Here is a 54,585-nt window from a genome sequence, read left to right on the forward strand (position 1 = left end):
ACCGACCAGGCGCGCGCGCGCGCGCAGGCCGCCGCATCCGCGGTGCGCCCGGTCAAGGGTAACTAAGAGATGGCCGACATGACCCCGTACGAGCTCCTGGGCGGCGCCAGCGTGGTGCGCCACCTGACCGACCGCTTCTACGACATCATGGATAGCGACCCGGCGGTGGTGAAACTGAGGAAAATCCACCCGGACGACCTCGCAGGCTCGCGCGAGAAGCTCTACATGTTCCTGTCCGGCTGGCTGGGCGGCCCCGCGCTCTTTGTCGAGGCGTTCGGCCACCCGCGCCTGCGGATGCGCCACCTGCCGTTCGCGGTCGACAGCCAGATGCGCGACGAATGGATGTACTGCATGCGGCTCGCCGTGAACGAGCTGATCGTCGAGGACGAACTGAAGGCCAAGCTGATCGACGCCTTCCACAACACCGCCGACTTCATGCGCAACCAGCCCGAATAAGCGGGTGCCACGCGTGCAAAGGCCCGGTCCGCCAGTACGGCGCCCGGGCCTTGTGTCTGTTCCGCCGTTTAGCGGCTGCGCTGCCCGCGTTCGATGGTCACGCCCACCTTGGCCACGTCGGGGAGGATGCCCGGCTTGGTCACCGACACCCGCACCCATGCCGCGCCGAACTCGTCGCGGATCAGGTGCGCGATATGCTCGGCCAGCGCCTCGATCAGCAGGAAGTGCTGCTCGGCCAGCGACGCGCGTACCCGCTCGACGACTTCCCCGTAGTGGATGGTGTCGCCGATGTTGTCGCTGTGGCACGGCGTCTCGCTCGGGATGCCGATATCGAGGTCGATCTCCAGGGTCTGGGGCGCGTGGCGCTCCCAGTCGTAAACGCCGATCAGCGTGGCGGCACGCACTTCTCGCAGGAAAATGATGTCCATCTTGGGTGGCGGCGTTGGGAAATGCCGCCCGATACCGTAGAATCCAAACCCCGCATTCTAGTGTATTCACCATGACCACGACAGCCTTTGCCTTTATCGCCGCGGCCTACCTGATCGGCTCGCTCTCGTTCGCCGTCATCGTCTCCAAGGCAATGGGCATGGCCGACCCGCGCAGCTACGGCTCGGGCAACCCCGGCGCGACCAACGTGCTGCGCTCGGGCAAGAAGATCGCCGCCGCGCTGACGCTGCTGGGCGACGGCGCCAAGGGCTGGGTCGCCGTCGCGCTCGCCGCATGGCTCGCCCCGCGTTACGGCCTCGGCACGCGCGAGGTGGCGATGGTCGCCATCGCCGTGCTCGCCGGCCACATGTGGCCGGTATTCTTCGGCTTCAAGGGCGGCAAGGGCGTCGCCACCGCCGTCGGCGTGCTGTTCGGCTTCAGCCTGTGGCTCGCGCTCGCCGCGGTCGCCACCTGGCTATTCATGGCCTTCGTGGTGCGTATCTCCTCGCTGTCCGCGCTGACCGCCTGCGTGCTCGCGCCGGTGTACGCCTACTTCATCCTCGGCCCGCAAAGCCCCTACTTCGGCACCTGCATCATCATCGCGATCCTGGTGATCCACCGCCACAAGTCCAACCTGGTCAACCTGCTGACCGGGCAGGAAGGCAGGATAGGCGAGAAGGCTGCGTCCAAGGACGAGCAGCAGCCGTAACAGGCCTTACAGCCGCCACCAGCGCGCCGGCAGCAAGGCCGGCGCCGCCGGGTCGGCCAGAAAGTCGGCAAGCCGCGCAGCGAGCCACGCCTCCTCAGCCACACAATCGGCCAGGCCGAGCCTCGCGCCCCAGTAGCGGGCAACCAGCTCGGCCTGCTGCTCCAGGTTATACGCGTGAAACGGCCGCGCCTCGCCCACCGCATAGCGGTACGCGTCGCGCAGCCAGTAGGCGCCCTGCAGCCACAGGCAGACGCCGGCGAGCCTCACCGGCACCCCGCGCTGGTACTGCCAGACATGGGTGATTTCGTGCACGAACAGGCACTGCGAGCGCGGGCCGGCGAGCGAAAAGTCGGCGCGGTAGAGCGCAGGCGGAAAGTAGAGTTCGCCCGCCGGCGCCATCGCGACGCGGCGCAGCCACGGCAGGTAGCCGCGCGCGTGCACGCGCACCCGTGCCGCGTCGACAGCCGCGCCAAACAGCCGCGCCACCATCGCCCGCTCACCCGCCGTCAGCGCCCGCACCAAGCCTCCCGTCCATGAAAAAAGGGGGCGAAAGCCCCCTTGCAGTATGCGCACGCGGTGCGCTCAGTGCTTGAGCGTCGAGTTGAGCAGCTTGTCGGTGTACGCGATGGCCGCCGCCGACAACAGGAAGGCCAGGTGCAGCAACAGCTGCCACTTGATGGTGTGATCCGACAGCTTGCTGGCGTTGATGAAGGTCTGCAGCAGGTGGATCGACGAGATGCTGATGATCGCCATCGACAGCTTGACCTTGAGCACCGACGCATTCACATGGTCGAGCCACTCGGGCTGGTCCGGGTGGTTATCGATGCGCAGCCGCGACACGAAGGTCTCGTAGCCGCCGACCGTCACCATCAGGAGCAAGTTGGCAATCATCACCACGTCGATCAGCGCGAGCACCGACAGCATGATCTCGGTCTCGGTCAGCACCGTCAGGTCCGACAGCAGCGTCCACAGCGAGGACAGGAACTTCCACGCGTAGACGCCCTGCACCACGATCAGCCCCAGATAGATCGGCAGCTGCAGCCAGCGGCTCCAAAAAATCAGCTGGCCCAGCCGCGACTTCACCACCGGCCGCTCCTCGTGTCGCAGTACCGCTTCACCTGCTTGCATCACTCTTCCCCCTTAAACCCGCTTTGGTTCACAAACCCAGGCGCTGACAGATCGTCGACACCAGCCCGGCCTGGTTCAGCGTGTAAAAATGCAGGCCGGGTGCGCCGTTCGACATCAGCCGGTCGCAAAGTTCGGTCACCACGTCAAGGCCCAGCGCGCGGATCGACGCGGTGTCGTCGAGGTAGGACTGCATGCGCAGGCGCAGCCAGCGCGGTACTTCGGCGCCGCACATGTCGGAGAAGCGCACCAGCTGGCCGAAGTTGTTGATCGGCATGATGCCCGGCACCACCGGCACGTCGACGCCGCGCGCCTGCGCCTCGTCGACGAAGCGGAAGTAGGCGTCGGCGTTGAAGAAGTACTGGGTGATCGCCGAGTTGGCGCCGGCGCGCACCTTGCGCACGAAGTTGTCGATGTCCTCGTCGGCCGAGCGCGCCTGCGGGTGGAACTCCGGGTAGGCGGCGACCTCGATGTGGAAATGGTCGCCGTGCGCCTCGCGGATGAAGGCGACCAGTTCGTTGGCGTAGCGGAACTCGCCGGCCTCGACCATGCCCGAGGGCATGTCGCCGCGCAGCGCGACGATATGGCGAATGCCGTGCTCGCGGTACTCGTCGAGGATCGCGCGGATGCTCTCGCGGGTCGAGCCGATGCACGACAGGTGCGGCGCGGCGGCCAGGCCGTCGGCGCGGATATCGAGCACTGCCGCGATCGTGCCCTCGCGGGTGGTGCCGCCGGCGCCGAAGGTCACCGAGAAGAACTCGGGCTTGAACTGCGCGAGCTGCGCGCGCGTGGTACGCAGCTTGGCCATCCCCTCTTCCGACTTGGGCGGGAAGAATTCGAAACTGTAGGTATGCTTCATGGTTTCCCCTTGGTCACGGACAGGCCGGCCCCGTCTTACGCGGGTAGCGCCGGCCTTGCCGCGGTGGATCAGTAGCGGTAGTGCGCCGGCTTGTACGGGCCTTCCTTGGGCACGCTGATGTAGGCGGACTGCTCGTCGGACAGCTCGGTCAGGCGCGCGCCGATGCGCTTGAGGTGCAGGCGGGCGACCTTCTCGTCCAGGTGCTTGGGCAGCACGTAGACTTCACGGCCGTACTTCGCGCCGTTGCAGAAGATCTCGATCTGCGCGAGCACCTGGTTGGTGAAGCTGTTCGACATCACGAACGACGGGTGGCCGGTCGCGCAGCCGAGGTTCACCAAGCGGCCCTCGGCCAGCAGGATGATGCGCTTGCCGTCCGGGAAGATGATGTGGTCGACCTGCGGCTTGATGTTCTCCCACTGGTACTGGCGCAGGCTGGCGACCTCGATTTCGGAGTCGAAGTGGCCGATGTTGCAGACGATCGCGTTGTTGCGCATCGCCTTCATATGCTCATGCGTGATCACGCCGACGTTGCCGGTGGTGGTGACGAAGATGTCGGCTTCACCCGCCACCTCGTCCATGCGCACCACGCGGTAGCCTTCCATCGCCGCCTGCAGTGCGCAGATCGGGTCGATCTCGGTCACCCATACCGTCGCGCCCAGCCCGCGCAGGGACTGCGCGCAACCCTTGCCCACGTCGCCGTAACCCAGCACCACCGCCACCTTGCCGGCGATCATCACGTCGGTCGCGCGCTTGATGCCGTCGACCAGCGATTCGCGGCAGCCGTACAGGTTGTCGAACTTGGACTTGGTCACCGAGTCGTTGACGTTGAACGCCGGGAACGGCAGCTGGCCGTCCTTCTGCAGCTGATACAAGCGGTGCACGCCAGTGGTGGTCTCTTCGGTCACGCCCTTGATATGCGCGAGGCGCTTCGAGTACCAGTGCGGGTCGAGTGCCAGGTGGCGGCGGATCGCGGCGAACAGCGCCACTTCCTCGTCGTTGCCCGGGTGGCCGATCACGCCGATGTCCTGCTCGGCCTTGCTGCCCAGCATCAGGAGCAGCGTCGCGTCGCCGCCGTCGTCCAGGATCATGTTGGCCGGCTGTCCTTCCGGCCATTCGAAGATGCGGTGGGTGTAGTCCCAGTACTCGTCGAGGCTCTCACCCTTGAACGCGAACACCGGGATGCCGGCGGCGGCAATCGCCGCTGCGGCGTGGTCCTGCGTCGAGAAGATGTTGCACGAAGCCCAGCGCACGTCGGCGCCCAGCGCGACCAAGGTCTCGATCAGCACGCCGGTCTGGATGGTCATGTGCAGGCTGCCCGCGATGCGCGCGCCCCTGAGCGGCTGGCTGTGCTTGTACTCCTCGCGCAGCGCCATCAGGCCGGGCATCTCGGTCTCGGCGATCGCCAGTTCCTTGCGGCCCCACTGGGCGAGGTTGATGTCGGCGACCAGGAAATCGTTGAATTCAGCCATCGTGTCGTTCCTTCACGAAGGCCGGGCGGGATGCGGCTCACCCGTCATCCCGTGTCCGGCACGGGTTGCATGGGCGAGTGCGGTTGAAGCGGTCCGGGCCTGGGGCGCAAGCCTCGCAGCACTCCCCGGAATGCGCCGGATTATAACCCATGGATACCTTTTTGGCATTGAGGCGGGGCGACGGACATGAAAAACGGGCCGCACAAGGCGGCCCGTTGGCAGGTGTTGCAACCCTGCGCCCTCATCCGGCGGACCCTCATCCGGCGCTGCGCGCCACCTTCCCCCGCCAGCGGGGGAAGGGATAAGGCCGGAGCCGGTCGAGCGCACACCTTCTCCCGCAAGCGGGAGAAGGAATCAGGCTGGGGCAGGGAGAAGACTCCCCTCTCCCGCTGGCGGGAGAGGGGCCGGGGGGTGAGGGTTACAGCCCGGCGTCGGCGCGCAGCGCCTCGACCTTGTCGGTGCGCTCCCAGCTGAACTCGGGCTCTTCGCGGCCGAAGTGGCCGTAGGCGGCGGTCTTGGTGTAGATCGGGCGCAGCAGGTCGAGCATCTGCACGATGCCCTTCGGGCGCAGGTCGAAGTGGCGCTTCACCAGTTCGACGATCCGCTCGTTCGGGATCGCGTTGGTGCCGAAGGTGTCGACCGAGATCGAGGTCGGCTGGGCGACGCCGATCGCGTACGAAACCTGGATCTGGCACTGGCGCGCGAGGCCAGCGGCGACGATGTTCTTCGCCACGTAACGGCCGGCGTAGGCGGCCGAGCGGTCGACCTTGGACGGGTCCTTGCCGGAGAACGCGCCGCCGCCGTGCGGCGCCGCGCCACCGTAGGTGTCGACGATGATCTTGCGGCCGGTCAGGCCGCAGTCGCCGTGCGGGCCGCCGATGACGAAACGGCCGGTCGGGTTGACCAGGTACTTGGTGGTGGCGGTGATCATCTCCGGCGGCAGCACCGGCTTGATCACGTCTTCGATGATCGCCTCGGTCAGCGCCTTGTGGTCGATGTCCGGGCTGTGCTGGGTGGACAGCACCACGGTGTCGATCGACTTGGGCAGACCGGTGGCAGCGTCGTAGACGCAGGTGAGCTGGCTCTTGGCGTCCGGACGCAGCCACGGCAGGCGGCCGTCCTTGCGCAGCTCGGCCTGGCGCTGCACCAGGCGGTGCGCGTAGTAGATCGGGAATGGCATCAGCGTCGGCGTCTCGTCGCACGCGTAGCCGAACATCAGGCCCTGGTCGCCGGCACCCTGGTCAAGGTCGAGGCCCTCGCCTTCGTTGACGCCCTGCGCGATGTCCGGGCTCTGGCGGTCGTAGCACATCATCACCGCGCAGCCGCGGTAGTCGAAGCCCAGTTCGGAGTCGTCGTAGCCGATGCGCTTGATGGTCTCGCGCGCGACCTTGATGTAGTCGACGTTGGCGTGGGTGGTGATCTCGCCGGCCAGCACGACGAGGCCGGTGTTGACCAGCGTCTCGGCGGCGACGCGCGCCCGCGGGTCTTCGCGCAGGATGGCGTCGAGGATGGCGTCGGAGACCTGGTCCGCGACCTTGTCCGGATGGCCTTCGGAGACCGACTCCGAAGTGAAGAGGTATTCGCTCATGTAGGGATCCCTGGAGTGATGGCTGTCTGTTTGGTGTTAAAATCCGGCGCTTTACCCGGACACAAGGACGCGACATGGCACGCCTTGTACAAATCCTGCTGGCGGCGCTCTCCCGCCTGCCGCTGGCCGCGCTGCAGGCGCTCGGAGGCGCGCTGGGGTCATTGACCCGGCTGGCCTCGCCCGCTTTTGCAGACCGCATAAAAAGCAATCTGAATAATAGCGGGCTCGCCGAAAACAACAATGTGTTGGAAGAATACGTCAAACGTACCGCGCGGGAAACCGGCATGGGTACGCTCGAGCTGGCGATCGCCTGGACGCGAGATTCTAAAGACATCGCGGCGCTGGTCAAGTCCTGCGACGGCTGGCAGCACGTCGAGGCGGCGCTCGCGCGCGGCGACGGGCTGGTGTTCGTCACCCCGCACCTGGGCGCTTACGACATCGCCGGCCGCTACCTGGCGACCCGCCTGCCCTTCCCGATGACCGCGATGTTCCGCCCGCCCAAGTACGCCTTCCTCGAGCCGGTGATGCAGGGCGGCCGCGCGCGCGACGGCGCCGCCACCGCCCCGGCGACGCCAGCCGGCGTGCGCATCGTGATGAAGGCGCTGAGAAACGGCGAGGCGACCATCATCCTGCCCGACCAGGCGCCGGGCAGCGGCGAGGGCGTATGGGCGCCGTTCTTCGGTCAGCCCGCGTACACGATGACGCTGGTGCCGCGCCTCGCGCAGATGAAGAACGTGACCACGCTGATGTTCTGGGGCGAGCGCCTGCCAAACGGCCAGGGCTTCGCCGTGCATATCTCGCCGCTCATGGAGCCCTTCGACGGCGACCGCGATGCCGACGCCGCCCGCCTCAACCGCGAAGTGGAAAGGCTGGTTGGCCAGGCACCGACCCAGTACCTGTGGAGCTACAACCGCTATAAACACCCGGCCGGTGCGCCGCCCAGGCCCGGCACGGAGGACGCCGCATGAAACTCTTTTTTGCCCTGCTCTGGTTACTGCACTGGCTGCCCTTGTCGGTGATCGGCGCGATCAGCCGTGCGCTTGGCCACCTGCTCTACTACGCGGCCATCAGCCGGCGCCGCGTCGGCCTGAACAACCTTGCGCGCTGCTTCCCCGCCATGAAGGAGGCCGAACGCAAGCGCCTGCTCAAACGCCACTTCGGGCATATGGCGCAGCTGTTGCTCGAATACGGCGTGTGCTGGTGGGCCAGCCCGGAGCGCATCAAGCGCCTGGTACGCATCCATCACCTGGAGCGGCTGACCGAGTTGCGCGCGGCGGGCGAGGACGTCATCATCTTCTATCCGCACTTCGTCGGCTTCGAGCTCGCCGCGCTCAGACTCAACCTGGAGATGCCGCTGGTCAGCGTGTACTCGCACCAGAAGAACCAGGCGATGGACAAGATGATCTACGCCGGGCGCAACCGCTTCGACAACGCCTTCATCGTGTCGCGCCAGGAGAGCCTGCGCGCGATCATCAAGGCGATGCGCGCCGACCACGCGCCCTTCCTCTACCTGCCCGACCAGGACTTCGGCCGCCGCGACTCGATCTTCGTGCCCTTCTTCGGCGTACAGGCGGCGACCGTGCCCGGCCTCTCCCGCATCGCAGGGCTCGCCCGCGCGCGCGTAGTGCCGGTGATCCCGCGACGCGTCGCGGGCGGGCTGGAGGTCGACGTCTACCCGGCATGGGACAACTTCCCCAGCGGCGATATCGAGGCGGACACCCGCCGCATGAACGAGTTTCTCGAGCAGCGGGTGCTGGAGATGCCCGAGCAGTACTTCTGGCTGCACAAGCGCTTCAAGACGCGGCCGGAAGGCGAGCCACCGTTCTACCATAAATGAATAAGGCGCCCACGGGCGCCTTGTTCATTGACTGCCATCGCCCTCATCCGGCCGCCCTCATCCGGCGCTGCGCGCCACCTTCTCCCGCAAGCGGGAGAAGGGACTCCGGCCGGTGGGTTACGCCGCCCATTGCCCGCATCGCTGGTCGTACCCGACCTGGGTGGCTAACCCACGTGCTTGCTGCGCACCACCTTCTCACGCTGGCGGGAGAAGGGACGCCGGCCCACATGCAGACCGCAGCCACGCCCTCCCTCTCCCGCGGCCGGGAGAGGGTCGGGGTGAGGGTGAAGGGTGAGGGTCAGGCGGCCTTGCGCACCGGGCGCGCGCGCCAGAAGTGGCGGGCGACGAAGCCGGGGAAGGCGAACACGGTAAACAGCGCGAAGGTGGTCACGTAGAACTGCCAGTTCTGCGCGTGCACCGGCATGTGCTGCGCCTCGAGCACGCGGGCAAGACCGCCCACCGCGAGGTAGAGCACCACCAGCTCCAGCGCCTCCCAGCCGAAATGCTTGTCCTTCACGCGCAGCACGCCGAACAGGCGGCGGCTGACAAAGGGCAGGTTCGCCGCGATACAGGCGACGACGGTCAACAGGATCACACTTTCTTGCACGGTCAGGCTCCATCAATGAAAAAAGGCGTGTCGCGGTCGTCCGCGACACGCCCGGCCGGGGCTTGCTGGTCTCAGAAGCTGGCCAGCGATTGACGCATCGCGTCAATGCAAAGTTCCACCAGACGCTCCGGCAGCAGGCCGATCACCAGCAGCGCCAGCGCGTTGACCGACAGCAAGAGCTTCATGTCGCCGCGCACGACGATGGGCGCGTCGGTCTGGCTGCCGTCAAAGTACATCACCTTGACCACGCGCAGATAGTAGAACGCGCCGACCAGCGACATCAGCACCGCGAACACCGCCAGGTACACCGGCGAGCCCGCGAAGAAGCCGAAGTCGAGCACCGGCAGGTCGACCACCGCGCGCAGCACCGCGAACTTGGCGTAGAAGCCGGCCAGGGGCGGGATGCCGGCCATCGAGAACATCACCAGCAGCATCAGGAAGGCGTACCAGCTATTTCGCGCGTTCAGGCCCTTGAGGTCGTCGACCTTGTCGCATTCGAAGCCTGCGCGCGACAGCGCGAGCAGCACGCCGAAGGCGGCCAGCGACATCAGCACGTAGGTGATCGCGTAGAACATCGCCGAGGCGTAGCCCTGCTCGTTGCCGGCCAACACGCCCAGCAGCAGGAAGCCCATGTGCGAGATGGTCGAGTAGGCGAGCATGCGGCGGATATTGGTCTGCGCGACCGCGGCCAGGTTGCCGATCAGCATCGACAGCGCGGCGATCAGCACCAGCATGCCCTGCCACTGTGCGGCCAGCTCACCCAGGCCCTGCGCCAGGATGCGGATGACGAACACGAAGGCGGCCAGCTTGGGCGCGGCGCCCAGCATCAGCGTCACCGCCAGCGGCGCGCCCTGGTAGACGTCGGGCACCCACATATGGAAGGGCACGGCGCCAAGCTTGAACGCGAGGCCGGCGACCAGGAACACCAGGCCGAACACCAGCAGCACGATATTGGTTTCCGGACGGCCAACGGCACCGGCGATCACGTGGATGTCGAGCGAGCCGGTCGCGCCGTACACCATCGACATGCCGTAGAGCAGCATGCCCGAGGCGAGTGCGCCCAGCACGAAGTACTTCATCGCCGCTTCGGTGCCGGCCGCCGAGTCGCGCTTGAGCGCGATCAGCGCGTACAGCGCCAGCGACAGCAGTTCGAGGCCGATATACAGCGTGACGAAGTTGGCGGAGGACACCATCACGTTCATGCCCAACAGCGCGAACAGGCTGAGCGTGAAGTACTCGCCGCGGAACATGCCGTTGTCGGCGACGTACTGGCGGGTGTACACCAGCGTCGCGGCGGTCGCGCCGTACATGGCGACCTTGATGATGTCGGCGACCGGGTCGTCGACAAACATGCCGGAGAAGGTGGTCACCGCGTACGGCTCGAAGGTCGCGACCTGCAGCACCGCGCACAGCGCCACCGTCAGCAGCGACAGCACATAGGTGACGCCGCGCTTCTCGTCGGGGACGAACAGGTCGAACACCAGGATGAACGACAGCGCACCGAGCAGGAACAGCTCGGGCAGCGCCGGCATCAGATTCAGATCAGCCCAATTCATTGCTTTGTCCTTGTGGCCTTACAGCTTGCTTTGCGCGACATGCGCGATCAGGTCGTTCACCGCGAGGTGCATCTTGTCGACGAACATCTGCGGATACAGGCCCATGCCGAGCACGGCGATGGCCAGCACGACCAGCACCAGGAACTCGCGCTTGTTCACGTCGGTCAGCTCGTCGACGTGGTGGTTGGCCACCTCGCCGAAGATGGTGCGCTTGACCATCCACAGCGTGTACGCGGCGCCGAAGATCAGCGTCAGCGACGCCAGCGCGGCCACCCAGAAGTTCACCTGCAGCGCGCCCATGATCACCATGAACTCGCCGACGAAGCCGGAGGTCGCCGGCAGGCCGGCGTTGGCCATCGCGAACAGCACCATGAAGGCGGCGAAGATCGGCATGCGGTTGGCGACGCCGCCGTAGTCGGCGATGTTGCGGCTGTGCACGCGGTCGTACATCACGCCGATGCAGAAGAACATCGCGGCGGACACGAAGCCGTGGCTGACCATCTGCACGATCGCGCCTTCCACCGCCCACACGTTCAGCTCGGAGCCGGTGAACAGGAACAGGCCGAGGGTGACGAAGCCCATATGCGAGATCGACGAGTACGCGACCAGTTTCTTCATGTCGGTCTGCACCAGCGCGACCAGGCCGATGTAGACGACGGCGACCAGCGACAGCGCAACCACGATGGGCGCGAGCTCACGCGCGGCGTCCGGCACGATGGGCAGCACGAACCGCAGGAAGCCGTAGGCGCCGATCTTCAGGGTGATCGCGGCCAGCACCATCGAGCCGCCGGTCGGCGCCTCGACGTGCGCGTCCGGCAGCCAGGTGTGCACCGGCCACATCGGCACCTTCACCGCGAAGGACATGAAGAAGGCGATGAACAGCAGGATCTGCACGGTCAGCGGGATCTGCGCGATGTCCTGGAACGCCTCGATCGAGAAGCTCTTGCCGGCGGCAAAATAGAGCCAGATCAGCGCGACCAGCATCAGGAGCGAACCCAGCAGCGTGTACAGGAAGAACTTGATCGACGCGTACACGCGGCGCGGGCCGCCCCACACCCCGATGATCAGGTACATCGGGATCAGCATCGCCTCGAAGAACACGTAGAACAGGATCGCGTCCAGCGCGGCGAACGCGCCGTTGATCAGGCCGGACATCACCAGGAAGGCGGCCATGTACTGCGCGACGCGCTGCTCGATCACCTGCCAGCCGGCGATCACCACCATCATGGTGATGAAGCTGTTGAGCACGACGAACAGCATGGACAGGCCGTCGACGCCCAGGTGGTAGTTGATGTTGAGCGCCGAGATCCACGGGGCGAACTCGACGAACTGCATGCCGCCGTTCAGGGTATCGAACGCGGTGAACAGCGGCAGCGACGCGGCGAAACCGAGCGCGGAGCCGGCCAGCGCGATCCAGCGCGCGAGCGGTGCGCGCCTGTCGTCGCCGGTGGCCAGGACCAGGACGCCGGCGATGATCGGCACCCAGATCACCAGACTTAACAGATTGGAAAACATAGTTCGAACCTATTGTTGTTTGCTATTTCCGGCACGCGGCTTATCTGAAGATCAGCTGCGAGAACCACAGGGTAACCAGCACCAGGATGCCGATGATCATGGTCGTGGCGTAGCTGTAGATGAAACCGGTCTGCAGGCGGCGCGCCTTCTGGGCGAGCTTGCCGACCAGCGCGGCCGAGCCGTTCACGATCAGGCCGTCGATCAGCAGCATGTCGCAGATCTTCCAGAAGAAGGTCCCCAGTGCACGGCTGCCCTTGGCGAACACCGCAAAGTACAGCTCGTCGAGGTAGTACTTGTTCTCGAGCAGGCGGTGTACCGGCGCGAAGGTTTCCTTGATCTTCGCCGGAATCTGCGGTGCCTTCATGTAGAAGAACCACGACAGCGCGACACCCGCGAACGCCAGCCAGAACGGCAGCGTCGAGAAGGCGTGCAGGCCCATCGCCATCGCGTGTTCGGCGTGCGGGATCACCGCGGCGAGGCCCGGGTGCGCTTCAAGGTTGGTGAACAGCACGCCCTTGAAGAAGTCGCCGCCGACCATCGGGCCGATCGCGAAGTAGCCGATCACCACCGACGGGATCGCCAGCAGCACCAAGGGCAGCGTCACCACCCCCGGGCTCTCGTGCGGCTTGTCGTTCGGGCCCAGGCCATGGTGGTGGTCGTGGTCCGGCTCTTCGTCCGCGTGGTCGCCGTGGTGGTCGTGCGCGTGCTTGGCGTCCATCCAGCGTTCCTTGCCGTGGAAGACCAGGAAGTACATGCGGAAGGAGTAGAACGCGGTGACGAACACGCCGGCCAGCACGGCGAAGGTCGCGAAACCGGACGCCGGCAGGTTGCTGTGCTCGACGGCCAGGATGATCGAATCCTTCGAGTAGAAGCCCGAGAAGAACGGCGTGCCGATCAGCGCGAGGCTACCCAGCAGGCTGGTGATCCAGGTGATGGGCATGTACTTGCGCAGGCCGCCCATATTGCGCATGTCCTGATCGTGGTGCATGCCGATGATGACCGAACCGGCGGCAAGGAACAGCAGCGCCTTGAAGAAGGCGTGCGTCATCACGTGGAACATCGCCACCGAGTAGGCGGACGCGCCCAGCGCGACGGTCATGTAGCCCAGCTGCGACAGCGTCGAGTAAGCCACCACGCGCTTGATGTCGTTCTGCACGATGCCCAAAAAGCCCATGAACAGCGCGGTGATCGAACCTGCGACCATCACCACGTTCAGCGCGGTGTCAGACAGCTCGAACAGCGGGCTCATGCGCGACACCATGAAGATGCCGGCGGTCACCATGGTCGCCGCGTGGATCAGCGCCGAGATCGGGGTCGGGCCTTCCATCGAGTCCGGCAGCCACACGTGCAGCGGGAACTGCGCGGACTTACCCATCGCGCCGACGAACAGCAGGATGCAGGTCACCGACAGCAAGGACCACTCGACGCCCGGGATGATCTGGATCGTCTTGTCGGCCACTTGCGGCAGCGCGGCGAACACGTCGCTGTAATTGAGCGAGCCGCCGAAGTGCGCGAGCACGAGGCCGATGCCCAGCAGGAAGCCGAAGTCACCGACGCGGTTGACCAGGAAGGCCTTCAGGTTCGCGAAGATCGCCGTCGGGCGCTTGAACCAGAAACCGATCAGCAGGTAGGAGACGAGGCCGACCGCTTCCCAGCCGAAGAACAGCTGGACGAAGTTATTGCTCATCACCAGCATCAGCATGCTGAAGGTAAACAGCGAGATGTAGCTGAAGAAGCGCTGGTAGCCCGGGTCTTCGGCCATGTAGCCGATGGTGTAGATGTGCACCATCAGCGAGACCGAGGTCACCACCACCAGCATGGTCGCCGTCAGCGTGTCGACCAGGAAGCCGACCGAGAACTCCATGCCGCCGACGGTCAGCCAGGTGTAGACCGCCTCGTTGAAAACCGCTCCACCGTTGAGGAAGTAGTGGAGCACCTTGAGCGACAGCGCGGCCGAAACCGCCACACCCGCGATGGTCACGATGTGTGCGGCACGCCGGCCGATCGCCCAGCCAAACAAGCCTGCAATGATGGCCCCCGCCAGCGGCGAGAGGGCGATCAGCAGGTACAAGCTCTTCATATCCATTTTCTGGCTTCTCGTTTGTTGGTATCCGTCAGCCCTTCAGGCTGCCCAGGTCTTCAACGTTGATGGAGCGCTGGTTGCGGAACAGCACGACCAGGATCGCAAGGCCGATCGCGGATTCCGCGGCGGCCACCGTCAGGATGAAGAACACGAAGATCTGGCCGGCGGTGTCGGACAGATAGTGCGAGAAGGCGATGAAGTTGAAGTTCACGGCCAACAGCATCAGCTCGATCGCCATCAGGAGCACGATCACGTTCTTGCGGTTGAGGAAGATCCCCAGCACGCTGATCGAGAACAGCGCCGCGGCCAGCACCAGATAGTGGGTCAGGGTCAGCATCGTGCGCTCCTTACTGCGACTGGGCGGCGTCTGCCGCCTCGGTTTGCGGCGCTTCTTCGCGCACCGCGTCCATCTTCACCACGCGTACGCGGTCGGCCGCCTTCACCTCGACCTGGCGCGCCGGGTCGATGTACTTGCCGTCCTTGCGCTCGCGCTGGGTCAGCGCGATCGCCGCGACGATGGCAAGCAGCAGCAGCACCGCCGCCAGCTCGAATGGCATCAGGTAGGTGGTGTAGATCTCGAGGCCCAGCTGCTTGACGTTACTCGCGTCGGCCGCCAGCGGCGCCGCCGCGGCGTAGTCGGCCAGGCGGGTTTCCGGCGCGGCGAGGATCAGCGCCATCTCGGCGGCCATGATCAGGCCGACGGTGGCCGCCAGCGGGAAGTGCCGCCAGAAACCCTCGCGCAGCTGCTCGACGTTGATGTCGAGCATCATCACCACGAACAGGAACAGCACCATCACGGCGCCGACGTAGACCAGCACCAGCGAGATGGCCAGGAACTCAGCCTCCAGCAGCAACCAGTGCCCGGCGCTGGTGAAGAACGCCAGCACCAGCCACAGGGCGGCGTGCACCGGGTTCTTCGCCGTGATCACGCGAAACGCCGAGAACAGCAGGATCGCGGAGAGCACGTAAAAGACGATCATCGTAAAGCTCATGTTTCCCCCTTAGCGGTACTTGGCGTCGGCCGCTTTGTTCTTGGCGATTTCGGCTTCGTACTTGTCGCCGATCGCCAGCAGCATGGGCTTGGTGTAATAAAGGTCGCCGCGCTTCTCTCCGTGGTACTCGAAGATATGCGTCTCGACGATCGCGTCGACCGGGCACGCCTCCTCGCAGAAGCCGCAGAAGATGCACTTGGTCAGGTCGATGTCGTAGCGGCTGGTGCGGCGGGTGCCGTCGTCACGCTGTTCGGACTCGATGGTGATCGCCAGTGCCGGGCACACCGCCTCGCACAGCTTGCACGCGATGCAGCGCTCTTCGCCATTGGCGTAGCGGCGCTGCGCGTGCAGGCCGCGGAAACGCGGCGACAGCGGCGTCTTCTCTTCCGGGAACTGCACGGTGATCTTCGGCGCGAAGAAGTAGCGCAGCGTCACCGACAGGCCCTTGAGGAGCTCGACCAGGAAGAAGGTCTTGATAAATTTGTTCATCTTGTTTCTCCGGTCCCCGTCTTAAGGCCACAAGGACAGCGGGCTCATCATCCACGCGCCGACTACCACCACCCACACCAGCGTCACCGGGATGAACACCTTCCAGCCCAGGCGCATGATCTGGTCGTAGCGGTAGCGCGGGAACGTCGCGCGGAACCACAGGAAGCAGAACAGCACCAGCGCCATCTTGACGGCGAGCCAGAAGAAACCGGCCGCGCCGAGCAGGCCCCACGACGCAGGGAACGGCGACAGCCAGCCGCCGAGGAACATGATCGAGGTCAGTGCCGCGATCAGGATCATGTTCGCGTACTCGGCAAGGAAGAACACCGCGAAGGCCATGCCCGAGTACTCGACGTGGAAGCCGGCGACGATCTCCGATTCCCCCTCGGCGACGTCGAACGGCGCGCGGTTGGTTTCGGCGACGCCCGAGATCAGGTACACCAGGAACATCGGGAACAGCGGGATCCAGTTCCACGACAGGATCGAACCGCCGGCCATGCCTGCGCCCTGCCGGTTGACGATCTCGACCAGGTTCAGGCTGCCCGACACCATCAGCACGCCGACCAGCGCGAAGCCCATCGCGATCTCGTACGAGACGATCTGCGCGGCCGAGCGCATCGCGCCCAGGAAGGAGTACTTCGAGTTGGCCGCCCAGCCGGCGACGATCACGCCGTACACGCCCATCGAGGTGATCGCCATGATGTAGAGCAGCGACGCGTCGATGTTGGCGAGCACCAGCCCGTCGCCGAACGGCACCACCGCCCACGCGGCGAGCGCCGGCGCGATCGACAGGATGGGACCGACCAGGAACAGGGTCTTGTTCGACTTGGTCGGCAGGATGATCTCCTTCATCAGGAGCTTCACGCCGTCGGCGATCGGCTGCAGCAGGCCCTTGGGGCCGACCCGGTTCGGGCCGATCCGCAATTGCATGTAACCGATCACCTTGCGCTCGGCGAGCGTCAGGTACGCCACCGCACCCATCAGCGGGGCGACGATGGCGACGATCTTCAGCAGGGTCCACACGGCGAGCCCCGCCTCGTTGCCCAGAAGGCTTTGGAAAAACTCCATGGCTTACCCCCGTTTGATCTCGATGGCGTCAAAACGACCGCCCAGCGCCAGCGTATCCTGGCTTGCCGCCGCGACACGCACGCACCCTGCCGCCAGGCCCGCGTCGACGCGGGCACCCATGCGCACCTCTGCCCCGCCCTGCGCCACCAGCACGTCGGCAGGCTCGCCCAGCGACGCGTAGAGGTCGGCCGACATGAGCGCGACCGGTGCGGCCGCGTGTTCGGTCGCCTGCAGCGACGGCGCGTTGCGGCAGATCGCGTCGACCGCGAACATCGGCACCTCGCCCACGCGCACGGTGGCCGCCTTGGTGGACACGTCCGCACGCGCTTCAGAGAGCGCATTGTTCAGGCGGGACTCGATGCTGCCCGCAGCGAGCAGTTCGGCACGCACGTCTTCGGCGCTGTTGAAGCCGAAACCGTCCAGTTGCAGCAGGTTGCCCAGCACGCGCAGTACCTTCCACGCCGGACGGGTCTCGCCCAAGGGCTTGACCACGCCGTTGAACGACTGCAGGCGGCCTTCCATGTTGACGAAGGAGCCGGCGGTCTCGCTGAACGGCGCGATCGGCAGCAGCACGTCGGCGTAGTCGGCGAGGCCTTCGCTGTCGAACATGGTCAGCGCGATCACCGTCTGCGCCTGCTTCAGCGCGGCAACGGCGCCGGCGGCGTCGTAGGCGTCGAACTCGGGCTCGGTGTTCATCAGGAAGTAGGCCTTGCGCGGCGTCGCGAACATTTCGGCCGCGTTGGCGCCGCCGTCCTTCGGCAGCGCGCCGACCGCTTCCGCGCCGGCGCTGTTGGCGGCGTCGGACAGCACGCCGAAACGGCCGCCGCTGACGCGGGCGATTTCCTGCGCGACCGCGTAGACGCTGGCGTAGTTCGGCAGTTGCTGTGCGAGCGCGCCCAGCACCACCGCGCCCTTTTCACCGTCGGCGAGGCTTTGCGCGATCTGGCCGGCTTCGGCCGACACCTCGACGGAAGCAAGGTCGATCGCGGTGTCGCCACCCTTGATCTCGACCAGTGCCTTGAGCACCTGGGCGAGCGCAGCCGCGAGGTTCTGCGGCGCGGCGACCAGCTTGCCGTACACGTTCATCAACAGTTCGTCGTCAGCCACATGCACGACGCTCAGCTTCAGGCGCTTGCGGGCGGCCTGGCGCAGGCGCGCGGCGATCAGCGGCTGTTCGCTGCGCAGGGTGCTGCCGACGACCAGCAGCGCGTCAAGCGCCGACAGCTCGGCCACCGGCAGGCCCAGCCATTCGCCGCCCTGGCGCAAGGCGTCGGCGGAGAAGTCGCTGCGGCCCAGACGGTAGTCGATGTTGGCGACACCGAAGGCGCGCGCGAGCTTCTGCGCGAGGTAGAGCTCTTCGGTGGTCGAGCGCGCGCCCACCAGGAAGCCGACGGCGTCCTTGCCGTGGTCGGCCGACACGCCGTTCAGGCCCTTCACCACGTAGTTCAGCGCGGTTTCCCAGTCGGTGTCGTGCCACTTGCCGTCGAACTTGATCTTCGGGTTCTTCAGGCGGCGCTCGCTATTCAGGCCTTCGTACGAGAAGCGGTCACGGTCCGACAGCCAGCACTCGTTGATCGCCTCGTTCTCCAGCGGCAGCACGCGCATCACGGTGTTCTGCTTGACCTGGACGATCAGGTTGGCGCCGAGGCCGTCGTGCGGGGCGACCGACTTGCGGCGCGACAGCTCCCACGAGCGGGTGCTGTAGCGGAACGGCTTGGAGGTCAGCGCGCCGACCGGGCACAGGTCGATCACGTTGCCCGAGATTTCGGAAGTCACGGTCTTGCCCAGGAAAGGCAGGATTTCCGAGAACTCGCCGCGGTTGGCCATGCCGATTTCCTGGAAGCCGCCGATTTCCTCGGTGAAGCGTACGCAACGCGTGCAGTGGATGCAGCGGCTCATTTCCTCGGCGGAAACCAGCGGGCCCATGTCCTTGCCCGGCACCGAACGCTTTTCTTCCTGGTAGCGGGACTCGCCCTTGCCGTAGCCGACCGCGATATCCTGCAGCTGGCACTCGCCGCCCTGGTCGCAGATCGGGCAATCCAGCGGGTGGTTGATCAGCAGGAATTCCATCACCCCCGCCTGGGCGGTCTTCGCCATGCTGGAGTGGGTATGCACCTTCATGCCGTCGGTGACCGGGGTCGCGCAAGCCGGCAAGGGCTTGGGCGCCTTCTCCACCTCGACCAGGCACATGCGGCAGTTCGCCGCGATCGAGAGCTTCTTGTGGTAGCAGAAATGCGGGATGTAGGTGCCGATCGAATGGGCTGCCTCCATCACCGTGCTGCCCTGCGGGGCGGTCAGTTTCTTGCCGTCGATTTCGATTTCAAGCATCGCTCAACACCATTTGTGGTTCACCAAGGGCTTCCCGTGTTCGATCAGGTACTCGAACTCGTTGCGGAAGTGCTTGGTAAAGCTGCGGACCGGGAAAACGGCGGCATCGGCCAGCGCGCAGATGGTGCGCCCGGCCATGTTGTTGCCGACGGAGTCCAGCAATTCGAGGTCACCCGGACGGCCCTGGCCGTTCGCGATCCGGTGGATCACCTTGTACAGCCAGCCCGTGCCTTCGCGGCACGGCGTGCACTGGCCGCAGGACTCTTCGTGGTAGAAATACGCGAGGCGTTCGAGCGCGCGCACCATGCACACGTCTTCGTTCATCACGATGACCGCGCCCGAGCCCAGCATGGAGCCGGCCTTCGAGATGCTGTCGTAGTCCATGGTCAGGCCCATCATCACGTCGCCCGGCAGCACCGGCGCGGACGAGCCGCCCGGGATCACCGCCTTGAGCTTCTTGCCGTCGCGCATGCCGCCGGCCATCTCCAGGAGTTCGGAGAACGGGGTGCCCAGCGGGATCTCGTAGTTGCCCGGACGGTTCACGTGGCCGGACACCGAGAACAGCTTGGTGCCGCCGTTGTTCGGCTTGCCCGCTTCCAGGAACTTCTGCGCGCCGTCACGGATGATGAACGGCACGGAGGCGAACGACTCGGTGTTGTTGATGGTGGTCGGCTTGCCGTACAGGCCGAACGACGCCGGGAACGGCGGCTTGAAGCGCGGCTGGCCCTTCTTGCCTTCCAGCGATTCCAAGAGCGCGGTTTCCTCGCCGCAGATGTACGCGCCATAGCCGTGCGCGGCGTACAGCTCGAAATTGAAGCCCGAGCCCAGGATGTTGCTGCCGAGGTAACCGGCGGCACGCGCTTCGTCCAGCGCCTCCTCGAACTGCTCGTACGCCTCGAAGATCTCGCCGTGGATGTAGTTGTAACCGGCGCGGCAGCCCATCGCGTAACCGCCGATGATCATGCCCTCGATCAGCGCGTGCGGGTTGAAGCGCAGGATGTCGCGGTCCTTGAAAGTACCCGGCTCGCCCTCGTCGGTGTTGCACACCACGTACTTGTCGCCCTGGAAGGCGCGCGGCATGAAGCTCCACTTGAGGCCGGTCGGGAAGCCTGCGCCGCCACGGCCGCGCAGGCCGGAGTTCTTGACCTCGGCGATCACCTCATCCTGCGGCATCGCGCCTTGCAGGATCTTTTTCAGCGCGGCGTAGCCGCCGCGTGCCTCGTAGGCGGCCAGACGCCAAGCGTTCGCGGCCTGGGTGTCGACGCCTTCGAAAATCACGCCACTTTTGAAGATCGCCATTACTTGAGCTCCGCCAGTTTCTTGTCGATGGCTTCCGGCGACATGTGGCTGCACATATGGTGGTTGTTCACCAGCAGCACCGGCGCGTCGCCGCAGGCGCCCATGCACTCGCCCTCGAGCAGGGTGTACTTGCCGTCGGCCGAGGTCTCGCCGATGGCGATCCCCAGCTTCTCGGACAGGTACTTGGCGGCGGAGACGCCGCCGGAGAGCGCGCACGGCAGGTTGGTGCAGACGGTGATCTTGTACTGCCCCACCGGCTTCATGTCGTACATGTTGTAGAAAGTGGCGACCTCGTACGCGGCTACCGGGGCGATGCCCAGGTAGTTGGCGACGAACTCGATCACGTCAGCGTTCAGGCAGCGCGCGTCAGGCGTCTGGCCCTGTTCCCGCCGTTCAGTCAGCGCGATCCTCAGCGCGGCCATCACCGCCGAACGCTTCTGGTCGGCGGGGTACTTGGCGACTTCGCGGTCGATCTTTGCAAGCGATTGTGCGGACAGCATCAGCGGTCAATCTCCCCAAACACGATATCCTGCGTGCCGATGATCGCGACGACGTCGGCGATCATGTGGCCGCGCGACATTTCGTCCAGACCCGCCAGGTGGGCGTAGCCGGGCGCACGGATCTTCAGGCGGTAAGGCTTGTTCGCGCCGTCGGAGACGAGGTAGATGCCGAACTCGCCCTTCGGGTGTTCGGTACCCACGTAGACCTCGCCCTCCGGCACATGCATGCCCTCGGAGAAGAGCTTGAAGTGGTGGATCAGCTCTTCCATGTTCGACTTCATCGACTCGCGCGACGGCGGCGCGACCTTGTGGTTGTCGCTGATCACCGGGCCCGGGTTGCCACGCAGCCACTTCACGCACTGGGCGATGATGCGGTTGGACTGGCGCATCTCCTCGACGCGCACCAGGTAGCGGTCGTAGCAGTCGCCGGTGACGCCGACCGGCACGTCGAAGTCCATCTCGGCGTACACGTCGTAAGGCTGGGTCTTGCGAAGGTCCCACGCGATGCCGGAGCCGCGCAGCATCGGGCCGGTGAAGCCCAGCTGCAGCGCGCGCTCGGGGCTGACCACGCCGATGCCGACCGTACGCTGCTTCCAGATGCGGTTGTCGGTGAGCAGCGTCTCGTACTCGTCGACGCAGGCCGGGAAGCGGCGGGTGAAGTCTTCGATGAAGTCGAGCAGCGAACCCTGGCGGTTCTCGTTCAGGCGCGCGATTTCCTTCGCGTTGCGGATCTTGGACGCGGTGTACTGCGGCATGGTGTCCGGCAGGTCGCGGTATACGCCGCCCGGGCGGAAGTACGCCGCGTGCAGACGCGCGCCGGAGACCGCCTCGTAGCAGTCCATCAGGTCTTCACGCTCGCGGAACGCGTACAGGAACATCGTCATCGCGCCGATGTCGATCGAGTGCGCGCCGATCCACAGCAGGTGGTTCAGGATGCGGGTGATCTCGGCGAACATCACGCGGATGTACTGTGCGCGGATGGGTACGTCGACGCCGGTCAGCTTCTCGATCGCCAGGCAGTACGCGTGCTCGTTGCACATCATCGACACGTAGTCGAGACGGTCCATGTACGGCAGCGACTGGATGAAGGTCTTCTGCTCGGCAAGCTTCTCGGTGCCGCGGTGCAACAGGCCGATATGCGGGTCGGCGCGCTGCACCACCTCGCCGTCCAGTTCCAGCACCAGGCGCAGCACGCCGTGCGCGGCCGGGTGCTGCGGGCCGAAGTTCAGCGTGTAATTGCGGATATCAGCCACCGTAGTTCTCCTCGCGGACGATGCGCGGCGTGATCTCGCGCGGCTCGATGGTGACCGGCTGGTAGATCACGCGTTGCTGCGTCGCGTCGTAGCGCATTTCGACAAAGCCCGACACCGGGAAGTCCTTGCGGAACGGGTGGCCGACGAAACCGTAGTCGGTCAGCAGGCGGCGCAGGTCGGGGTGGCCTTCGAACATCAGGCCGTACAGGTCGAACGCCTCGCGTTCGTACCAGTTCAGGCAGTTCCAGACGCCGGTCAGCGTCGGCAGGACGGGGAAATCGTCGTCTTCGGCGAAACAGCGCAGGCGCAGGCGGACATTGTGCTGGACCGACAACAGCTGGTAGACGGCCGCGAAGCGCGGGCCGTCCCAGGGTTGGTCCTTGTAGGCGCTGTAGTCCATGCCGCACATATCGATGCACTGCTCGAAGCCGGCCTGATCGCGCAGGATGGTGGCGACTTCGAGCAAGTCTTGTGCCTTGCATACGACAGTCAGCTCATTAAACGCCATTGTGCTATGCACAACACGCGACGCGAGCAGACCCTCGACGCTCGACTTGAGCGCTTCCAGTTTGGAGGCCATGGTTACTCCCTCAGCGGGCGATGGTGTTGGTGCGTTTGATCTTGTTCTGCAGCTGGATGATGCCGTACAGCAGGGCTTCCGCGGTCGGCGGGCAGCCCGGCACGTAGACGTCGACCGGCACGATGCGGTCACAGCCACGGACGACCGAGTACGAATAGTGGTAGTAACCACCACCGTTGGCGCACGACCCCATCGACAGCACCCAGCGGGGCTCGGCCATCTGGTCGTACACCTTGCGCAACGCCGGCGCCATCTTGTTGCACAGCGTGCCGGCGACGATCATCAGGTCGGATTGGCGGGGACTCGGACGGAACACGATGCCGAAACGGTCGAGGTCGTAACGCGCGGCCCCGGCGTGCATCATTTCCACCGCACAGCAGGCAAGGCCGAAGGTCATCGGCCACATCGAACCCGTGCGGGTCCAGTTGATCAGGGTATCAGCCGTGGTGGTGATGAAGCCCTTCTCGAGGATACCTTCTACTCCCATTCCAGCGCCCCCTTCTTCCATTCATAGATAAAGCCGATCGTCAGGATGGCCAGGAAGACCAGCATGGCGCCGAAGCCGAACATGCCGATATCCCGCAGCACGACGGCCCACGGGAACAGGAAGGCGATTTCGAGATCGAACAGAATGAACAGAATCGCGACGAGGTAGTAACGCACATCAAAACGCATGCGCGTGTCTTCGAAGGCTTCGAAGCCACACTCGTACGGAGACAGTTTCTCGGCGTCGGGTCTATTGGGTGCGACGAGCTTACCGAGAACGATAGGCCCGACACCGACCAGCAGGCCGATGACGACAAACATCAAGATGGGAAAATAATTTTGCAGCATTTCCCGATTACCCCTAAAAAAAGGAGGTTTCCCTCCTGCGCTCCAAAAAAAAACAGGTCAACGGTTTCCCGATGACCTGTTTTTTAGATTTTGTGGTGCCGACAGTGAGACTCGAACTCACACAGCCTATGGCCACTACCCCCTCAAGATAGCGTGTCTACCAATTTCACCATGTCGGCACTGAACAAACCTTGGTTTACTCCGGTATTGCGGGACCGGGTTTATTATTATCAGCCGCACCGCCCGGGACTTGCGGCGCGGACTGCTGTACACCACCCATCACACCCAGATCGTTCTGTCTCTCGATGGACAGATAGGACAAGGCAAGACAGGTCGAGAAGAAGACAACCGCGAGTACCGCAGTGCTCCGACTCATAAAATTCGAGGAACCAGAGGCTCCGAACAAGCTACCGGACGAACCGCCACCACCACCGAAAGCCGCACCCATATCAGCACCCTTGCCGTGCTGCAACAGAACAAGGACGATCACGGCGACTGCGGAGAGCAGATTTACGATCCAGAGCAGTGTTTTCAGGAGTTCCATGTTACCTACTTTTATGCGGCATTGCAAATCGATTTAAACGTTTCGGCATCCAGCGAAGCTCCACCTACCAGCGCCCCATCTACCCCGGGTACTGAAAAGATCGCTTCAGCGTTGTCTGCCTTGACGCTGCCGCCGTAGAGGACGCGAATATTATCAGCGCCCCTACCGCATTGCAATAGCCATTTTTTGATTTCCTGGTGGATTTCTTCAATTTGGCCGGTTTCTGCCACTTTTCCGGTACCAATCGCCCAAACCGGTTCGTAGGCAACCACCAAGGCCCGCCCCGCGTAAGCCTCAAGTACGGACAGCTGCGAACGGATCACCGTCAGCGCCGCTCCCGCCTCGCGCTCGGCGAGCGTCTCGCCGACGCACAACACCGGGGTGAGCCCGGACTGACGGCAGGCTTCGAGCTTGTCGGCGAGCACCGTATTGTCCTCGCCGAAATACTGGCGGCGCTCGGAGTGGCCGACCAGCACGTAGCGCACACCCAGGTCCGCGAGCATCGCGGCGGAAACTTCGCCGGTGTACGCGCCGTCGCCGGCAAAGCGGCTGACGTCCTGCGCGCACAACGCAAGCGGCGTGCCCGCAAGCGCGGCCCCCAGCTGGCCAAGATAGGCGGCAGGCGGCGCGACGCCAACGCCGTCGCGGCACACCGCAGGCAGCGCCTTGAGCGCGGCGATCAAGTCCGCGTTGCGCCCGGTGCGCCCATTCATCTTCCAGTTGCCGATGACCAGCTTCTCGCTCATGACCCTTGATTCCCTGCTTAATATTCGATGCGCCGTATTATGTCAGAGCCTTGCCGGGTGCGGCTACGCGAGCCCTCGACCCGGCCGCTTTGCAACATGTAATATTTCTGCAAAGAAGGCCGGTTACGATGCGCACATCCCAACCCGACACCCAACCGGAGTCAGCATGAAACAGACCGTCCGCTTCGCCGCCACGATCGCCCTGTGCGGTGGCTTTGCAGCCCCCGCCTTCGCCGCCGACATCACCGGCGCCGGCGCGTCCTTCCCCTACCCGCTGTACGCCAAGTGGGCCGAGGCTTACAAGGCCAAGACCGGCAACCAGGTGAACTACCAGTCGATCGGCTCCGGCGGCGGCATCAAGCAGATCGAGTCGAAGACGGTCGACTTCGGCGCGTCCGACATGCCGCTCAAGGCGGAAGACCTGGCCAAGAAGGGCCTGGTGCAGTTCCCGACCGTGATCGGCGGCGTGGTGCCGGTGGTCAACCTGCCGGGCGTCACCCCGGGCCAGCTCAAGCTGACCGGCGCGCTGCTGTCCGACATCTACCTGGGCAAGGTCAGCAACTGGAACGACCCGGCGATCGCCAAGCTGAACCCGGGCGTCAAGCTGCCTGACCAGAAGATCACCCCGGTACGCCGCTCCGACGGCTCGGGCACCACCTTCGTGTTCACCGACTACCTCTCCAAGGTGTCGCCGGAGTGGAAGTCCGCCATCGGCGCCAACACCACCGTCGCCTGGAAGGTCGGCGTCGGCGGCAAGGGCAACGAAGGCGTCGCCAACTACGTGAACCGCATCAAGGGTTCGGTCGGTTACGTCGAGTACGCATACGCCAAGGTCAACAAGCTCTCGCACGCTGCCGTGCAGAACGCCGCCGGCACCTTCGTGCAGCCGGACGACAAGACCTTCGCGGCCGCCGCAGCCGGTGCCGACTGGAAAGGCACGCCGGGCTTCAGCCTGATCCTGACCAACGCGCAGGGCAAGGAGAGCTGGCCGATCACCAGCGCGACCTTCATCCTGATGCAGAAGAGCACCGACAAGGCCGAGGGCAGCAGCGAAGCGCTGAAGTTCTTCGACTGGGCGTACAAGGACGGCAGCCAGATGGCGCTGCAACTGGACTACGTGCCGCTGCCGGCCAACGTGCAGAACCTGATCCGCACCTCGTGGAAAGAGATCAAGACCAGCGCCGGCCAGAGCGTCTGGAAATAAGCGGGACACACCGCTGAGAAATCCGGCCGGGGGACTCCCCCGGCCTTTTGCCTGAAATACCGAGTCACGCGCATGGAAAAATACCAGAACACCCCGCAGCTCAAGCGCCAGCTCCTGATCGACACGCTGTTCCGCAACAGCACGCGTTTCTTTGCCTTTTTGGTGCTCGCGCTCCTGGTCGGCATCATGCTCTCCTTGCTGGTCGGCGCCATGCCCACCATCCGCCATCAGGGCTTGAGCTTTCTGACCAGCACGGCGTGGGACCCGGTGACCGAAGAATTCGGCGCGCTGGTGCCGATCTACGGCACGCTGCTGACCTCGTTTATCGCCCTGCTGATCGGCGTGCCGGTCAGCTTCGGCATCGCGCTGTTTCTGACCGAACTCTCCCCCACCTGGCTCAAGCGCCCGCTGGGCATCGCGGTCGAACTGCTCGCCGGCATCCCGTCAATCATCTACGGCATGTGGGGCCTGTTCGTGTTCGCGCCGTGGTTCGGCGACAACATCCAGCCCTGGCTGATCGACAACCTCGGCGAACTGCCCGTGATCGGCTTCCTGTTCCAGGGCGCGCCGATGGGCATCGGCATGTTCACCGCCGGCCTGATCCTCGCGATCATGGTGATCCCGTTCATCGCCTCGGTGATGCGCGACGTGTTCGAGGTGGTGCCGGCCATGCTCAAGGAGTCGGCGTACGGCCTGGGCGCGACGACCTGGGAGGTCGTGCGCAACGTGGTGCTGCCCTACACCAAGACCGGCGTGATCGGCGGCATCATGCTCGGCCTCGGCCGCGCGCTGGGCGAGACCATGGCGGTCACCTTCGTGATCGGCAACTCGACCATCTTCTCGACCGGCCTGTTCGACGCGGGCAACTCGATCGCGTCGGCGCTCGCCAACGAATTCGCAGAGGCGACCAGCGAAGCGCACCTGTCGGCGCTGATCTCGCTGGGCCTGATCCTGTTCTTCATCACCTTCGTCGTCCTCGCCTGCTCCAAGCTGCTGCTGCTGCGCCTGAAGAAGCAGGAAGGCCGCGGCACCTGAAGCGCGGAGAGTACAACGGATGCAACACAGACTCAGCAACGCTAGCAAGGCCAAGACCGTGACAAGCACGACCCGCAACAACGCGATCTACCGCAAGCGCCGCCTCGTCAACCTGTTCAATATGGGCGCGTCGATGGCGACCATGGCGTTCGGCCTGTTCTGGCTGGCGTGGATTCTGCTCACACTGCTGCGCTACGGCCTGGAAGGGCTGTCTCCGGCGGTATTCACCGAAATCACTCCGCCGCCGGGGTCGGTCGGCGGCCTGGCCAACGCCATCGTCGGCTCGCTGACCATGACCTTCTTCGGCACGCTGATCGGCACGCCGATCGGCATCCTGGCCGGCATTTACCTGTCCGAGTACGGCAGCCGCGGCTGGCTCGCGCCGGCGACCCGTTTCATCAACGACATCCTGCTCTCGGCGCCGTCGATCGTGATCGGCCTGTTCGTGTACGAGGTGTACGTGCTGTCGGTCGGCCACTTCTCCGGCTGGGCCGGCTCGTTCGCGCTGTCGCTGCTGGTGATCCCGGTGGTGGTGCGCACCACCGAGAACATGCTGCGACTGGTGCCGGGCAGCCTGCGCGAAGCGGCCTTCGCGCTGGGCGCGCCGCAGTGGAAAGTGACCATGCAGGTGACGCTGCGCGCGGCCAAGGCCGGCGTGCTCACCGGCATCCTGCTCGCGGTCGCGCGCATCTCGGGCGAGACCGCACCTCTCCTGTTCACCGCGCTGAACAACCAGTTCTGGAGCAACATGAACCAGCCGATGGCCAACCTGCCCATCGTCATCTTCCAGTTCGCGATGAGCCCGTACGAAGACTGGCACAAGCTGGCCTGGGCCGGCTCCCTGCTGATCACCTTCAGCGTACTGACCCTGAACATCGTGGCCCGCTACCTGGGTCGCCAGAAAACCCAATCCCACTAAGTACCCACCATGACCGAACAGAACATCAAGCTCAAGGTCCGCGACCTCAACTTCTACTACGGCAATTTCCAGGCGCTCAAGGGGATCAACCTGGACATCCCGAGCAAGCAGGTGACCGCCTTCATCGGCCCGTCCGGTTGCGGCAAGTCGACGCTTCTGCGCATCTTCAACCGCATGTACGAGCTGTACCCGGGCATGCGTGCCGAGGGCGAGATCCTGATGGACGACCAGAACATCCTCAGCCGCGAAGTCGACGTCAACCTGCTGCGCGCGCAGGTCGGCATGGTGTTCCAGAAGCCGACGCCGTTCCCGATGTCGATCTACGACAACATCACCTTCGGCGTGAAGCTGTACGAGAACCTCAGCCGCAGCGACATGGACGACCGCGTCGAGTGGGCGCTGAAGAAGGCCGCGTTGTGGAACGAGGTGAAGGACAAGCTCAAGCAGTCGGGCAACTCGCTCTCCGGCGGCCAGCAGCAGCGCCTGTGCATCGCGCGCGCCGTCGCCACCCGCCCCGAGGTGTTGCTGCTCGACGAGCCGACCTCGGCGCTCGACCCGATCTCGACCGCGCATATCGAAGAGCTGGTGCACGAACTCAAGCAGGACTACACCATCGCGATCGTCACCCACAACATGCAGCAGGCGGCGCGGGTGTCCGACTACACCGCCTACATGTACCTGGGCGACCTGGTCGAGTTCGGCGAAACCGACACCATTTTCACAGCGCCGTCCAAGAAGGCGACCGAAGACTACATCACCGGCAAGTTCGGCTGACACGCTGCGCTGTCATGCCATTCGGCAACCCGACCATCCCGGCGCTTGGCGCCGGGATTTTTCTTTGCTTTGAACGGCTTAAGCTGTACTACAAAATGTAAGCGGATGGTAACATTCGGCCTCATCTGACCGGCCCGCACGGCTTCCTGCGGGCCTTTGCTTTTTTGCACAAAATACGGGACCTGATTGTGGACCTTCACGATTACAGCGAGATCTCCAAGGCCTCCCAGCGCGGCCAGAACGATTTCGTCCGTCTGGGACTGGCGCTGCTTTTCATCATCGGCGCCGTCATCTATAGCACCACGCTCGGCCATATCAGCCTGCCGATGATGGTCGCCGCCGGCATCGGCGCCTATATGGCGATGAATATCGGCGCCAACGACGTCGCCAACAACGTCGGCCCCGCCGTCGGCTCCAAGGCACTGACCATGGGCGGCGCGCTGGTGATCGCCGCCGTGTGCGAGGCGGCCGGCGCGCTGATCGCCGGCGGCGAGGTGGTGTCGACCATCCGCAGCGGCATCATCGACCCCTCGCTGATCCCGGACAAGGCCGCCTTCATCTGGATCATGATGTCGGCGCTGCTCGCCGCCGCTTTGTGGCTGAACGTCGCCACGCTGGTCGGTGCGCCGGTGTCGACCACCCACTCCATCGTCGGCGCGCTGCTGGGCGCCGGCGTGATGGCGTCCGGCTTCGGCATCGCCAACTGGGGCAAGGTCGTGCAGATCGCCGCCAGCTGGGTGATCTCGCCGGTGATGGGCGGCATCGTGGCCGCGGGCTTCCTCTACTTCATCAAGCGCACCATCACCTACCAGAGCGACATGCGCGCGGCCGCCGCGCGCATCGTGCCGGTGCTGATCGGCCTGATGGTCGGCGTGTTCGCCGCCTACCTGATGCTCAAGGGCCTGTCCAAGCTGTGGAAGGTTGGTTTCGTCGAGGCGCTGCTGGCCGGCGCCGGCCTCGGCGTGGTGTCCTACCTGGTGCTCAAGCCGATTGTCGCGCGCCGCGCCGCGCGCTCGGAAAACACCAAGCAGGCGATCAACGCGCTGTTCACCTGGCCGCTGATCATGTCCGCCGCGCTCTTGAGCTTCGCGCACGGCTCGAACGACGTCGCCAACGCGATCGGCCCGCTGGCCGCCATCGTCGACGCGCTGCAAACCAGCGGCAGCGAGATCGGCGCGTCCGCCGGCATCCCGCTGTGGGTGATGCTGGTCGGCGCGCTCGGCATCTCGGTCGGCCTCGCGTTGTTCGGCCCCAAGGTCATCCGCACCGTCGGCAACGAGATCACCGAGCTTGACCAGATGCGCGCGTACTCGATCGCGATGTCGGCGACCGTCACCGTGATCCTGGCGAGCCAGCTCGGCCTGCCGGTCAGCTCGACGCATATCGCGGTCGGTGGCGTGTTCGGCATCGGTTTCCTGCGCGAACACCTGAAGAACCGCTACGCGATCATGATCGCGCAGATCAAGGCGCACCACCCGGAAGACGACCAGCCGGCGATCGACGCCTTCATCAAGGCGTTCACGCCCGCCTCCATCGAAGAGAAGGGGCAAATGCTGCGCGACCTCAAGCAGCGGATGAAGGCCCTGCAGGACCCGGCGCACTTCTCCAAGCGCGAGCGCAAGGAGCTGCGTCAGGTCTACAAGACCGAGCTGGTGAAACGCTCGCTGATCAAGCGGATCGCGGCGGCCTGGGTGATCACCGTCCCGGCCTCCGCGCTGATGTCGGCCGCCATCTACCTTGTGCTGCAACATCTGGGCTTCTGACCCGCCTCCTCTCCACGCTGCCGGCTTTTGCCGGCAGCGTTTTTTCCAGCAAAATCAGCCTGCTGCCCTGCCTGCGGCGACATGCGACATTGTTGTTCGGAAAAGTTCATTTACCCCTGCAAAATGCCTTGACGCGGCCGCCCTTGCCCCCAACAATCGCGCCTTCCTATGACAACAGCAGTGCATCATGCTTGAACTGTTCAGCGACTTGAGCCCCGCCCTCGCGATCACCCTCGTGCTCTCCCTGGGGCTGGTCCTCGCCTTCGAATTCATCAACGGTTTTCACGACACCGCCAACGCGGTGGCCACCGTCATCTACACCCAGTCGATGAAGCCGCAGCTCGCGGTCGTCGCGTCGGGCCTCTTCAACTTCCTGGGCGTGATGGCCGGCGGCCTGGCCGTCGCCTACGCGATCGTCCACCTGCTGCCGGTCGACCTCTTGGTCTCGATCAACAGCGCACGCGGCATGGCGATGGTGTTCGCACTATTGACCGCCGCCATCCTGTGGAACCTCGGCACCTGGTACTTCGGCCTGCCCGCCTCCAGCAGCCACACCCTGATCGGCGCGCTGCTGGGCGTCGGCGTCGCCAACGCCTGGCTGAACAATGCGCCGCTGACGCAGGGCATCAACTGGGGCAAGGCGCTCGACGTCGGCACCTCGCTGCTGCTCTCGCCGCTGCTGGGCGGGGTGGTCGCCGCGCTGATCCTGCTCGCACTGCTGCGCTTTCGGGCGCACAGCAACATCCACCGCACGCCGTTCCAGCGCCAGCAGATCGAGGGGCGCAAGCACCCGCCGTTCTGGTCTCGCTTCATGCTGATCGTCTCGGCGATGGGGGTGAGCTTCGCGCACGGCTCGAACGACGGCCAGAAGGGCGTCGGCCTGATCATGCTGGTGCTGATCGGCATCGTGCCGGCCAAGTTCGTGCTCAACCTGGAGAGCACGCCTTACCAGATCGAACGCACCCGCGACGCCGCCGTCCACCTGCAGCAGTTCTACGAGCGCAAGGCACCCGAACTCACCGCGCTGATCGCCAAGATGCCGCCGAAGAAGGACACCGGCCGCTTCCAGTGCCACCCGCTGGCTACCGCCGAGACGGCCAACGTGCTGGCCGGCCTGCTGCAAACCACCGACTACCACCAGCTCGACAAGCAGCAGCGCTGGGACGTGCGCACCGACCTGTTGTGCCTAGACGACGCCGCGAAGATCGCGCTGAAGCTGCCGGGGCTGACCGCGTCCGAGAAGGCGCACCTGACCGGGCTGCGCAAGGATCTGACCGCGACCACCGAATACGCGCCGACCTGGGTGATCGTCGCCGTCGCGCTCGCATTGGGCATCGGTACCATGGTCGGCTGGAAGCGCGTGGTGCGCACCGTCGGCGAAGGCATCGGCAAGAAGGACATGACCTACGCGCAGGGCGTGTCGGCGCAGCTGACCGCGGCCACCGCCATCGGCGCGGCCAGCGTGTTCGGCTTCCCGGTGTCGACCACGCAGGTACTCTCCAGCGCAGTCGCCGGCACCATGCTTGCCAACCGCTCGGGCCTGCAGATGTCGACCATCCGCAACATCCTGCTCGCGTGGCTGTTCACGCTGCCGGTCGCGATGGGTCTGGCCGCCGGCCTCTATATCGCCGGCGCCCATTTCTTCGCATAAAGAGAGTAGATAATCTCTAACGATTGAAAAATTGATCTGGATCAACACGGTTGCCAGGGTGAAGCGCTAACATCCATCCCGCTTCATCATGGTTTCTCCTTTGTTGTTTGCAGCAATATCCCATTCGCCCCGACCCCTCAGTCGGGGCATTTTTTTGTCCGCGCCTCAGGCCTTCAGGAAATGCTCGCGCCCGGCGAGCCAGCGCGCGAGGTGTGCGTGCGCGACCTCGGGCAGCTTGGCGAGCAGTTCGGGCGCGAGCGTACGCGCCTCTTCAAGCAGCGCGCTGTCAGCCTCCAGGTCGGCGAAGCGCAACATCGGCACGCCGCTTTGCCGCGCGCCGAGGAATTCACCGGGTCCGCGGATCAGCAGGTCCTGCCGCGCGATCTCGAAGCCGTCGGTGTTTTCGTAGATCACCCTGAGCCGCGCCTTGGCAAGGTCGGACAAGGGCTGCTCGAACAGCAGCACGCAGCTGCTCTTGGCCGCGCCGCGGCCGACCCGGCCGCGCAGCTGGTGCAGCTGCGCAAGCCCCATCCGCTCGGCGTGCTCGATCACCATCAGGCTCGCGTTGGGCACGTCGACACCGACCTCGATCACGGTGGTCGCGACCAGTACGTCGATGCTGCCTGCGGCAAACGCCGCCATCACCTCGGCCTTTTCCGCCGCCTTCATGCGCCCGTGCACCAGCGCGACGCGCCGCGCGGGCAACGCAGCGCCCAGCTCCTGATGGGTGTCGACCGCCGTCTGCAGGGTCAGCGTCTCGCTCTCCTCGATCAGCGGGCACACCCAGTACGCCTGCCGCCCCTCGCCGCACACCTTGTTAACAAAGCCGACCACCTCGCCCCGCCGCTCGGCCGACACCAGCCGGGTGACAATCGGCGTGCGCCCCGGCGGCAGCTCGTCGATCACCGACACGTCGAGGTCGGCGTAGTAGCTCATCGCCAGCGTGCGCGGGATCGGCGTCGCCGACATCATCAGCTGGTGCGGCGAGCCGCCCTTGCCCTGCAAGGCGAGGCGCTGGCCGACGCCGAAGCGGTGCTGCTCGTCGACGATGACGAGGCCCAGCCGTTCGAAGGCGACGTCGTCCTGGAACAGCGCGTGGGTGCCGACCGCGAGGCGCGCCTCGCCCGAGGCGATGCTCGCTGCCATCGCCTCGCGCGCCTTCTTCTTCAGGCTGCCGGACAGCCACGCGACCTCAACGCCCAACGGCGCGAGCCAGGCGGCGAGCTTCAGGTAATGCTGCTCGGCGAGGATCTCGGTCGGCGCCATCAGCGCGACCTGGTACCCTGCCTCGATCGCGGCGAGCGCCGCCATCGCCGCGACGACGGTCTTGCCGCTGCCCACGTCCCCCTGCAACAGCCGGTTCATCGGGTGCGGCCTGGCCAGGTCCGCGCCGATTTCGGCGAGCACGCGCTGCTGCGCGCCGGTCAGCGCGAAGGGCAGCTGTGCGATGAGACGCGCGCGCAGCGCACCGTCGCCGACAATCGCCGGCGCGCTCCCCTTGCGGCGCGCGCGGTAGGCAAGACGCATCGACAGTTGCTGCGCGAGCAATTCGTCAAACTTGAGCCGCTGCCACGCCGGCAAGGCAGGATCGGCGAGCGCCGAGGCGCCAAGCTCCGGCGGCGGCGCGTGCAACAGGCGCACCGCGTCGGCAAACGGCAGCAGGCCGTAGCGCGCGCGGATCGCCTCGGGCAGGGTGTCGTCCAGCGGCAGGGTCTTGAGCTCCGCCGCGATCATGCGGCGCAACACCGGCTGGGTCAGGCCGTTCACCGTCGGGTAGACGGGCGTCAGCCGCTCGGCCAGCGCGTCGCCCTCGTGCACGTCGCGCAGCTTGGGGTGGACCATCTCGTCGCCGAAATAGCCGCGGCGGATCTCGCCCAATGCGCGCACGCGGTGGCCGACGGCGAGCTGCTTTTGCTGGCTGGGGTAGAAATGGATGAAGCGCAGCACCAGGCTGGCGCTGCCGTCGCGCAGGCGGGCGACCAACTGGCGGCGCGGCCTGAACTGCACCTCGCACGAAGTCACCTCGCCCTCGACCAGCACATGCTGGCCGTACGGCGCGTCGGCGATAGGGTAGAGATGGGTCTCGTCCTCGTAGCGCAGTGGCAGGTGCAGCACGAGGTCGAAGCGGCGGCGGATGCCCAGCTTCGCAAGCTTCTTCAGCGTGGCGTCCTGGGCAGCGGGCGCCTGATGGGCAAGGTCGGCACTCATGCGCCGATTCTACCGGAAATAAAAAAACGGAAAGCCCTCAGGCCTTCCGTTCTGTCGCGCAAGGGCAGACCGCTTACGGCTTGACCCAGGTCTGGGTGCGGCCGAGCAAGGCCATGCCGAGGAAACCGCGCACCTCGAGCTTGTCGCCGACTACCTTGAGCTTGGCGCTGTAGACCTTGCCCGTTTTCGGGTCGAGGATCTTGCCGCCTTCCCATACGTCGCCGTCCTTCTTCAGGCCCCACAGGATGTTCATGCCGACCACCGGCTTGTCCTTGTTGGCGCCGTCGCACTTGCTGCACACGGCGTCCGGGTTGTTGAACAGCTTGACGATCTTGCCGCTGAGTTCGCCCGCAGCCGACTCCGAGATCTGCACCAGCGCCTTGGGCTGCTTGGTCTCGTCGTCGATGGTCTTCCAGGTGCCGACCGCGCCGTTCGCCCAGGCGCTGCCACACAGCAGCACGCCGGCGAGCACCGCCGCGCCCTTGTTCAGGATCCCCTTCATTATTTTCTCCTCGTTTTCAAACGGTGGTTTGAGTGGTTGCTCGAGGATGCCAACACCGCCCGCTCCCGTCAAGAACAGTGGCATCATCCGTGAAAGTCACCGCCTGCCATCGCGCGCACGCGCCCGCCGACGCTGACCCGCCCTGCTGCATCGATGCACAGGCGCAGGCGGTTCGGCCGGCCGGCGACGTCGCCCTGCTCGACACGCCAGTCGAGGCCCCGCTCACCGCCTAGCGCCAGATAGCCGCCCAGGTTCGCGCACGCCGAGCCGGTGCCGATGTCTTCGAGCACCGCCCCGTCTTGCGCGTAGAAAAAACGCACCGTCGCGACGCCCGCCTCGGCGTGCCACAGGTAGGCGATGCTGCGCCCGGGCCGCAGCGTCGCGCCGGCGATCAGCCGCGCAAAGTCAGGCCTCGCCGCGAGCACCGCGTCGCGGCTGCTGGCCCGGATCAGTAACTGCTCGGAGCCGGTGTTCACCCATTGCGGCACATCGCAAACCGCACCTTGCGCCAGCCCCAGCATCGTGGCGGCTTCGCTTGCCGAAAGCGCCGCCGGGCGCTGCGTCGCGGTGGGTACCCGCAAGAACCAGTGGCCATCCGCTTCGTGGACCCCGATCGGTCCCGCGTTGCAACGCAGGGTGAACGCCGGCCCCGGCGAGCGCTGCGCGGCGAGCACCGCCGCCGCGCCGAGCACCGGGTGGCCGGCAAACGGCAGTTCGGTCGCCGGCGTGAAGATGCGCAGGCGCGCGGCGTCGCCGTCTGCTTCGCCCGGCAGCACGAATACGGTCTCGGCCAGGTTGAACTGGCGTGCGATCGCCTGCATCTCGTCGTCAGCAAGCTTACGGGCGTCGGTAAACACCGCGAGCGGGTTGCCGCCAAAACGGCTGCCGTCGCTGAACACGTTGACGACGCGGTAAGGGAGTGCGGCCATGGTTTGCCTCAGGAAAATGGCTATTGGATCACACGGGCGGCACAAGGCAAAACGCCGCCGGCAAAAGCACGGCGGCGTGTGGCAAAAACGGCAGAGTGCTGGCTTACAGCACCATCACCGCTTCGGCTTCGACCTGCACGCCACGTGGCAGGCTGGCGACGCCGACCGCGGCGCGCGCCGGGAACGGCTCGGCCATGAATTCAGCCATCACCTTGTTGAAGGTCGCGAAGTTGGCAAGGTCGGTCAGGTAGGCGTTGAGCTTGACGATATCGTTCAGCGAACCGCCGGCCGCCTCGCACACCGCCTGCAGGTTGGCGAACACCTGGCGCGTTTCGGCTTCGAAGCCGCCCTCGACCACGGTCATGGTCGCCGGGTCGAGCGGGATCTGGCCGGACAGGTAGACGGTGTTGCCGGCTTGCACGGCCTGCGAGTACGCGCCGATCGCTGCCGGAGCCTTGTCGGTGTGGATGATTTTCTTGGTCATGGTGTTCACGCTTTGTCGTTGAGGAACAGGGTTAACAAGTCATTCAGGAAACGCTGGCCAGCGAGCGTCGGCCGGATCAACCCGTCCTGCCGCTCGAGCAGGCCGCGCCGCGCCGCCTCGTCCAGCTCGCGGGCGATCTGCACCAGGGGCAGGCCGGTGTGCGTGGCGAACAGCGCCTCGTCGAAGCCGCCGGTCAGCCGCAGCGCGTTCATCATGAATTCGAACGGCAAGTCGCGGCGGCCGACCTTGTGCGCCTCCTGCACCGGCTCGCCCGCGGCGACCGCCTTCAGGTAGGCCGCCGGCTGCTTGTAGCGCATCTGGCGGCGCACGCCGTCGTGCGCGCTGACCTTGCCGTGCGCGCCGGCGCCGATGCCCAGGTAGTCGCCGAAGGTCCAGTAATTGAGGTTGTGCCGACACTGCCGCCCGGGGCGGGCGAACGCCGAGGTCTCGTAATGCTCGAAGCCGGCGGCCGCCAGCCGCACCTCGATCGCCTCCTGCATGTCGGCCGAGCGCTCGTCGTCGGGCAGGTTTTCCGGCTCGTAGCGCGCGAACAGCGTGTTGGGCTCGATGGTCAGGTGGTAGGCCGACAAGTGGGTGACGCCGGCACAGAGCGCGGTGTCGATGTCGGCGAGCGCCTGATCCAGCGTCTGCCCGGGCAACGCGTACATCAGGTCGGCGTTGACGTTGTCGAAGTGCCCGAGCGCCGCCTCCAATGCCGCGCGCGCCTCGGCGCCGCCGTGGATGCGGCCGAGGGTACGCAGGAAGCCGTCGTCGAAGCTCTGGATGCCGAGCGACAGGCGGTTGACGCCGGCGGCGCGGTAGCCCTCGAAGCGGCCGTGCTCGACGGTGCCGGGGTTCGCCTCCATGCTGATCTCGGCGTCCGGGTGTACGCGCACCCGCGCGCGCACGCCGGCGAGCAGGCGGTCGATCGCCTCCGGCGAAAACAGGCTGGGCGTGCCGCCGCCCATGAAGATGGTCGTCACCGGCCGCCCCCATACCGCGGGCAGCGCAAGCTCCAGGTCGGCCAGCAGGGCGTCGACATAGCCCGCCTCGTCGAAGCCCGCTTTCGCCTCGTGCGAGTTGAAGTCGCAGTACGGACACTTGCGCACGCACCACGGGAAGTGGATGTAGAGCGACAGGGGCGGCAGGCTCTTGAGGCCCCCTGTCAGCGCCGAGAGGTCGACCACGCTCATGCGAACGCCGTCAGGCGCGCGAGCAAGGCCTGCATCGCCTGGCCGCGGTGGCTGACGCGGTTCTTCTCTTCGGCCGGCATCTGCGCGACCGAGCAGCCGTACGCGGGGATCTGCACCAGCGGGTCGTAGCCGAAACCGCCGTCGCCCGAGGCCGCGTCTGCGACTTCGCCCAGCCACACCGCGTCGACGATCAGCGGGTGCGGGTCGTCGGCGTGGCGCACAAGCACCAGCACGCAGGTGTACCAGCAGCGGCGGTTGCGCTCGCCCTGCATCTTTTCCAGCAGCAGCGCGTTGTTGCGCGCATCAGACTTCGGCTCGCCGGCGAAACGCGCGGAGAGCACGCCGGGCGCGCCGCCCAACGCCTCGACGCACAGGCCGGAGTCGTCAGCCAGCGCCGGCAGGCCGGTCTCGCGGCTGGCGTGGCGCGCCTTCTCCAACGCATTTTCGACGAAGGTGTGGTAGGGCTCGGCACACTCGGAGACGCCGAGCGCCTGTTGCGGCACCACCTCCACCCCGAGCGGCGCGAGGAGCGCCGAGAATTCGCGCAGCTTGCCGGCGTTGCCGCTGGCGAGTACCAGTTGGTCGAACATGGTCTTTCCTTGTCTTTCTGCAAAAACGGGGCGCCGCAGGCGCCCCGTATCCGGCCTTAGTGGCCGGCCTTGACCTGGGTCCACAGGCGGTTCATCAGCCGGCGCTCCTTCGGCGTCTGCTCGCGCAGCACCGTCCACTTGGCGACCGTCTGCGGCGTCGGGTTGACCACCGGGTTTGCCTTGAGGTCGGCGCGGAAGAACGGCCCGGCGGTCTTCACCGGGTTGGTCGCGCCGTTCAGGTTGGTCAGCTCGGCCGCATTCCTGCCGTCGAGCATGAAGTTGATGAACTTGTGCGCAAGGTCGGGGCGCTTGGCGCTGGCGAGGATGGCCATGGTGTCGACCCCCAGCTCGTTGCCTTCGCGCTGCGCGCTCATCGCGACCTTGAACGGACGCTTGGCCGCCTTGGCGTCCTCGGCGGCCTGGTGGAACTCGGTCGAGTAACCGAGTGCGACCCAGATATTGCCGACCGCCAGCTCCTTCAGGTAGCTCGCGTTGGAGAACGCCGCCCAGTAGGGCTTGGCGCGGGCGATCACGTCCTTGGCCGCGCGGTAGTCGGCCTCGGTCGCCTTGTTCGGGTCCTTGCCCAGGTAGAACATGGCGGCGGTGAACACCTCGCGCGGGCTATCCAGCACGGTCACCTTGCCCTTGATCCTGGCGAGCACCTTGGGGTCGAAGATCACCGACCAGCTGGTCGGGTCGACGCCGAGCTTCTTCAGGCGGGCGTCGTTATAGCCGACGCTGGTCAGGCTGAGCACGGTCGGCACTTCGTAGCGGTTGCCCGGGTCGTAGCTCTGGTTGAGGTAGGCCGGGTCGACGTTCCTGATATTGGGGATCAGCTGCTTGTTCAACGGCTGCAACAACTTCTGCTTGACCATGGGCTGGATCACGAAGGACGACGGGAACACCACGTCGTAGCCCTTGGCGCCCGCGGACAGCTTGGCCAGCATTTCCTCGTTGTCACCGTAGAAGTCCTGCACCACGCGGCAATCGCAGCTCTTCTCGAAGCGCTTGATGGTGGCGTCCGACAGCGAACCGCTCCAGTTATACAGGTGGAGCACGTCGTTCGGACCGGCCAGCACGCTGGTCGACGCCAGCGCGGACAACAATGTAACAGTCAGCTTGTTCAATTCAGGTTCACCTCCAGACAGATCAAGACGGCGGCCTGCCCGGCCGCCGCTAAAAAAACGGGACGCTCAGGCGCAGCCGGCCTCGGCGCGCGGCGCGCGCGGCAGGGCGTCCAGCAGCAGGGTTTCGTTTGCGCCGTCGAGCAAGGCGGCGTCCGACAGCGTGCGCCGCCAGTTGCGCGCGCCGGGCACGCCCTGGTAGAGGCCGAGGATGTGGCGGGCGATATTGCGCAGCTTGTTGCCCGCGGCGATCTCGCGCGCGATATACGGCAGCATGGCGCGGGCGACGTCGTCGCGGCCCAGGCCGCGGCCCGCCTCGCCGTAGAAGCGCTCGTCCCACTCGGCCATCAGCCACGGGTTATGGTAGGCCTCGCGGCCGACCATCACGCCGTCCACCTGCGTGAGGTGGTCGGCGATCTCGTCGTTGCTCTTCACCCCGCCGTTGAGCAGGATTTCCAGCTCGGGGAAGTCGCGCTTCAGACGGTAGGCGTAATCGTACTTGAGCGGCGGGATCTCGCGGTTTTCCTTGGGCGAGAGGCCCTTGAGGATCGCGTTGCGCGCGTGGACGATGAAGGTCGAGCAGCCGGCGTCGCGGATGCGGCCGACGAAGTCGCGCACGAAGGCGTAGTCCTCGATGGCGTCGATGCCGATGCGGTGCTTGACCGTCACGTCGATGCCGCAGGCGTCGCGCATCGCCTTCACGCAGTCGGCGACCAGCTCGGGTTCGGCCATCAGGCAGGCGCCGAACGCGCCCTTTTGCACGCGCTCGGACGGGCAGCCGACGTTGAGGTTCACTTCGTCGTAGCCCCACGCCTCGGCCAGTTTCGCGCAGCGCGCGAGCTCCTGCGGGTCGGAGCCGCCCAGTTGCAGCGCGATCGGGTGTTCGGCCTCGTCGAAGCGCAGGTGGCGCTCGACGTCGCCGTGCATCAGCGCGCCGGTGGTCACCATCTCGGTGTACAGCCAGGTGTCGCGGGTGATCAGGCGGGCGAAATAGCGGTAGTGGCGGTCGGTCCAGTCGAGCATCGGCGCGACCGACAGCGTGCGCGGGGGCAGCGGTTTGCGGCTCACTTGGACAGCGCCTCCGACTGCAGGCCGATCAGCTCGCGCACGCCTTTCTCGGCCAGCGCCAGCAGCGCGTTCAGCTCTTCGCGACTGAACGGCACGCCCTCGGCGGTGCCCTGCACCTCGACGAAGCGGCCGGACGCGGTCATCACCACGTTCATGTCGGTCTCGCACGCCGAGTCTTCCGGGTAGTCGAGGTCCAGCACCGGCTGGCCCTCGTAGATGCCGACCGACACCGCCGCCACCGCCTCGCGGATCGGGCTCTCGGCGAGCTTGCCGGCCGCGATCAAGCCGGCGATGGCGTCGCTCAGCGCGACGAAGGCGCCGGTGATGCTGGCGGTGCGGGTGCCGCCGTCGGCCTGGATCACGTCGCAGTCGACCACGATCTGCCGCTCGCCCAGTTTCTGCAGGTCGACCACCGCGCGCAGGCTGCGCCCGATCAGACGCTGGATTTCCTGGGTGCGGCCGGACTGCTTGCCGCTGGCGGCCTCGCGGCGCATGCGGCTGCCGGTCGAGCGCGGCAGCATACCGTACTCGGCGGTCACCCAGCCCTGCCCCTTGCCCTTGAGGAAGGGCGGCACGTTCTCTTCGACGCTGGCGGTGCAGATCACCTTGGTGTCGCCGAATTCGACAAGGACCGAACCTTCGGCGTGGCGGGTGTAGTGACGGGTCAGGCTGACGCGGCGCAGGGCGTCACAGCTTCGCTCGGAGGGGCGCATGGCAAACATCGATCCGCAAAAAACGCCCGATTGTACAGCAACTTGCGTGCGATCCCCAAGGCCGGGCCGGCCTACAGCCCGCCGCCTGCGGCGAGCATCTCGCTCTCCAGCGTCGCGCCCAGCGCGTCGGGTACTTCGGGTGCCTGCGCGCTGTCGAGCACCTCGGCGCCGGCCGCGTCGTCGGGCAGCGGCATCAGCGCGGCGGCGCTCAGGTTGTCGCTGCGCTCGCCGGCCCGGCGCTCGGCCACTTGCAGCAGCGCGGGCACCACCCGCTGCGGCGGCCGCGCCGTCAGCGCGCGCGCCAGTTCCGCGTCGCCGAACTGCGACCACACGCCGTCCGAACAGACCAGCACCGCGTCGCCCCCCGCCAGCGGCAGCGGCCCCGCCTCGCCGACTTCCGGCTGGTCGATGCCGCCCAGGCAGCTGGTCACCCGGTTGCGCTCCGGGTGCGCAAGCGCCTCCTCGGGGGAGAGCTGGCCGCAGTCGATCAGCCGCTGCACCGTCGAATGGTCGCGGCTGTGCCAGAGGACCGCCCCGTCCCGCAGCAGGTAGGCGCGCGCGTCACCCGCCCACACCGCGTAGAGCTGCCCGCGCTGCACCAGCGCGATCGCTACTGTCGCGCTGGGCACCTCGGGAAAGCGCCGCTGCAAGGCCATGCGTTCGAGCGCGCCCTGGATCTCGTCGACGCCCTCGCGCAGGAAGGCCTGCGGATCAGCCAGCACCGGCCGCGCGCCCAGCTCGAAACGGTGCGACAGGGTGTCGATCACCATCTGCGCGGCCAGTTCGCCGTTCAGGTGGCCGCCCATGCCGTCGGCGACGACCAGCAGCCATGCCTCGCGCGAGTGCAGCGTCAGCACGCGGTCTTCGTTGTAGCTGCGGGATCCGATCCGGCTGCCGGCCATCCACGCAAATTTCATCCACGCTCCTTGACGCGTTCGGGGCGCAGCCAGCCGCCCAGTCTTTGCAACAGCCCGCCGGGTTTGGCCGGCGGGGAAAACGGCGCCTGCAGCGCCTTTTGCACCTCGAGCAGCGAGCCTGGCCGCCTCTCGACCTCCAGCGCCATGCAGCGGCGGGTCAGCTCAAGCAATTCGGGCGAGTAGTGCGACGCCGCCTGCGGGAGCGCCGGCAACACACCGTCGGCCGCGCGCTGCTTCGCCGGCGGCGGCGCGCCGATGCCCAGGCACGCGTACAGGCAGGCGCCGAGGCTGTAGATGTCGGTCCACGGGCCGAGCCGCGCGTCCGCCCGCGTCTGCTCGGGCGGCGCAAACGCCGGCGTGTACATCGACACCGCCTGGCCTTGCTGGCGCTGCGCGTTCTGCCGCGCCGCGCCGAAGTCGAGCAGCACCGGCGAGCCGTTCCTGCGCAGGTAGATGTTGGCGGGCTTGAGGTCCAGGTGCAGCAGGTGGCGGCGGTGCACCTCGCGCAGGCCGCCGACCAGCTCGACGAACAGGCGGCGCAGGCGGCCCTCTTCGAGCGCGCCGCCGGCCAGCTCGATCTCGCGGGAGAGTGGCCGCCCCTCCGTGTAGTCCATCACCATGTACACGGTCTGGTTCGCGGCGAAAAAGTTGCGCACGCGCACCACATTGGGGTGCTGGATGTCGGCGAGCACCCTCGCCTCCTCGAAGAAACACTTCTTGCCGACCCTGAAGGGCTCTGCGTCGAGCTCGCTGATGACCTCGACCTGCAGTTCGGCGTTGTGGCGGGCCATCGAGCCGGGCAGGTACTCCTTGATCGCCAGCTTGCGGTCGGCGTCGTCCAGCGCGAGGTAGACACGGCTGAACCCCCCCTGGCTCAGCTCGCGGACGATGGTGTAGGTGTCCAGCCGGTGTCCGGCCGGCAGCCCTGTCGTTTGCTTGGTTTGCGTCATCGCTGTTGTTATAGTGTGTTGGGCCCGGAGGCAGCCCAAGCCCTCCGGACCCGGTTCCTCTTTGTCACCCTAACCGGGAGCTCCCCCATGATTCTCAGCATGACCGGATTTGCGTCCGCCACCCGTGAATTCACCGGAGGTATGCTGGCGATGGAAATCCGCGCCGTCAACCACCGTTATCTCGACGTACAGATGCGCCTGCCGGAAGAGCTGCGCGTGATCGAGCCGCAACTGCGCGAAAAGATCGCCGCGCGCGCCTCGCGCGGCAAGCTCGAGTGCCGGGTCAGCCTCAACCAGGCCGCCGACCAGGCGCCGACCCTCGAACTCAACCGCGAACTCCTGCAGGGCCTGCTCGCGCTCAGCGCCGAGGCGCGCACGCTCGCGCCCAACGCCAAGGAGCTGAGCCTGGGCGAGCTGATGCGCTGGCCGGGCGTGCTCAAGAGCAACGAGCTGCCGCCGGCCGTGCTGCAGCAGCTGTGCAGCGAATGCCTGGACGCCGTGCTCGCCGACTTCAACGCGAGCCGCCAGCGCGAAGGCGCCAAGCTCGCGCAGATCCTCTCCGAGCGGCTGGACGGCATGGAAAAGATCGTGCGCGAGATCAAGCCGCGCCTGCCGCTGATCCTCGACGGCTACCTCGCCCGCCTGTCCGCGCGCCTCTCGGACGCGCTGGGCAGCGTCGACGACGACCGCATCAAGCAGGAGTTCGCGCTGTTCGCGCAGAAGATCGACGTCGACGAGGAACTGACCCGCCTCACCACCCACATCGCCGAGGTGCGCCGCATCCTCAAGACCGGCGGCCAGACCGGCAAGCGGCTGGACTTCCTGATGCAGGAACTCAACCGCGAGGCCAACACGCTGGGTTCCAAGTCGGTCTCCACCGAAACCACGCAGGCGTCGGTCGAGCTGAAGGTGCTGATCGAGCAGATGCGCGAGCAGATCCAGAACATCGAGTAAACCTGCCAACGGTGGCGCGGGCTGCGGGCTGTGGCCTGCGGCCTGCGCCACCGTGCCATAGCGCCGGCGTCTGCCGGCCAGGAACACCGATGAAAATCCTGTCATTCATCCTGCTGCTGGTGGTGCTTGCCCGTGTGGCACTTGCGTTGCTGCTGAGGTGGCGCATCCGCCGCGCCCGCCTCGAACAGGAAGCCGTCCGGCGCGAGCAGGAAGACGCCCGGCGCGAGCGGGAACGCCAGGCGCAGTGGGACAGGGCGTACGCAGACGCCTCCCCGGCTGTCCGAAAATTCATGGACGGCGACTACATGATCGTCCGCATCAGGGCGCCCGACGGGACGAACATATGCCGCTACCCGTTCTCGGCGGCGGCCGACGAACCTTCCGCGCACACCGCCGAGGCCGGCACGCCGGCCAACCCGGACGGCGCCCCCGATGCGGCGTTGCCTGCACACGCCAGGCCGCCAAACAGAACGCCCGGCTGAGCCGGGCGGTTTCACGGGTGGACGATAAACAAGTCGGGCGGCTTCACCGCCTGCCTACTTGTTGTTGCCGTCGTGGAATTGCTGGAAGTGTGAGCTTCCGGAGCTCTGGCCGTACGTTGAACAGCCTGTCACAACGGTGACGGCCAGCACTGCGGCAAGCATCACCAGCAGCGGGCGCAGGGTGGACACGATGACTCCTTCCGTGCCGAAAGCCGCACATGCGGCTTCGCTGAGTATAGCCCCCCTTGCCGGCAAGGCCACGCGCTCAGCGCTCCTGCCACACCAGCCGCGCGATGGCCGAGGAGTCGAGCTCGCCGTCGCCCTCCCGCACCAGCTCGTCGATCAGCGCCTTGACGCGGCTCGCCTCGGGCAGGGTGACGCCCAGTTCGCGCGCGGTGTCGAGCACGATGCCCATGTCCTTCTGGTGCAGCACCGCCTTGAAGCCGGGCGCGTAGTTGTCGTCGATCATGCGCTGCCCGTGCACCTCGAGCGCGCGGCTCTGCGCGAAGCCGCCGAGCAGCGCCTCGCGCACCGGCGCCGGGTCGACGCCGCAGGCGCGGGCGAGCTTGACGATCTCGGCGACCGCCGCGATGCCGGCGCCGACCGCGATCTGGTTGCACGCCTTGGCGACCTGGCCCGCGCCACTCTCTCCGATGCGGGTGATGGTCTTGCCCATCGCCGCGAGCACCGGGCGCGCGGTGGCCAGCGCGTCTTCCCGGCCGCCGACCATGATGGTGAGCGTGCCGGCGACGGCGCCGGCTTCGCCGCCGGAGACCGGACAGTCGAGAAAATGGATGCCGCGCGCGGCGAGCTTGTCGGCGACGCGGCGCGCGCCGATCGGCGAGATGGTGCTCATGTCGACGCACACCAGCCCTGCGCGGCCGTGTTCGGCGACGATGTCGGTGATGGCCTCGACGTCCGGGGTGTCCGACACGTTGCTGACCAGCACGTCGACGCTGGCGGCAAGTTCGGCGACGCTATCGGCCCAGCGGGCGCCTGCGTCCAACAGCGGCTTGGCAGATTCGGCGCGGCGCGCCCATACCGTCACCTCGAAGCCTGCCTTCAGCAGGTTCAGCACGCACGGCCGGCCCATGATGCCGAGCCCGATATATCCGACTTTCATTTCACCCCCAGCAAAGCAAAAACCACATCATACCTTGCCCTCAGGCGCGGCGGCCTGCTGCTCGAGGAAGTAGACGAAGGCCAGCAGTTCGGCGACGGCGCGGTAGAGGTCGGCCGGGATCTGCTCGTCGAGGTCGACCCGCATCAACAGGCCGACCAGTTCGGGCGAGTCGTGCACGAACACGCCGGCTTCGCGCGCGCGCTCGATGATGCGCTCGGCCATCTGGCCGTAGCCCTTGGCGACCACCTTGGGCGCGGCTGCGCCGTCGCGGTAGGTCAGCGCGACGGCCGAATTGCGCGGGCCGCGCGCGCTCACGGCGCATCCTCCGCCTGCGCCCCGGCCGCCGTCTGGCCTGCCGGCGGCTCGTCGGGCGTGGCCTCGCGCAGGTTCAGCGCGGCCAATTGCAGGCCGGCCGCCGCCAGTGCCTCTTCCAGCCGCGCGCGGTGCGCGCTTGCCAGTTGCAGGGTCGCCGCGTCGGCGGCGAGCGACAACTGTACCTGCTTGCCGACCAGCCGCACGCGCGCGCCCAGTTCGCCCAGCGCCGGCAATTCGAGATTGAGGCGGGTCGACCACGCCGCCATTTCTTCGCTGCCGTCGGCCTCGCGCTCGGGGTCGGCCTCCCGCTCGATCTGCCACTGCGCCGGCTGCCCCGGCCACGCGTTGACCTGCACGTTGACGGTACGCGTCTCCAGCGTGTCGAGCTGGCGGGCGACCAGCGCGCCCAGCTCGGCCGCCGCCTCGGCGCGGGCACCCGGCTGCGCCTTCAGTTGCTCACCCAGTTGCGCCTGCGGCTGCGACTGCAGCTTCTCCAGCGGCAGCCGCCCCTCGACCCACGCCTTCTGCGACGCCTCATAAAACACGCCGCTCTCCTTCACCGTCTGCGCGAGCTGCTCGCCGCGGCTGCCGGCCGCCGCCTGCGGGTCGGCCAGCAGGGTCGGCACGGCGCGCGAAGCGCCGGCCTGCGGCGCCGCGCGCAACAGCGCGTTCATGTAGTGGGTCGCGTCGCTCAGGCGCACCGCGACCGAGGTGTTGGCGCCGGCTTCGCCCGCCTTCGCCTCGCCCGCCAGCGCGAAAGAGAGCTGCGGCGAGAGCGAGGCGACGCGCAGTTGCAGCGTCTCGCCCTTGGCCGACAATTGCGGCGGCAGTTGCAGGGTAAACAGCCCGTTCTTGATCAGCGCGAGCATGCGGCCCTCCGGCTGGCGCTCGAGCACGCGCGCGCTGACCGTCTCGCCCAGCAGCAGCGGCGGCAGCTTGGCCGGCGCCTTGTCGACGCCGATCAACAGCCGGCTGGTATCTTTGAGCAGTTTGGCGTTGTCAACGCCGGACAGGGACGAGAGCGCGCGGCCGACCTGCGCGCCTAAGGCTGGAATCATGCGGTGGGGCTATTGCGGTAAAGGGAGACGATCAGCTCGGCCTCGCTGCGCGAGATGCCGCAGCGCTCGGCCACCTCGCCGGCCGACAGGCCGTGGCGGGCCAGCTCGATCGCCTGGTTGTAGGGAGAGCCGCCGCCCGACGGCTCGGCAGGAGCCGGCGCGTCGGCACGGCGCCGGGCCGTCGTGGGTGCTTGGTTCACCTGAAATGGCTGGGCGCCCGCCTGCGCCTGCGCGTGCAGGTCTTTTTGCAGGCGGCTGATCTGCGCCTGCATCTGGTCGAAACGGTGTTCGTCTAGCGCGCGCAGGCTTCGCTGGCGGCGCAACCAGAGCGCGCAAGGCAGCGCGAGCGCCGCGGTCCACAGCGCGAGCACGACGACCAGTTCAAGCCAACCCAACATGCTGCCCTCCTGCGCGCGCCAGTGCCGGGTCAGGCCCCCTTGCTGTAGGCGTCGAGCACCCGGCTCTGCGTACGCAACAATTGCATTTCAGCGGAAAGAACGTCCCGCTCGGCACGCAGCAGGCGGGAGGCTTCCATGATATTAGCCTGAACGGCGGACACTGTCTCACGCAGCGCCTGCCGCTCTTGCGCGTCCAGCGTTAGCTTGGCCACCGGCGGTAGGCTCGCCTGCATGGCAAAGAGCCGCGCCCCCTGCGCCAGCGCCTCGTCCCAGTACTGCGCGCGCGCCGCCTGGCACGCCGCCTCGGACAACGCCAGGCAATCGAGCCAGGCTTGCTGTTCAGAGGCCTGCATGCGCGGCCACCGGCTGCGGCTGGCCGATGCCGACCCACGCCTCGCGGATTTCACCGAGCAAGGCTTCGACCTCGTCCAGCGCCGCCGCGTCGTTGTTGAGGTTGGCGTACAACAGGCGCGCCGTGCAGTACTCGTAGAGTGCCGACAAATTGGCCGCCAGCTCGCCCTGCTCCATGTCCAGCGCGTTGCGCAGCCCCTCGTCGACGATGGCGATCGCCTTGCCGATCAGGCGACCCTTCTCGGCGACCTTGCCCTGCGCCATCTGCAGGCGCGCCAGGCGGATCGCCTGCAAGGCGCCGTCGAGCAGCATCTGCACCAGCTTGTGCGGGCTGGCCGACGCCACCTCGGTTTCCAACGCCGAACTGCCGTACGCCTGCTGCATTCTTCGGCTAATCACTGCTCACTCCTCGACTTCTTCGTTAATTGCCACCCGACAGGCCAGCCAGCTGCTGGGTCAGGAAATTGCTCATATTGTTGTACTGCGCCAAGAGCGCGTCCATCGCCGAGAACTGCGCGCGGTAGCGCTTCTCGGTGTCGACCAGCCGCTTCTGCAGCGCTTCCTGCTGGCTGGACAGCACCTTGGCCGATTCGCCAAGGCCGGTGCTGAAGGCGTCGATCGCGCCGTCCTTCTTGACCAGCCCTTCCAGCGTCTGGTCGAGGTCGAAGGCGAAGCCCTTGGTAAACGACACGGTGCCACGGCTGCCCCCCGCGCCACCGTTCACCTCGATCACCAGTCCTTCGACCGGGGTGCCGACCGCGCCGGTGAGCTTGTTGCCGTCGCCCTTGGCCGGATGGCCACCAATGGTGCCGGCCACGCTGTCGCCGCCGGGGATAGGCACCGCGCCGGCAAAGCCGGCGAAATCCAGACCGTTACCGATCACTTTGATCGAAGAGTCCTTGCCGGTCTTGTCCGACTTCATCACCAGCTTGCCGCCTTCGTCGACGCTGATCGAAACCTTGGGCACATCGGTGCGCTTCTTATCAAGGGGCGCTGCAGCATTGAAGTCATCGAACGCCTTCTTGGCCGCCTCGTTGATGGCCGTTTGCAGTTGCTCGGCCAGCGCCGGCGCGCCTTTGGTCAGGTCAAAACTCTTATTGACCCCAACAGCAAGCCCGTCAATCTCCAGCGAGAACTTACCTGCAAAAGCAGCGTTACCGGTCTGCGGCTTGCCTGTTCCCGCCAGCGTCCCGTTGAGCAGCTGGGTGATCACCACCTCGTACTCGCCGGCCTGCGTCTTGCTGCTGCCGCCCACGTAACTGATGCCGGCATCCGACGTCACCGCTGCGGTCGCGAAAAACTTGCTGATGTCGTCCGCGTTCTTCTCCAGCGCCTTGTCGAGCAGCTTGTCGTCGAGCTTCATGGTGCCGTCGGCGTTGAAGGTCAGCCCGAACTCGGACGCCAGCTTGAACGCGCCACCGTTGTCCGACGGCAGGCTGAACGCGCCGCGCACCTGGTTCTGGATGGTGCGGATGATGCTTGCGCCGTTGAGGATGCCGGCCGGCCGCGCCTCGCCCGGCTTGACCGTCGCGTCGAGGTTCACCCCCGACACGTCCTTCAGCGACTTCATCAGGTCGTTGTAACCCTTGACCAAGCCTTCGAGCGACTTCTTGATGCCCGAGGTATCTTTACTCACGCTTAGCCGCGCCGCCGTCTCGGTATCCTTGTGCGCCTGCTTGAGCGTCAGCGTCACCCCGTCGATCGCGTCGCTCACCGTATTGCCCTGTTTGGTCACCTCGATGCCGTCGAGCAGGAACTTGGCGTCCTTGGCGGCCTGCACTTCAGTCAGCAAAGGCTTGCCCGTGGCGGCATCGGTCAGCTTGTTGCCAAGCGCGTCGTGCGTGGCGACCTTGTGGAGTGCAGCGTCGCTCGCCTCGACCTTCATCGTGCTCTTGGTACCGGTTTCCTTCGACGAATACACCAGCTTGTAGCCCGAGCCGTCGTTGACGATGCTGGCGTTCACGCCGACGTCGGCCTTGTTCACCGCGTCGCGGATGTCCTCCAGCGTCGCGTTGGCCGGGATGGTCACCTTCTTGGGCGCCCTGTCCGTATCCTGCGTGAAACCGTCTTTACCTGTCGTGCCAAAGGAAAACGTCAGCGTGGTGTCCCCGCCACCGGTAATCGCCGACTGCGCGCTGGCAAAGCTGCCCGACGCCAGCTTCTGCTCCTGCGCCAGTTGCAGCACCTTCACCGAGAACGAGCCGGTCGGCGCCTTGCTCGACGCGGAAATGTCGATATGCTCGGTCGAACTGGACGTGCCCTTGAACGACACGAACTTGCTGGCGTCCTGCAGCGCCTTCACCGCACTCTGGAAGGTGGTCACCGCGCCTTTCACCATCCCGACTGCCGAGATCTTCTGCTGCAGCAGCGCTTCCTTCTGCTGCAGTTGCAGCAGCGGGCGCGACTCGATCGCCATCAGGTTCTTGATCAGCCCGTCGATATCCATCCCCGAGCCCAGTCCCCCCACGCTCAGCGCCATACCCTTACCCTTCCCGTCGTTAACCGCAACACCCTAGCACGCCCCACCGCCCGCCGCCTTGCGCCAGCACAAGTGCCGTGCGACCGGGCAGCGTAACACCGTAGGATGGGTGGAGCGCAGCGCAACCCATCCCGCTTGCCCACCCGGCCCTCCACCGACGCCGCGCTCTGGATGGGTTACGGCCTGCGGCCTGCAACCTGCAACCCTACCCACCTCCGACGCCGCGCTCTGGATGGGTTACGGCCGACGGCCTGCACCCATCCTACGATTTCATCGTTTGCTCACGCCTTGTCCTGGAACAGCACGCCGACAATCTTGTCTAGGCTCTGCGCGATCTTCAGCATCTCCTCCGACGGCATCTGGCGGATCACCTCGTCGGTCTGCTTGTCGATCACCTTCACCACGTCGATGCCGGTCTCCTCGTCGACGCTGAACTTCAGCTCGCTCGAGTAGGCGCTGACCAGCTTGTTGACCTTCTCAAGCGCCCCCCTCAAGTCGCGCTCTTCGGCGCCGCCCTTCATCTGGCGCGCCGCCTCGCTGTTGCCCAGCGCCTTCACCGCCTGCGCCGGCACCGCCACCGTTGGCGCACTGCTTTGCTGCGAAGGCAAAGCCTGCGCGCGGCCGCCGTTTTCCTGCTGCACCGGCGGCGCGTAGCCGCCGCCTGCCGGTGTCACCGGACCCATCGTCGTCATGCTGTTCTCCCTGGCCAACAAAAACCCGGCGGGGTCGCCGCCGGGTCGTGGTCTGACTTAGTGTTTCACCCCGCCGGCGATTAGCGCAGCAGCTGCAGCACCTGCTGCGGCAGCTGGTTGGCCTGCGCCAGCATGGCGGTGCCGGCCTGCTGCAGCACCTGGTTGCGCGACATCTTGGCGGTTTCCGACGCAAAGTCGGCGTCCAGGATACGGCCGCGCGACGCGTTCAGGTTTTCCGAGCTCGACTGCAGGTTGGAGATGGCCGAGCTGAAACGGTTCTGGTACGCACCGAGGTCGGCGCGCGAGGAGTTGACCGTCGCCAGCGCGGCGTCCAGCACGTCCAGCGCGTCCTGCGCACCCTGTGCCGTGGTCAGGTTGATCCCCGCCACCGTGCTGATCGTGGACTTGACGGTCGTCCCGAACGCGTCGGCGTCACCATTGGTCAGCGTGATCTGGCCCTTGCTGCTGGTCAGCTCCACGGTACCCACTTTGGTCGCAGCGACGGCCGTACCTTCGGTCAGGGTGGTGCCGCTGAAATTGATAGATTCAGTAGTCCCTGCATCGCTTGCAAAAGCGCCCAGCTTGATATCACTACCGTCGGCCGACGTAAGCTTCAGCGAACCTTTGTTACCGTCCACCAGTTTGGCGGTCACCCCCGAATTGCCCGACACGCTGTTGATGGCGGCCGCCAGTTCGGTCAGGTCCGCATTGTTGGTCACATTCGCCGACACAGCTTGGCCGTTGAGCGTAAACGATATATTGCCCGCAGCGCTCAGCGAACCCAGCGTGGCTTCGTTGGTCGCCTTGGCCATCACGCCGACACTCGCGGCTCCCTCGTTGATTTTAGCCGCAATGACCTTGGCATCAGCGTCCGCTGCGTAACTGATCGTACCGCTTTTACCGCCACCGGCGGTAGTAATGGCAAAACCGGCCGCTGAAGCATTCATACCGTTCGCTCCAATACCTGCCACTACCGTACCCGCGACGGTCGGAGTCGCTCCTTTCAGCGTATGACTACCCAGCGCAGTGGCGCGTGCGTCGCCGATCTTGGCGATATCGATGGTCTGGCCGGCGTTGGCGCCCACCTGGAAGGACTTGGCGGTAAAAGTGCCGTCGAGCAGGTTGGTGCCGTTGAACTGGGTCTGATTGCCGACGCGGGTGATCTCGGAGGCCAGCTGGTCGACTTCACTCTGGATCGCCGCCTTGTCGCTGGCGCTATTGGTCGCGTTGGCTGCCTGCACCGCCAGTTCGCGGATGCGCTGCAGGTTGTTGCCGATCTCGCCCAGCGCGCCTTCGGCGGTCTGCGCGAGCGAAATGCCGTCGTTGGCGTTGCGCTTGGCCTGGTCGAGGCCGCGGATCTGGCTGCTCATGCGCTCGGAAATGGCGAGGCCGGCGGCGTCGTCCTTGGCGCTGTTGATGCGCAGGCCGGAGGACAGGCGTTGCAGCGAGGTCTGCAGCGCGCCTTGCGAGCTGGCCAGGTTACGCTGGGAGTTGAGCGAAGCGACGTTGGTGTTGATGGCCATCGACATGATGATGCTCCTAAACGATTGACTTCAGGCCTGCCGCTGCCGACCCCATGCCGGTGCGCTGCCTTCCCACCGTTTATCGGCGCCCCCCAAGCAAGCTTTAGCGCCTTTTTATATTTTTTGCATCAATCCCGCCGGATGGCACCGTAGGATGGGTGGAGGCGAAGCCGTAACCCATCCGGTGCGACCACGCCCGATGCGCTCGCATCCGGTGCGAGCACACACACCTGATGGCTTGCGCTGCGCGCGGCAGCGGAGTGTTGCGTGTCTACGCCGGATGGGTTGCGCTGCGCTCCACCCATCCTACGCTTCACCCATTCGGCGCCGTGCGGTGCGGCGGGGCAAGTGGGAGCATGCGATGACGGCTTACCGGCGCTGGCGCGTGGCGGGGGCGAGCTACTTTTTCACGGTGGTGCTGGCCGAGCGGGGCAGCCGCCTGCTGGTCGCCCGCATCGACGCCTTGCGCGAGGCGTTCGCGTGCGTGATGCACGAGCGGCCGTTCCGCATCGACGCGGCGGTGGTGCTGCCCGACCACCTGCACTGCATCTGGACGCTGCCCTCCGGCGACAGCGACTACCCCGAGCGCTGGCGGCGCATCAAGGTCGCCTTCACGCGCCGGGTACCGGATCTTGTCCCGCCCTCGGCCAGCCGGCAAGAAAAGGGCGAGCGCGGCGTCTGGCAACGCCGCTACTGGGAACACCTGATCAGGGACGAGGCCGACTGGTGCCACCACGTCGATTACATCCACTTCAACCCGGTCAAGCACCACCTGGTCGCGCGCGTGCGGGACTGGCCGTACTCCAGCTTCCACCGCTTTGTTGCCGCCGGCGTCTACCCGGCAGACTGGCCGGACACATGAACGTACAACGTAGGATGGGTGAAGGCGCAGCCGCAACCCATCCGATGCAAAACATGCTCGTCCGGATGGGTTTCGCTGCGCTTCACCCATCCTACGTGTTTGACGTTGAAACGGGCGGACTGCCGGCTCCCCGGCACACCGCCTCGATCAGCTGGCCGACGGTGTCCATGCCGGCCGACAGGCGCACCAGGTCAAAGGCGACGGCCTCCTGCGACGCGCCCTTGCCTGCCGCGTGGTTGACCACCAGGCACAGGTGCGCGTACGGCAGCTTCAGTTCGCGCGCGAGCGCGGCTTCGGGCATGCCGGTCATACCGACCACGTCGCAGCCGTCGCGCTCGAGGCGGGCGACCTCGGCGCGGGTCTCCAGCCGCGGGCCCTGGGTGACGCCGTAGGTCGCGCCGGTGGCGAGCGGCACGCCAAGCTTGCCGGCGGCGGCCAACAGGCGCGCGCGCAGTTGCGGGCAGTACGGGCGGGTGAAGTCGGCGTGCACCACCGGCTGGTCGGGGCCGTCGAAGTAGGTGTGCTTGCGCCCCCAGGTGTAGTCGATCAGGTCGTCCGGCAACACCAGCGTGCCCGGCACGAGGTCGGCGCGGATGCCGCCGACCGCGCCGACGGCGAGCACACACTGCACGCCTTGCGAGTGCAGTGCCCACAGGTTGGCGCGGTAGTTGATCTCGTGCGGCGCGAACGAGTGGCCGTAGCCGTGGCGCGCCATGAACACCACGCCGGTGCCGCCGATGCGCCCGTAGGTCAGCGGGCACGACGGGTCACCGTACGGGGTACGGATCACCTGGCGGTGGGTGACTTCGAGGTTGGGCAGGTGGTTGAGCCCCCTGCCGCCGATGATGGCGAGCATCTGGCCTCCTGGCCGGCGAGCGGCGCTGCACGCGGGGTGATCTGCGCCTAGTTTGAAACAGCCCCTATTGAAACACAGCAGCCACCCTCGGGTGGCTGCTGTAGATCAAAAAGGTGAAAAGTGCCGCCACTTCGCGGTGCGAACGCTACAGGGGCGTGCCCAGACCGTCGAAGAACGACTGCAGGATCGCCTGCGCGGCGACTTGGTCGAGCACCGGCTTTTGCTTGCGGCCGCGCACGCCGGCTTCGCCCAGCATGCTCTCGGCGACCTGCGAGGTATGCCGCTCGTCGACCATATACACCGGCAGGCCGTAGCGGCTCTTCAGGCGGTTGCCGAAGCGGGTGGCCAGTCGCGTCATCTCGTGCGGCGTGCCGTCGGCGTGGGTCGGCAGGCCGACCACCAGCGCGACCGGCTGCCAGTCGGTGATCAGCCGTGCGATCGCCGCGAAGCGCTCGTCGTTGACCACGGTGTCTATCGTCGCGTGCGGATGGGCGATGCCGATCAGCGTCTCGCCCAGCGCGACGCCGATGCGCCGCTCGCCGAAGTCGAAGCCGAGTACCGAACCTTCAGGCATGGCCGACGTCCCCCGACAACAGCATGGGGTC

Annotated in this window: 61 protein-coding genes, 1 tRNA gene and 1 riboswitch (2 of these 63 cut by a window edge); of the genes, 14 read left to right on the forward strand and 48 right to left on the reverse strand. The window is 66.2% G+C overall.

Annotated elements, in window-relative coordinates:
* Together purT and E5K04_RS05845 are read left to right on the forward strand one after the other, a co-directional pair.
* A protein-coding gene (gene purT / locus E5K04_RS05840; RefSeq protein WP_235844280.1) for a formate-dependent phosphoribosylglycinamide formyltransferase crosses the window boundary here: on the forward strand, positions 1-66 show its final stretch. 1,134 nt of this gene lie to the left of the window's left edge; only the last 66 of its 1,200 coding nucleotides appear in the window; the start codon falls outside the window, past its left edge; the stop codon is at positions 64-66.
* Positions 67-69: 3 nt separating this feature from the next.
* Entirely contained in the window at positions 70-456 is a 387-nt protein-coding gene (locus E5K04_RS05845) for a group II truncated hemoglobin (RefSeq protein WP_136551964.1), read from the forward strand.
* A 68-nt stretch (positions 457-524) separates the two neighbouring features.
* Here the strand turns inward: E5K04_RS05845 and folB are convergent, their stop codons facing one another.
* Positions 525-884 carry a dihydroneopterin aldolase gene (folB, locus tag E5K04_RS05850; protein WP_136551965.1) on the reverse strand — a complete coding sequence of 120 codons (360 nt, stop codon included), beginning with the start codon at positions 882-884 and terminating at the stop codon, positions 525-527.
* A gap of 71 nt (positions 885-955) precedes the next feature.
* Between folB and plsY the strand changes: the two genes are divergently transcribed.
* Entirely contained in the window at positions 956-1,591 is a 636-nt protein-coding gene (gene plsY / locus E5K04_RS05855; RefSeq protein WP_136551966.1) for a glycerol-3-phosphate 1-O-acyltransferase PlsY, read from the forward strand.
* Positions 1,592-1,597: 6 nt separating this feature from the next.
* Here plsY and E5K04_RS05860 read toward each other — a convergent pair whose 3' ends face one another.
* The 5 genes from E5K04_RS05860 to metK form a co-directional block, all read right to left on the reverse strand.
* Positions 1,598-2,110 carry a type IV secretion protein Rhs gene (locus tag E5K04_RS05860; protein WP_136551967.1) on the reverse strand — a complete coding sequence of 171 codons (513 nt, stop codon included), beginning with the start codon at positions 2,108-2,110 and terminating at the stop codon, positions 1,598-1,600.
* Positions 2,111-2,173: 63 nt separating this feature from the next.
* Entirely contained in the window at positions 2,174-2,719 is a 546-nt protein-coding gene (locus E5K04_RS05865; RefSeq protein WP_136551968.1) for a TIGR00645 family protein, read from the reverse strand.
* 28 nt (positions 2,720-2,747) lie between these two features.
* The gene (metF, locus tag E5K04_RS05870) at positions 2,748-3,575 is read right to left on the reverse strand and encodes a methylenetetrahydrofolate reductase [NAD(P)H] (protein ID WP_136551969.1); all 828 of its coding nucleotides are present in this window, start codon (positions 3,573-3,575) and stop codon (positions 2,748-2,750) included.
* 68 nt (positions 3,576-3,643) lie between these two features.
* Positions 3,644-5,044: an adenosylhomocysteinase gene (gene ahcY / locus E5K04_RS05875; RefSeq protein ID WP_136551970.1), complete on the reverse strand. Its 1,401-nt coding sequence runs from the start codon at positions 5,042-5,044 to the stop codon at positions 3,644-3,646.
* A 68-nt stretch (positions 5,045-5,112) separates the two neighbouring features.
* Positions 5,113-5,177: riboswitch (S-adenosyl-L-homocysteine riboswitch) on the reverse strand.
* A gap of 285 nt (positions 5,178-5,462) precedes the next feature.
* Positions 5,463-6,632, reverse strand: a complete 1,170-nt coding sequence (gene metK, locus E5K04_RS05880; RefSeq protein WP_136551971.1) for a methionine adenosyltransferase — start codon at positions 6,630-6,632, stop codon at positions 5,463-5,465.
* Between the two features lie 74 nt (positions 6,633-6,706).
* On the opposite strand from metK, the gene E5K04_RS05885 reads away from it, so the two are divergent.
* Together E5K04_RS05885 and E5K04_RS05890 are read left to right on the forward strand one after the other, a co-directional pair.
* A complete protein-coding gene (locus E5K04_RS05885; RefSeq protein WP_136551972.1) occupies positions 6,707-7,600 on the forward strand; it encodes a lysophospholipid acyltransferase family protein in 894 nt (297 codons plus the stop codon).
* A complete protein-coding gene (locus tag E5K04_RS05890) occupies positions 7,597-8,469 on the forward strand; it encodes a lipid A biosynthesis lauroyl acyltransferase (RefSeq protein WP_136551973.1) in 873 nt (290 codons plus the stop codon). The genes E5K04_RS05885 and E5K04_RS05890 overlap by 4 nt, the downstream gene beginning before the upstream one ends.
* Positions 8,470-8,767: 298 nt before the next feature.
* Here the strand turns inward: E5K04_RS05890 and E5K04_RS05895 are convergent, their stop codons facing one another.
* The 18 genes from E5K04_RS05895 to tpiA form a co-directional block, all read right to left on the reverse strand.
* Entirely contained in the window at positions 8,768-9,076 is a 309-nt protein-coding gene (locus E5K04_RS05895) for a DUF2818 family protein (RefSeq protein WP_136551974.1), read from the reverse strand.
* Between the two features lie 71 nt (positions 9,077-9,147).
* On the reverse strand, positions 9,148-10,632 hold the full coding sequence (nuoN, locus tag E5K04_RS05900; RefSeq protein WP_136551975.1) for an NADH-quinone oxidoreductase subunit NuoN: 1,485 nt from the start codon (positions 10,630-10,632) through the stop codon (positions 9,148-9,150).
* An 18-nt stretch (positions 10,633-10,650) separates the two neighbouring features.
* Positions 10,651-12,147, reverse strand: a complete 1,497-nt coding sequence (locus tag E5K04_RS05905; protein WP_136551976.1) for an NADH-quinone oxidoreductase subunit M — start codon at positions 12,145-12,147, stop codon at positions 10,651-10,653.
* Between the two features lie 40 nt (positions 12,148-12,187).
* A complete protein-coding gene (gene nuoL / locus E5K04_RS05910) occupies positions 12,188-14,233 on the reverse strand; it encodes an NADH-quinone oxidoreductase subunit L (RefSeq protein WP_136551977.1) in 2,046 nt (681 codons plus the stop codon).
* 28 nt (positions 14,234-14,261) lie between these two features.
* Positions 14,262-14,567 (reverse strand): NADH-quinone oxidoreductase subunit NuoK, encoded by a 306-nt coding sequence (gene nuoK, locus E5K04_RS05915; protein ID WP_136551978.1) that lies wholly within the window; start codon positions 14,565-14,567, stop codon positions 14,262-14,264.
* Between the two features lie 10 nt (positions 14,568-14,577).
* Positions 14,578-15,222: an NADH-quinone oxidoreductase subunit J gene (locus tag E5K04_RS05920; RefSeq protein ID WP_136551979.1), complete on the reverse strand. Its 645-nt coding sequence runs from the start codon at positions 15,220-15,222 to the stop codon at positions 14,578-14,580.
* A 9-nt stretch (positions 15,223-15,231) separates the two neighbouring features.
* The gene (gene nuoI, locus E5K04_RS05925) at positions 15,232-15,711 is read right to left on the reverse strand and encodes an NADH-quinone oxidoreductase subunit NuoI (protein WP_136551980.1); all 480 of its coding nucleotides are present in this window, start codon (positions 15,709-15,711) and stop codon (positions 15,232-15,234) included.
* Between the two features lie 21 nt (positions 15,712-15,732).
* Entirely contained in the window at positions 15,733-16,779 is a 1,047-nt protein-coding gene (gene nuoH / locus E5K04_RS05930) for an NADH-quinone oxidoreductase subunit NuoH (RefSeq protein ID WP_136551981.1), read from the reverse strand.
* Positions 16,780-16,782: 3 nt separating this feature from the next.
* Positions 16,783-19,107 (reverse strand): NADH-quinone oxidoreductase subunit NuoG, encoded by a 2,325-nt coding sequence (nuoG, locus tag E5K04_RS05935; RefSeq protein ID WP_136551982.1) that lies wholly within the window; start codon positions 19,105-19,107, stop codon positions 16,783-16,785.
* A 3-nt stretch (positions 19,108-19,110) separates the two neighbouring features.
* Entirely contained in the window at positions 19,111-20,406 is a 1,296-nt protein-coding gene (gene nuoF / locus E5K04_RS05940; protein ID WP_136551983.1) for an NADH-quinone oxidoreductase subunit NuoF, read from the reverse strand.
* On the reverse strand, positions 20,406-20,906 hold the full coding sequence (nuoE, locus tag E5K04_RS05945; protein WP_136551984.1) for an NADH-quinone oxidoreductase subunit NuoE: 501 nt from the start codon (positions 20,904-20,906) through the stop codon (positions 20,406-20,408). The genes nuoF and nuoE overlap by 1 nt, the downstream gene beginning before the upstream one ends.
* A complete protein-coding gene (locus E5K04_RS05950) occupies positions 20,906-22,159 on the reverse strand; it encodes an NADH-quinone oxidoreductase subunit D (RefSeq protein WP_136551985.1) in 1,254 nt (417 codons plus the stop codon). Before E5K04_RS05950 ends, nuoE begins: the two co-directional genes overlap by 1 nt.
* The gene (locus E5K04_RS05955; RefSeq protein WP_136551986.1) at positions 22,152-22,739 is read right to left on the reverse strand and encodes an NADH-quinone oxidoreductase subunit C; all 588 of its coding nucleotides are present in this window, start codon (positions 22,737-22,739) and stop codon (positions 22,152-22,154) included. Before E5K04_RS05955 ends, E5K04_RS05950 begins: the two co-directional genes overlap by 8 nt.
* Positions 22,740-22,749: 10 nt before the next feature.
* Positions 22,750-23,226 (reverse strand): NuoB/complex I 20 kDa subunit family protein, encoded by a 477-nt coding sequence (locus E5K04_RS05960; RefSeq protein WP_136551987.1) that lies wholly within the window; start codon positions 23,224-23,226, stop codon positions 22,750-22,752.
* Positions 23,217-23,573: an NADH-quinone oxidoreductase subunit A gene (locus tag E5K04_RS05965; protein ID WP_136551988.1), complete on the reverse strand. Its 357-nt coding sequence runs from the start codon at positions 23,571-23,573 to the stop codon at positions 23,217-23,219. Before E5K04_RS05965 ends, E5K04_RS05960 begins: the two co-directional genes overlap by 10 nt.
* A 93-nt stretch (positions 23,574-23,666) precedes the next feature.
* A tRNA-Leu gene (locus E5K04_RS05970) sits at positions 23,667-23,752 on the reverse strand.
* A 17-nt stretch (positions 23,753-23,769) separates the two neighbouring features.
* Positions 23,770-24,117 carry a preprotein translocase subunit SecG gene (gene secG, locus E5K04_RS05975; RefSeq protein WP_136551989.1) on the reverse strand — a complete coding sequence of 116 codons (348 nt, stop codon included), beginning with the start codon at positions 24,115-24,117 and terminating at the stop codon, positions 23,770-23,772.
* Between the two features lie 11 nt (positions 24,118-24,128).
* Positions 24,129-24,863, reverse strand: coding sequence for a triose-phosphate isomerase (gene tpiA, locus E5K04_RS05980; RefSeq protein WP_136551990.1), 735 nt, complete (start codon positions 24,861-24,863; stop codon positions 24,129-24,131).
* A gap of 166 nt (positions 24,864-25,029) precedes the next feature.
* On the opposite strand from tpiA, the gene pstS reads away from it, so the two are divergent.
* The 6 genes from pstS to E5K04_RS06010 all read left to right on the forward strand — a co-directional run bounded on the left by pstS (position 25,030) and on the right by E5K04_RS06010 (position 32,209).
* Positions 25,030-26,067, forward strand: a complete 1,038-nt coding sequence (gene pstS, locus E5K04_RS05985; RefSeq protein ID WP_136551991.1) for a phosphate ABC transporter substrate-binding protein PstS — start codon at positions 25,030-25,032, stop codon at positions 26,065-26,067.
* Positions 26,068-26,139: 72 nt separating this feature from the next.
* The gene (pstC, locus tag E5K04_RS05990; RefSeq protein WP_136551992.1) at positions 26,140-27,102 is read left to right on the forward strand and encodes a phosphate ABC transporter permease subunit PstC; all 963 of its coding nucleotides are present in this window, start codon (positions 26,140-26,142) and stop codon (positions 27,100-27,102) included.
* A 58-nt stretch (positions 27,103-27,160) separates the two neighbouring features.
* Positions 27,161-28,021, forward strand: coding sequence for a phosphate ABC transporter permease PstA (pstA, locus tag E5K04_RS05995; RefSeq protein ID WP_235844282.1), 861 nt, complete (start codon positions 27,161-27,163; stop codon positions 28,019-28,021).
* A 9-nt stretch (positions 28,022-28,030) separates the two neighbouring features.
* Entirely contained in the window at positions 28,031-28,795 is a 765-nt protein-coding gene (pstB, locus tag E5K04_RS06000; RefSeq protein WP_136551994.1) for a phosphate ABC transporter ATP-binding protein PstB, read from the forward strand.
* A gap of 188 nt (positions 28,796-28,983) precedes the next feature.
* A complete protein-coding gene (locus E5K04_RS06005; RefSeq protein ID WP_136551995.1) occupies positions 28,984-30,558 on the forward strand; it encodes an inorganic phosphate transporter in 1,575 nt (524 codons plus the stop codon).
* A gap of 187 nt (positions 30,559-30,745) precedes the next feature.
* Positions 30,746-32,209, forward strand: coding sequence for an inorganic phosphate transporter (locus E5K04_RS06010; protein WP_136551996.1), 1,464 nt, complete (start codon positions 30,746-30,748; stop codon positions 32,207-32,209).
* A 165-nt stretch (positions 32,210-32,374) separates the two neighbouring features.
* Here the strand turns inward: E5K04_RS06010 and recG are convergent, their stop codons facing one another.
* From recG to E5K04_RS06065, 11 genes are all read right to left on the reverse strand, one after another.
* Positions 32,375-34,417: an ATP-dependent DNA helicase RecG gene (gene recG, locus E5K04_RS06015; RefSeq protein WP_136551997.1), complete on the reverse strand. Its 2,043-nt coding sequence runs from the start codon at positions 34,415-34,417 to the stop codon at positions 32,375-32,377.
* A 73-nt stretch (positions 34,418-34,490) separates the two neighbouring features.
* On the reverse strand, positions 34,491-34,919 hold the full coding sequence (locus tag E5K04_RS06020) for a DUF2147 domain-containing protein (protein WP_136551998.1): 429 nt from the start codon (positions 34,917-34,919) through the stop codon (positions 34,491-34,493).
* Positions 34,920-35,002: 83 nt separating this feature from the next.
* Complete coding sequence (locus tag E5K04_RS06025; RefSeq protein ID WP_136551999.1) at positions 35,003-35,848, reverse strand: PhzF family phenazine biosynthesis protein; 846 nt, start codon at positions 35,846-35,848, stop codon at positions 35,003-35,005.
* A 103-nt stretch (positions 35,849-35,951) separates the two neighbouring features.
* On the reverse strand, positions 35,952-36,332 hold the full coding sequence (locus tag E5K04_RS06030) for a RidA family protein (protein WP_136552000.1): 381 nt from the start codon (positions 36,330-36,332) through the stop codon (positions 35,952-35,954).
* Positions 36,333-36,337: 5 nt separating this feature from the next.
* A complete protein-coding gene (hemW, locus tag E5K04_RS06035) occupies positions 36,338-37,525 on the reverse strand; it encodes a radical SAM family heme chaperone HemW (RefSeq protein ID WP_136552001.1) in 1,188 nt (395 codons plus the stop codon).
* Entirely contained in the window at positions 37,522-38,115 is a 594-nt protein-coding gene (gene rdgB, locus E5K04_RS06040; protein ID WP_136552002.1) for an RdgB/HAM1 family non-canonical purine NTP pyrophosphatase, read from the reverse strand. The genes hemW and rdgB overlap by 4 nt, the downstream gene beginning before the upstream one ends.
* Positions 38,116-38,171: 56 nt before the next feature.
* Positions 38,172-39,242 carry an ABC transporter substrate-binding protein gene (locus E5K04_RS06045; protein WP_136552003.1) on the reverse strand — a complete coding sequence of 357 codons (1,071 nt, stop codon included), beginning with the start codon at positions 39,240-39,242 and terminating at the stop codon, positions 38,172-38,174.
* Between the two features lie 66 nt (positions 39,243-39,308).
* Complete coding sequence (gene dusA / locus E5K04_RS06050; protein ID WP_136552089.1) at positions 39,309-40,262, reverse strand: tRNA dihydrouridine(20/20a) synthase DusA; 954 nt, start codon at positions 40,260-40,262, stop codon at positions 39,309-39,311.
* Between the two features lie 41 nt (positions 40,263-40,303).
* Complete coding sequence (gene rph / locus E5K04_RS06055; RefSeq protein WP_136552004.1) at positions 40,304-41,020, reverse strand: ribonuclease PH; 717 nt, start codon at positions 41,018-41,020, stop codon at positions 40,304-40,306.
* A 71-nt stretch (positions 41,021-41,091) separates the two neighbouring features.
* Positions 41,092-41,937, reverse strand: a complete 846-nt coding sequence (locus tag E5K04_RS06060; protein ID WP_136552005.1) for a PP2C family protein-serine/threonine phosphatase — start codon at positions 41,935-41,937, stop codon at positions 41,092-41,094.
* The gene (locus tag E5K04_RS06065; protein WP_136552006.1) at positions 41,934-42,887 is read right to left on the reverse strand and encodes a serine/threonine protein kinase; all 954 of its coding nucleotides are present in this window, start codon (positions 42,885-42,887) and stop codon (positions 41,934-41,936) included. The genes E5K04_RS06060 and E5K04_RS06065 overlap by 4 nt, the downstream gene beginning before the upstream one ends.
* An 87-nt stretch (positions 42,888-42,974) precedes the next feature.
* Between E5K04_RS06065 and E5K04_RS06070 the strand changes: the two genes are divergently transcribed.
* On the forward strand, positions 42,975-43,841 hold the full coding sequence (locus E5K04_RS06070) for a YicC/YloC family endoribonuclease (RefSeq protein WP_136552007.1): 867 nt from the start codon (positions 42,975-42,977) through the stop codon (positions 43,839-43,841).
* Positions 43,842-43,930: 89 nt separating this feature from the next.
* Positions 43,931-44,323: a hypothetical protein gene (locus E5K04_RS06075; RefSeq protein ID WP_136552008.1), complete on the forward strand. Its 393-nt coding sequence runs from the start codon at positions 43,931-43,933 to the stop codon at positions 44,321-44,323.
* Positions 44,324-44,377: 54 nt separating this feature from the next.
* Here E5K04_RS06075 and E5K04_RS16995 read toward each other — a convergent pair whose 3' ends face one another.
* From E5K04_RS16995 to E5K04_RS17045, 10 genes are all read right to left on the reverse strand, one after another.
* Positions 44,378-44,512 carry a hypothetical protein gene (locus tag E5K04_RS16995; protein WP_268907626.1) on the reverse strand — a complete coding sequence of 45 codons (135 nt, stop codon included), beginning with the start codon at positions 44,510-44,512 and terminating at the stop codon, positions 44,378-44,380.
* 76 nt (positions 44,513-44,588) lie between these two features.
* On the reverse strand, positions 44,589-45,446 hold the full coding sequence (locus E5K04_RS06080) for an NAD(P)-dependent oxidoreductase (protein ID WP_136552009.1): 858 nt from the start codon (positions 45,444-45,446) through the stop codon (positions 44,589-44,591).
* Between the two features lie 27 nt (positions 45,447-45,473).
* A complete protein-coding gene (locus E5K04_RS06085) occupies positions 45,474-45,761 on the reverse strand; it encodes an EscU/YscU/HrcU family type III secretion system export apparatus switch protein (protein ID WP_136552010.1) in 288 nt (95 codons plus the stop codon).
* Positions 45,758-46,819 carry a flagellar hook-length control protein FliK gene (locus E5K04_RS06090; RefSeq protein WP_136552011.1) on the reverse strand — a complete coding sequence of 354 codons (1,062 nt, stop codon included), beginning with the start codon at positions 46,817-46,819 and terminating at the stop codon, positions 45,758-45,760. Before E5K04_RS06090 ends, E5K04_RS06085 begins: the two co-directional genes overlap by 4 nt.
* Positions 46,816-47,217: a DUF2802 domain-containing protein gene (locus tag E5K04_RS06095; RefSeq protein ID WP_136552012.1), complete on the reverse strand. Its 402-nt coding sequence runs from the start codon at positions 47,215-47,217 to the stop codon at positions 46,816-46,818. The genes E5K04_RS06090 and E5K04_RS06095 overlap by 4 nt, the downstream gene beginning before the upstream one ends.
* 29 nt (positions 47,218-47,246) lie before the next feature.
* The gene (gene fliT / locus E5K04_RS06100) at positions 47,247-47,570 is read right to left on the reverse strand and encodes a flagellar protein FliT (protein WP_136552013.1); all 324 of its coding nucleotides are present in this window, start codon (positions 47,568-47,570) and stop codon (positions 47,247-47,249) included.
* Positions 47,557-47,967: a flagellar export chaperone FliS gene (fliS, locus tag E5K04_RS06105; RefSeq protein ID WP_235844283.1), complete on the reverse strand. Its 411-nt coding sequence runs from the start codon at positions 47,965-47,967 to the stop codon at positions 47,557-47,559. The genes fliT and fliS overlap by 14 nt, the downstream gene beginning before the upstream one ends.
* Positions 47,968-47,989: 22 nt before the next feature.
* Positions 47,990-50,047 carry a flagellar filament capping protein FliD gene (gene fliD, locus E5K04_RS06110; RefSeq protein WP_136552014.1) on the reverse strand — a complete coding sequence of 686 codons (2,058 nt, stop codon included), beginning with the start codon at positions 50,045-50,047 and terminating at the stop codon, positions 47,990-47,992.
* Positions 50,048-50,328: 281 nt separating this feature from the next.
* Positions 50,329-50,739, reverse strand: coding sequence for a flagellar protein FlaG (locus tag E5K04_RS06115; protein ID WP_205700307.1), 411 nt, complete (start codon positions 50,737-50,739; stop codon positions 50,329-50,331).
* An 80-nt stretch (positions 50,740-50,819) separates the two neighbouring features.
* Entirely contained in the window at positions 50,820-52,268 is a 1,449-nt protein-coding gene (locus tag E5K04_RS17045) for a flagellin N-terminal helical domain-containing protein (protein ID WP_136552015.1), read from the reverse strand.
* 355 nt (positions 52,269-52,623) lie between these two features.
* Between E5K04_RS17045 and E5K04_RS06125 the strand changes: the two genes are divergently transcribed.
* Positions 52,624-53,124: an REP-associated tyrosine transposase gene (locus tag E5K04_RS06125; protein WP_136552016.1), complete on the forward strand. Its 501-nt coding sequence runs from the start codon at positions 52,624-52,626 to the stop codon at positions 53,122-53,124.
* A gap of 91 nt (positions 53,125-53,215) precedes the next feature.
* Here E5K04_RS06125 and E5K04_RS06130 read toward each other — a convergent pair whose 3' ends face one another.
* The 3 genes from E5K04_RS06130 to E5K04_RS06140 all read right to left on the reverse strand — a co-directional run.
* On the reverse strand, positions 53,216-53,980 hold the full coding sequence (locus E5K04_RS06130; RefSeq protein WP_136552017.1) for an S-methyl-5'-thioinosine phosphorylase: 765 nt from the start codon (positions 53,978-53,980) through the stop codon (positions 53,216-53,218).
* Between the two features lie 145 nt (positions 53,981-54,125).
* Positions 54,126-54,554: a Holliday junction resolvase RuvX gene (gene ruvX / locus E5K04_RS06135; protein ID WP_136552018.1), complete on the reverse strand. Its 429-nt coding sequence runs from the start codon at positions 54,552-54,554 to the stop codon at positions 54,126-54,128.
* A protein-coding gene (locus tag E5K04_RS06140) for a YqgE/AlgH family protein (protein WP_136552019.1) crosses the window boundary here: on the reverse strand, positions 54,547-54,585 show its end. The gene runs 522 nt beyond the window's last position; only the last 39 of its 561 coding nucleotides appear in the window; its start codon lies off the right edge, out of view — the gene reads right to left on this strand; the stop codon is at positions 54,547-54,549. Before E5K04_RS06140 ends, ruvX begins: the two co-directional genes overlap by 8 nt.

The organism is Crenobacter intestini (assembly GCF_004919095.1).
Lineage (GTDB): Bacteria > Pseudomonadota > Gammaproteobacteria > Burkholderiales > Chromobacteriaceae > Craterilacuibacter > Craterilacuibacter intestini.

Bases quoted from the DNA above. Each gene is read 5' to 3' on its own strand.
- E5K04_RS05845 (WP_136551964.1), top strand. From the start codon at position 70: ATGGCCGACATGACCCCGTACGAGCTCCTGGGCGGCGCCAGCGTGGTG.
- folB (WP_136551965.1), bottom strand. From the start codon at position 884: ATGGACATCATTTTCCTGCGAGAAGTGCGTGCCGCCACGCTGATCGGC.
- plsY (WP_136551966.1), top strand. From the start codon at position 956: ATGACCACGACAGCCTTTGCCTTTATCGCCGCGGCCTACCTGATCGGC.
- E5K04_RS05865 (WP_136551968.1), bottom strand. From the start codon at position 2,719: ATGCAAGCAGGTGAAGCGGTACTGCGACACGAGGAGCGGCCGGTGGTG.
- metF (WP_136551969.1), bottom strand. From the start codon at position 3,575: ATGAAGCATACCTACAGTTTCGAATTCTTCCCGCCCAAGTCGGAAGAG.
- ahcY (WP_136551970.1), bottom strand. From the start codon at position 5,044: ATGGCTGAATTCAACGATTTCCTGGTCGCCGACATCAACCTCGCCCAG.
- metK (WP_136551971.1), bottom strand. From the start codon at position 6,632: ATGAGCGAATACCTCTTCACTTCGGAGTCGGTCTCCGAAGGCCATCCG.
- E5K04_RS05885 (WP_136551972.1), top strand. From the start codon at position 6,707: ATGGCACGCCTTGTACAAATCCTGCTGGCGGCGCTCTCCCGCCTGCCG.
- E5K04_RS05890 (WP_136551973.1), top strand. From the start codon at position 7,597: ATGAAACTCTTTTTTGCCCTGCTCTGGTTACTGCACTGGCTGCCCTTG.
- nuoN (WP_136551975.1), bottom strand. From the start codon at position 10,632: ATGAATTGGGCTGATCTGAATCTGATGCCGGCGCTGCCCGAGCTGTTC.
- E5K04_RS05905 (WP_136551976.1), bottom strand. From the start codon at position 12,147: ATGTTTTCCAATCTGTTAAGTCTGGTGATCTGGGTGCCGATCATCGCC.
- nuoL (WP_136551977.1), bottom strand. From the start codon at position 14,233: ATGGATATGAAGAGCTTGTACCTGCTGATCGCCCTCTCGCCGCTGGCG.
- nuoK (WP_136551978.1), bottom strand. From the start codon at position 14,567: ATGCTGACCCTGACCCACTATCTGGTGCTGGCCGCGGCGCTGTTCTCG.
- E5K04_RS05920 (WP_136551979.1), bottom strand. From the start codon at position 15,222: ATGAGCTTTACGATGATCGTCTTTTACGTGCTCTCCGCGATCCTGCTG.
- nuoI (WP_136551980.1), bottom strand. From the start codon at position 15,711: ATGAACAAATTTATCAAGACCTTCTTCCTGGTCGAGCTCCTCAAGGGC.
- nuoH (WP_136551981.1), bottom strand. From the start codon at position 16,779: ATGGAGTTTTTCCAAAGCCTTCTGGGCAACGAGGCGGGGCTCGCCGTG.
- nuoG (WP_136551982.1), bottom strand. From the start codon at position 19,107: ATGCTTGAAATCGAAATCGACGGCAAGAAACTGACCGCCCCGCAGGGC.
- nuoF (WP_136551983.1), bottom strand. From the start codon at position 20,406: ATGGCGATCTTCAAAAGTGGCGTGATTTTCGAAGGCGTCGACACCCAG.
- nuoE (WP_136551984.1), bottom strand. From the start codon at position 20,906: ATGCTGTCCGCACAATCGCTTGCAAAGATCGACCGCGAAGTCGCCAAG.
- E5K04_RS05955 (WP_136551986.1), bottom strand. From the start codon at position 22,739: ATGGCCTCCAAACTGGAAGCGCTCAAGTCGAGCGTCGAGGGTCTGCTC.
- E5K04_RS05960 (WP_136551987.1), bottom strand. From the start codon at position 23,226: ATGGGAGTAGAAGGTATCCTCGAGAAGGGCTTCATCACCACCACGGCT.
- E5K04_RS05965 (WP_136551988.1), bottom strand. From the start codon at position 23,573: ATGCTGCAAAATTATTTTCCCATCTTGATGTTTGTCGTCATCGGCCTG.
- secG (WP_136551989.1), bottom strand. From the start codon at position 24,117: ATGGAACTCCTGAAAACACTGCTCTGGATCGTAAATCTGCTCTCCGCA.
- tpiA (WP_136551990.1), bottom strand. From the start codon at position 24,863: ATGAGCGAGAAGCTGGTCATCGGCAACTGGAAGATGAATGGGCGCACC.
- pstS (WP_136551991.1), top strand. From the start codon at position 25,030: ATGAAACAGACCGTCCGCTTCGCCGCCACGATCGCCCTGTGCGGTGGC.
- pstC (WP_136551992.1), top strand. From the start codon at position 26,140: ATGGAAAAATACCAGAACACCCCGCAGCTCAAGCGCCAGCTCCTGATC.
- pstB (WP_136551994.1), top strand. From the start codon at position 28,031: ATGACCGAACAGAACATCAAGCTCAAGGTCCGCGACCTCAACTTCTAC.
- E5K04_RS06010 (WP_136551996.1), top strand. From the start codon at position 30,746: ATGCTTGAACTGTTCAGCGACTTGAGCCCCGCCCTCGCGATCACCCTC.
- recG (WP_136551997.1), bottom strand. From the start codon at position 34,417: ATGAGTGCCGACCTTGCCCATCAGGCGCCCGCTGCCCAGGACGCCACG.
- E5K04_RS06020 (WP_136551998.1), bottom strand. From the start codon at position 34,919: ATGAAGGGGATCCTGAACAAGGGCGCGGCGGTGCTCGCCGGCGTGCTG.
- E5K04_RS06025 (WP_136551999.1), bottom strand. From the start codon at position 35,848: ATGGCCGCACTCCCTTACCGCGTCGTCAACGTGTTCAGCGACGGCAGC.
- E5K04_RS06030 (WP_136552000.1), bottom strand. From the start codon at position 36,332: ATGACCAAGAAAATCATCCACACCGACAAGGCTCCGGCAGCGATCGGC.
- hemW (WP_136552001.1), bottom strand. From the start codon at position 37,525: ATGAGCGTGGTCGACCTCTCGGCGCTGACAGGGGGCCTCAAGAGCCTG.
- rdgB (WP_136552002.1), bottom strand. From the start codon at position 38,115: ATGTTCGACCAACTGGTACTCGCCAGCGGCAACGCCGGCAAGCTGCGC.
- dusA (WP_136552089.1), bottom strand. From the start codon at position 40,262: ATGCTCGACTGGACCGACCGCCACTACCGCTATTTCGCCCGCCTGATC.
- rph (WP_136552004.1), bottom strand. From the start codon at position 41,020: ATGCGCCCCTCCGAGCGAAGCTGTGACGCCCTGCGCCGCGTCAGCCTG.
- E5K04_RS06060 (WP_136552005.1), bottom strand. From the start codon at position 41,937: ATGAAATTTGCGTGGATGGCCGGCAGCCGGATCGGATCCCGCAGCTAC.
- E5K04_RS06065 (WP_136552006.1), bottom strand. From the start codon at position 42,887: ATGACGCAAACCAAGCAAACGACAGGGCTGCCGGCCGGACACCGGCTG.
- E5K04_RS06070 (WP_136552007.1), top strand. From the start codon at position 42,975: ATGATTCTCAGCATGACCGGATTTGCGTCCGCCACCCGTGAATTCACC.
- E5K04_RS06075 (WP_136552008.1), top strand. From the start codon at position 43,931: ATGAAAATCCTGTCATTCATCCTGCTGCTGGTGGTGCTTGCCCGTGTG.
- E5K04_RS06080 (WP_136552009.1), bottom strand. From the start codon at position 45,446: ATGAAAGTCGGATATATCGGGCTCGGCATCATGGGCCGGCCGTGCGTG.
- E5K04_RS06090 (WP_136552011.1), bottom strand. From the start codon at position 46,819: ATGATTCCAGCCTTAGGCGCGCAGGTCGGCCGCGCGCTCTCGTCCCTG.
- E5K04_RS06095 (WP_136552012.1), bottom strand. From the start codon at position 47,217: ATGTTGGGTTGGCTTGAACTGGTCGTCGTGCTCGCGCTGTGGACCGCG.
- fliT (WP_136552013.1), bottom strand. From the start codon at position 47,570: ATGCAGGCCTCTGAACAGCAAGCCTGGCTCGATTGCCTGGCGTTGTCC.
- fliD (WP_136552014.1), bottom strand. From the start codon at position 50,047: ATGGCGCTGAGCGTGGGGGGACTGGGCTCGGGGATGGATATCGACGGG.
- E5K04_RS06115 (WP_205700307.1), bottom strand. From the start codon at position 50,739: ATGACGACGATGGGTCCGGTGACACCGGCAGGCGGCGGCTACGCGCCG.
- E5K04_RS17045 (WP_136552015.1), bottom strand. From the start codon at position 52,268: ATGTCGATGGCCATCAACACCAACGTCGCTTCGCTCAACTCCCAGCGT.
- E5K04_RS06125 (WP_136552016.1), top strand. From the start codon at position 52,624: ATGACGGCTTACCGGCGCTGGCGCGTGGCGGGGGCGAGCTACTTTTTC.
- E5K04_RS06130 (WP_136552017.1), bottom strand. From the start codon at position 53,980: ATGCTCGCCATCATCGGCGGCAGGGGGCTCAACCACCTGCCCAACCTC.
- ruvX (WP_136552018.1), bottom strand. From the start codon at position 54,554: ATGCCTGAAGGTTCGGTACTCGGCTTCGACTTCGGCGAGCGGCGCATC.